Genomic DNA, 57,356 nt, shown 5'->3' with positions numbered 1-57,356 from the left:
TGAGGTCGGCCTCGCTCGGGGCGCACAGCAGCCAGACCGTCCGGGGCGGCGGCTCTTCGAGCGCCTTGAGCAGGAGGTTCGAGGTGCGCTCGGTCATGCGGTCGGCGTCCTCGATGACGACCACCCGGTAGCGACCCACCGACGGCGAGAACTGGCTCGCCGCGACCAGCGACCGGACCTCGTCGATCGTGATGATGATGCGTTCCGTGCTGAGGACCGCGAGGTCGGGGTGCGACCTGGCGGCGACCTGCCGCAGGGTGGCCTCTTCGTCGGCCGGCTCTCGTGAGAGCAACGCGGCCGCGAAGGCGTAGGCGAGGTTCGAGCGGCCCGAGCCGGGCGGCCCGGTGATGAGCCACGAGTGGGTCATCGAGGCGTTGCCGGGCTGCGTGGAGGCCGCCGCGGTCAACGCCTCGATGGCATCGGGCTGACCCGTGAGGTGTTCCCAGAGGGGCATGGTCAGCGTGCACCCTCGGCTCGGGGACCGACCGGGTCGGTCACTCGCCCGTGGCCTCCGGCGCCGCGGCCGTCGCCGACGCCGCCTTGGCCGCCGGAGCCTTCTTGACCGGCGCCTTCTTCGCAGCCGTCGTCGACGCCTTCGCGGTGGTCGCCTTGGCGGTGGTCGCCTTCTTGGCCGGTGCCTTGGCGGTGGTCGCCTTCTTCGCGGGTGCCTTCTTGGCGGGTGCCTTCTTGGCGGCCGTCTTGGGCTTGGCCGGCCCCTTGGCCCGCTTGTCGGCGAGCAGCTGGACGGCGCGGTCGAAGTCGACCTCTTCGACCGTCTCACCGCGCGGGATGGTGGCGTTCGTCTCGCCGTCGGTGACGTACGGGCCGAACCGGCCGTCCTTCACCTTGATGGGCTTGCCGCTCACCGGGTCGGCCTCGAACTCCTTCAGGGCGCTGCTGGCCTTGCGGGCGCCGTACTTCGGCTGGGCGTAGAGCTCGAGCGCCCCGGGCAGGTCGATCTCGAAGATCTGGTCCTCGCTCGTCAGCGACCGGGTGTCGGTCCCCTTCTTGAGATAGGGGCCGTAGCGCCCGTTCTGCGCCTGGATCTCGTCGCCGCTCTCGGGGTCGGTGCCGACGGTGCGGGGCAGGTCGAGCAGTCGCAGGGCCGTGTCGAGGTCGACCGTGTCGACGCCCATGCTCTTGAAGAGCGACGCGGTGCGTTCCTTCGGAGCGGCGGCCTTCTTGGCGGGGGCCTTCTTCGCCGGAGCCTTCTTCGCCCCCGTCGTGGTCGTGGCGGCAGCCGCCGACTCGGTCACCTCGCCCGTCGCCGGGTCGGCCACGATCTCGTCGGTCGCCGACTCGGGGGTCCGTTCGGTGACGTACGGGCCGAAGCGGCCGTCCTTGGCGATGACCTCCTTGCCCGTCTCGGGGTTGAGCCCCAGCACACGGTCGCCGACGACGGGGGCGTCGATCAGCTCGCGCGCCTTCTCGGCGGTCAACTCGTCGGGGGCGAGGTCTTCGGGCACGTTCACCCGACGGGGCGTCTCGGGGTCGTCGCCCGGCGCCTCGAGGTAGGGACCGTAGCGACCGATGCGCAGGGTCACGCCGTCGGCGAGGACGATGGAGTTGATGTCGCGCGCGTCGATCTCGCCCAGGTTGTCGATGACCTTGCGGAGACCACGGTGCGACTCGTTGCCGAAGTAGAAACCGTTCAACCAGTCCACGCGGTCGGCGTCGCCGCCGGCGATGAGGTCGAGGTCGTCCTCCATGCTGGCCGTGAAGTCGTACTCGACCAGGTCGGCGAAGTAGTCCTCGAGCAGACGGACCACCGAGAACGCGATCCAGTTCGGGACGAGGGCCGTTCCGCGCGGCGTGACGTAGCCACGGTCGACGATGGTCGACATGATGGCGGCGTAGGTCGAGGGGCGTCCGATGCCGAGCTCTTCGAGGGTCTTGACCAGGCTCGCCTCGGTGTAGCGCGGCGGTGCCGACGTGTCGTGCCCCTTCGCCTCGACCTCGTCGAGGCCGAGGGCCTGACCGGCGGTCAGCGGGGGCAGTTTGGCCTCGGCGGGTTCGGCCGCGCCGTGGCGGTCCTCGTCACGCCCCTCTTCGTAGGCGTTGAGGAACCCGCGGAACGTGATCACCGTGCCGGACGCGGCGAACTCGGCGAGCGTCCCGGTGGCGGCGCGGGGGGCGATGCCCTCGACCGTCCCCGAGGTCGTCGCCGACACGACGACCGAGGCGGTCGATCCCTTGGCGTCCGCCATCTGCGAGGCGACCGTGCGCTTCCAGATGAGGTCGTAGAGCTTCCAGTCGTTGCCCCGCAGGACGTTCTGCATCTCGGACGGCGTCTTGAAGGTGTCGCCCGACGGTCGGATGGCCTCGTGGGCCTCTTGGGCGTTCTTGCTCTTGCCCGTGTACAGCCGCGGCTTGTCGGGGACCGTGTCGGACCCGTAGAGCTTGGCCGCCTGGCTGCGCGCCGCACCGATCGCCTGCTGGGACAGCGCCGGCGAGTCGGTGCGCATGTAGGTGATGTGGCCGTTCTCGTAGAGCGACTGCGCGACGCTCATGGTCTGCCGCGCGGAGAACCGCAGCTTGCGCGCCGCCTCTTGCTGGAGGGTCGACGTCGTGAAGGGGGCAGCCGGACGACGGGTGTAGGGCTTCGAGTCGACCGAGCCGACGACGATCTCGACGTCGGAGGAGCTCAACGCCTCGGCGAGCGCCCGCGACGCCGCCTCGTCGAGCGCGACGGCCTCGCCCTTCAGGCGACCTCGGTCGTCGAAGTCGCGACCGGCGGCGACGCGTCCCCCGTTGACGCGGACGAGACGCGACCCGAAGGCGACCTTCGCCTCACCCTCGGCCGCGACGGGCTCGAAGGTCGCGGTGAGATCCCAGTACGACGCGGAGACGAACGCGAGGCGTTCGCGTTCGCGGTCCACGACGAGACGCGTCGCGGCCGACTGGACGCGGCCGGCGGACAGTCCCGGTCCGACCTTGCGCCACAGCACGGGCGAGACCTCGTAGCCGTAGAGGCGGTCGAGGATGCGGCGGGTCTCTTGCGCGTCGACCAGGGCGGTGTCGAGGTCACGCGTGTTCTCCTGCGCCTTCTGGATGGCGTCCTTGGTGATCTCGTGGAACACCATGCGCTTGACCGGCACCTTGGGTTTGAGCTCTTGCAGGAGGTGCCACGCGATGGCCTCGCCCTCGCGGTCCTCGTCTGTCGCGAGGTAGAGCTCGTCGGCGTTCTTCAGGGCGCGCTTGAGGTCGGAGACCGTCTTCTTCTTGGCGTCCGAGACGACGTAGTAGGGCTCGAATCCGTTCTCGACGTCGACGGAGAACTTGCCCATCGACCCCTTCTTCAGCTCGGCCGGGAGGTTCTTGGGCTCGACGAGGTCGCGGATGTGGCCGACGGAGGCCAGCACCTCGTATCCGTCGCCGAGGTACTGCCCGATCGTCTTGGCCTTGGCGGGCGACTCGACGATGACCAGTTTCTTCGTGCCTGGCACGGGACTCCTTGGGTGGTGGTGCGGCGACCCGGTCCGACGGACCGGGCGAGGGGCTGCAGGGCGAGGACGGGGTGCTCGATCGCTCCCACCGACCCCGAGGAACGTCGGGAGCCGTGCAGCCGACAGCCACACCATACACACCCGACGCTCGGGCCTTCTTCACGGACCGCCACCCCGGGGCGGGGCCGTCGGGGGCGGCGGACCGGCCGTCGCCCGGGCCCTGACGGCGAGGGGACCGAGGGCCGTCGAGACCTCCACCGTGACCTCCGCGCCCGCGACGACGCAGGCCGAGAGCGCGACGCCGTTCGCCTCCGCGGTCGCGGCGGCCCGGTCGCAGACGGCACCGACGACGGCCCCCGACAGGGCGTCGGCCGCGGCGAGCGCCGAGGCGTCAGCCGCCCCGGCCGTGCGCGACCGGACCGCGAGGGCCGAGTGCGATCCGACGAGCGCGACGGCGAGGACCGTGATCGTCACGAGCCCGGCGGCCGACAGGACGCTCGAGCTGCCGCGGTCGCTCGCCAGGACGTGGCGGACGGTCATCGCCCGGCCGTCGGCGCACAGCTGCGGGAGGTCAACGTGACCTCGCCGACGGGGCCGACCCGCACCTCCCGGCGGAGGTCGACGCAGACGAGGTCGGCGCCGACGGACTCGGACATCGCGGCGCCCGGCGCGAGCCGCGCCAGGGTCGCCCCGACCGAGCCGCGATCGCCCCGGGCGGTCTGCCGTGCCACCACGGCCGCGGCGTCCGCGAGGCGGACCGACTGGGAGGTGACGCCCAGGCTCGCGACGACGAACGCGACGACCAGGATCACGGCGGGCATCGTCATCGCGAACTCGACCGTCGCGCTTCCCCTCTCACCGTCGACACGACGGACGAGACGGACCAGACGGACGAAGCGCCCCCGGACCCTGGCCGTCACGGCGGTCATCCGACCGACAGGGCCGACCGGACCAGGTCGGACAGGATGCCCCGGACCTCGTCCGACCTCATGATCGTGACGAGCAGGCCGGCGAAGCCCACCGCGGCCATGATGACGATGGCGTACTCGGCCGTGGCCGCACCGTCGTCGGCCCGGACGAGGCGCCGGGCGACGGAGGCGAGGCGGCCGGCCGCCGAGGTACGGCAGGGGGAAGACGGAGGGCTCGTCGCGGGGACGGCGGGCGAGGGGGTCGCGGCAACGGTCATGATGTTCCTCTCGTGGGTGTCGCCACCTCTCCGGCGACGATCCGAGCCTGGCGGCATTCCGCGGCTGGCCCGCGGCCGTCGTCCCCTGCTGGGGACGGCCGGTCACCACGACCCCGCTGTGGACGACACGAGTGACACGACCAGCGGGACGACGCCGATGACCAGGAACGCCGGCAGGATGCACACGCCGAGCGGCAGCATCAGGGTGACCCCGAGCCGACCCGCCGCGGTCTGGGCGGCCGTGCGGGCCTCCAGCCGCAGCTCGCGGGCCTCGGAGCGCAGGAGCAACCCTGCCGGCGCCCCGGCACGACGGGACAGGTCGAGGACCGCCTCGCACCGACGCCGCTCGACCCGGTCGGCGGTCTCGTCGGCCGGGCCCGCGCCTCCTCGTGGCTCGGGCGCGACGGCCTCGACCCCGCACGAGGCGACCGCCTCGTCGACGGCGGCGAGTCCGGACGACCACGAGGCTCCCCCGGACAGCGCCACGGCGAGGAGTTCGGGGCGCAACCCCGGCACCCTCGACGACGGCAGGGCACGACGGACGAGTCGGGCGTTCCATCGACGCGCCACGACCACGAGACACCCCGCGACGCCGACGCACGCCCATCCGATCGGGGTGCCGACGAGCACCGCGCCGGTGTCGAAGCCCAGCCCCAAGGAGAAGAGGAGGCCCACGGGCGGGAGGGCGAGGACCACGTTCGCCGTCGCCCATGGTCCGCTCAGGGCCACCTGGACGTCACGGCGGGCCTCGTCGGCAGCCCGCAGGGCCGACACGAGGGAGTGGAGGCAGTCGGCCATCGGTGCACCGCTCGTCTCGGCCACGCGCCAGGCGCAGGCGACCTGCCTCCACGTGCGATCGTGCCCCTCGGAGTCCACGGCACCCTCGAAGGGTCGGGTGTCGAGCCACGACACGAGGCTGGTCGAGACCGCGACGCCGTCGCCGCCGTCGAGCGCGACCGCCTCGGCCAGCCGTCGGACGGCCCCCGGGGGTTCGACCGCGCCGACGTGGCCCCAGGCCCGGGCGGGCGCGACACCGGCTCCGACGAGGACGGCGAGGCGTTCGACCAGGACGGCGGCCGGCGTGGGTCGAGCCCGCCTCGTCCCCAGGCGCCCCGTCCCGAGGCGCCCGGTCCTCGGGCCTCCGGTCCTCGGGCCTCCGGTCCTCGGGCCTCCGGTCCCCGGGCGTCCGGGACCCGGGCCGCCGGTCACCCCCGTGATCCCGACCGTGCGACCAGTCGCCCGTCGGGCGTCACGGCGAGGTGGCCGATCTCGGCGAGCCTCCGACGGCCGCCTCGTCTCTCGAGGTGGAACACCGCGTCGATCGCGCTGACGGCCTGCCGGGCCAGTGCGTCCACCCCGAGTCCCGCGAGCGCCCCGAGCGCCTCGAGCCGTGCGGGGACGTCCTCGAGACCGTTGGCGTGGACGGTGCCCGCGCCTCCGTCGTGCCCGGTGTTCAGGGCCGAGAGCAGGTCGCGGATCTCGCGCCCGCGGACCTCGCCGACCACGAGACGGTCGGGTCGCATGCGCAACGCCTCACGGACGAGACGGGACAGGTCGACCCCACCCGCTCCCTCGAGGTTGGGCTGACGGGTCTCGAGGGCCACCACGTGAGGATGACGGGGTCGCAACTCGGCGACGTCCTCGATGGTCACGATGCGGTCGGAGCCGGGGGCCTCGGACAGCAGCGCGGCGAGGAACGTCGTCTTCCCGGCCCCGCCCGACCCGCTGACCAGGACGTTGGCCCGTCTCTCCACGCAGCCGATCACCGTCTCGAGTGCTTTCGGCGGGAAGAACCCCCGGCGATCGAGGTCGACGAGCGACATCGACTCGGCCCGGGGCACGCGGATCGAGAGAGCCGTCCCCGAGACCGCCAGCGGAGGCAGGACGACGTGCACCCGGAGACCGTCGCCCAGGCGCACGTCGACGCAGGGGCTCGACTCGTCGACGTGGCGTCCCCCGAGCGAGACCAGTCGCACGGCCACCTGCCGCGCCGAGGCCTCCGAGAGGTGGAGGCTCGTCTCGGGCTCGGCCCCGTCGCCCCGATCGACCCAGACGCCGACTCCGCCGGTGACGAACACGTCGGTGACGGCCGGATCGTCGAGGAGGCGCCCGAGGGGTCCGAACGCGGAACGCTCGTGCCGGGTGAGCCGCCCCTGTACCCCGAATCGAGGTTCTGTACCCCGGGCGGTACCGAGCGCTGCCACGGGAGGCAGGGCGAAGCGGGAGGGAGGGTGATCGAGGGTGAGGGACGGGTGACGGGCGGTGCCGACCTGAGGCGCATGGGACATGGTCCCGATCGTAGGCAGCCCTCGACGGGAACAGACAGATCGGTAGATCGCTGTGGGGATGGATCGCACGTCTCCCCCACTGGGGACGAGCCGACCGACCACCCGGGCGACCACCGGGTTAAAAGAGAGGGGCGGCACCGATTGGGGGGAACCGGTGCCGCCACGTGCGTCGGGCGATTGGGGGGAATCAGCGCGACGCACGTCGGAATTGAATCCGACTCGTCAAGTGTACCCCAGAACGACTCCGGAACACCACGTCGTCCTCCCGTGCTGGGCGCGTCGCCTGCCCCTGCCCGGCGGGACGTCCGGAGTAAGGTCGTCGGCGCGGCTCCGTGCCGCGGTTCACGCAACGACGCGAGAGGACTTCCGATGCTCGACGGCACCGACGACCAGCCCACCGAAGGACGCACCTTCGCCCCGCCTGCCGACTTCGTCCGGACGGCCGTCGCCGGCTCCGACCTCGCCGGACGAGCCGCTGCCGACCGCCTCGCCTTCTGGGGCGATCAGGCGCGCGAGCGGCTCACCTGGGCTCAGGTCCCGACCGAGACGCTGGACTGGTCGGACGCGCCCTTCGCCCGGTGGTTCGCCGACGGCACGCTCAACGTCGCCTACAACTGCCTCGACCGTCACGTCGAGGCCGGAAACGGCGACCGCGTGGCGCTCCACTGGGAGGGCGAGCCCGGTGACGCACGCTCTCTCACGTACGCCGAGCTGACGCGCGAGGTCAAGCGCGCGGCGAACCTGCTGCTGTCGCTCGGCGTGCAGGCCGGGGACCGCGTCGTCGTCTACCTCCCGCAGATCCCCGAGGCCGTGGTGACCATGTTGGCCGTGGCCCGGATCGGAGCCGTCCACTCGGTCGTCTTCGGCGGCTTCAGCGCCGAGAGCCTCCGGGCGCGCATCGACGACGCCGGAGCCCGCCTGGTCGTCACGGCGGACGGCGGCTGGCGCAAGGGGGCGGTGTCCCCTCTCAAGGCCGCCGTCGACGAGGCCCTGGCGGTGGACGGCGACTCCACGGTCCAACACGTCCTCGTCGTCCGGCGAGGCGGCAACGACGTCGACTGGACCGACGGCCGCGACGTCTGGTGGCACGACGCGATCGAGACCGTCGACGACGAGCACGTCGCCGAACCCTTCGAGGCCGAGCACCCGCTCTTCATCCTCTACACGAGCGGCACGACCGGGAAGCCCAAGGGCATCCTGCACACCTCGGGCGGCTACCTCACCCAGGTCGCCTACACGCACTCCGTCGTCTTCGACCTGCGCCCCGAGACCGACGTCTACTGGTGCACGGCGGACGTCGGGTGGATCACCGGGCACAGCTACGTCGTCTACGGCCCGCTCGCCAACGGTGCGACGCAGGTGCTCTACGAGGGCACGCCCGACTTCCCCGAGCCGGGCCGCTGGTGGGACCTCGTCGAGAAGTACGGCGTGACGATCTTCTACACGGCGCCGACGGCCATCCGGGGCTTCATGAAGTCCGGGAGGGAGATCCCGGGGGCCCGCGACCTGACGTCGTTGCGCCTCCTCGGGTCGGTCGGCGAGCCGATCAACCCGGAGGCCTGGCTGTGGTTCCGCGAGGTGATCGGCGCCGGCCGAACGCCCATCGTCGACACGTGGTGGCAGACCGAGACGGGAGCGCAGATGATCTCGCCGCTGCCGGGCGTCACGACCACCAAACCCGGGTCGGCCCAGACCCCCCTGCCGGGCATCTCGGTGGACGTGGTGGACGACCACGGCACTCCCGTGGCGAACGGCGAGAGCGGACTGCTGGTCGTCTCCGAGCCCTGGCCGTCGATGCTGCGGGGCATCTGGGGCGATCCCGACCGCTACGTCGAGACGTACTGGAGCCGGTTCGGCGATCGCTACTTCGCCGGAGACGGCGCCCGCCGCGACGAGGACGGCGACATCTGGCTGCTCGGCCGCGTCGACGACGTGATGAACGTCTCGGGTCACCGCCTGTCGACCGCCGAGATCGAGTCGGCCCTCGTGTCGCACCCGATCGTCGCCGAGTCCGCGGTCGTCGGTGCGGCCGACGAGACCACCGGTCAGGCGGTGGTGGCGTTCGTCATCCTGCGGAACAAGGCGAAGACGACGCAGACCCCCGAGGAGGCGGTGGCCGCGTTGCGCGCGCACGTCGCCCACCAGATCGGCGCCATCGCGCGTCCCCGCACCGTCGTGCTCGTCGACGAGCTGCCGAAGACGCGCTCGGGCAAGATCATGCGCCGCCTGCTGCGGGACGTGGCCGAGGGCCGCGAGGTCGGCGACACGACCACGCTGGCGGACACGTCGGTCATGTCGGTGATCACCGCCGAGATGCGCTGACCCCGGCACCACGACGGCCCCTCCTCGTCGTGAGGAGGGGCCGTCGTCGTGACCGGACGAGGAGGCGCGTCAGCGGACCTCGAGGACGAGCTCGACCTCGACGGGCGAGTCGAGCGGCAACACCGCGACCCCCACGGCGCTGCGGGCGTGACGCCCGGCCTCACCGAAGATCTGCCCGAGGAGGTCGGAGGCGCCGTTGATCACCCCGGGCTGGCCCGAGAAGTCGGGATCGGAGGCCACGAATCCGGTCAGTTTCACGACGCGGACGACGTCGTCGAGCGAGTCCAGGACCGTCGCCGCGGCGGCCAGGGCGTTCAGCACGCAGGTCGCCGCCATCGCCTGGGCGTCGGCGGGCTGGACGAGGCCGTGACCGTCACCCACCTTGCCCGTGGCCGGCAGCCGGCCGTCGACGAACGGCAGCTGACCCGCCGTGTAGACGAGCGACCCCGTGCGGAGGGCCGGGACGTACGAGCCCGCGGGCGCCGCGACGGGCGGGAGGACGAGGCCGAGCTCGGCCAAGCGTTCGTCGACGGTCGCCATCAGGCGTCCTGCCGGGGGCGCTTGAGCCACGCGACGGGACCACCCTCGGGGCCCTGGGTCACCTGGACGAGTTCCCACCCGTCGGAGCCCCAGTTGTTGAGGATCGCCGTGCTGTTGTGCACCAGCAGGGGCGTCGTCGTGTACTCCCAAAGGACCATTTCGGCTTCCGTTCAGCTTGAAAATCGGCGATGTCGCTTACCCTGATCCTATGTCTGCCCAAAAATCGAAGCCCACGTCCGCCATCGGGGCACTCTTCGGATTCGTCGGCTTCAGCGTCCTGGCCGGCCTCCTGGTGACCATCGGCGTGACGCCGGCCATCGCGGTCGCCGGCATGACGGCCTCGAGTTCGATCGGAGTCTTCGAGTCGATCCCCGAGTACATCGAGATCGGCAAGCTGCAGCAGCGCAACACGCTGTACGCGACCCAGGGCGGGCAGCAGGTGCCCTTCGCGACCCTCTACAGCGAGAACCGCGTCGAGCTCAAGTGGGACCAGGTCAGCGAGAACCTGAAGACCGCCGTCGTCGCCGGCGAGGACCGGCGCTTCTACGAGCACGGCGGCGTCGACGTCACCTCCCTGGTGCGCGCGGCCGTCGGCTCGGCAGGCGCCGGCGAGCTCGGTGCGAGCGGTGGTGGCTCGACCCTGACGATGCAGCTCGTGCGCAACATCCGCATCGCGCAGTCGCAGCAGCTGCCGACCGCGGACGAGCGGGACGCCGCCTACAAAGAGGCGACCACCACGACCCTCGACCGCAAGCTGGAAGAGATGAAGTTCGCGATCGGGCTCGAGAAGAAGTACAGCAAGGACGACATCCTGCTGGCCTACCTCAACATCGCCTACTTCGGCGACCAGACCTACGGCGTGCAGGCCGCCGCACAGCACTACTTCAACAAGAGCGCGGCCGACCTCACGGTCCCCGAGGCCGCCAGCCTCATCGCGATCGTGCAGTACCCCGACTCGCGCAACATGTCGACGCCCGAGAAGTACCCGGCCAACAAGGCCCGGCGCGACGTCATCATCAAGTCGATGCTCGCCGAGAAGGACATCGACCAGGCCACGGCCGACGCCTCCCTCGCGACCCCGGTCGAGAGCTACGTCGTGTTGACGGCGCCGACCCAGGGTTGCGGAGCCGTGACCGTCGCCTCGGCTGCGTACTTCTGCGACTACGTGAAGAAGAGCATCAAGGACCTCGCCGTCCTCGGCTCCACGCCCGAGGAACGCCAGGCCAACTGGAACACCGGTGGTTACAGCGTCTACACGACCCTGAACCTCGACCTGACCGAGAACGCCAAGGCCCAGATCGACAAGTTCGCCCCGGCGTCCGAGAACCGCCTGAAGCTCGGCAGCGTCGTGGACTCCGTCGAGGCGGGGACGGGCCGCGTCATCGTCATGGCGCAGAACACGGCCTTCTCCGAAGTCGTGAGCCCCGACCCGACGCTGACCTCGGTCAACTACAGCACGGACTACGACTACGGCGGATCGGGCGGATTCCAGCCCGGATCGACCTACAAGCCGTTCACGCTGATCGACTGGATCGAACAGGGCCACGGGATCTACGAGTCGGTGAACGCCAAGCCGCGGACCTTCAACATGACGATCAACGGCAGCCGCGGCAACAAGTACGCGCCCAAGAACGACGCCGGCGAACAGCCCGGGCAGATGAGCGTCGCCGACGCCACGGCGAAGTCGATGAACACGGCCTACGCCGCCATGGCGGAGAAGCTCGACATCGCCGACATCCAGGGCGTGGCGAAGAAGCTCGGCGTCCACCGCGCCGACGGCGCTCCGCTGCACGACTACGCGTCCGCCATCCTCGGCTCGGCCGACGAGATCGCACCCTTGACGATGGCTGCGGCCTACGCCGGCATCGCCTCGGGTGGCACCTACTGCACGCCGATCATCGTCGACAACATCAAGGACGCCAACGGCGCCGACATCGGCGGCCAGCCCCAGACCTGCAACCAGGCGGTCGACCCCCAGGTCGCCGCGGCCGCTGCCGTGGCCATGCAGGGACTGTGGCGGAGCGGAACGGCCGTCGGCGGCCTCCCCGCCGACGGGTACCCCGAGATCGGCAAGACCGGTACCACCGACGCCAAGGACCAGATCTGGATCGCCGGCGCCACGACGAAGCTCGCCACCGTGGTCTGGCAGGGCAACGCCGACGGTGGCAAGAAGAGCCTCCGCACGGTGACGTCACCGAACCAGAGCCGCTTCGGCAGCTACGCGAACGCCCGCCCGCAGTTCTTCAAGGCCGTCCAGTCCGTGAACAACACGGTCTACCCGGGCACCGCCTTCGGTGACGCGTCGGGCTCGGTCCTCCGTGGATCGGGCGTGGCCGTGCCCGACATGACCGGCATCACGCCTTCGGCCGCGCAGGCGCTCCTCAAGGGCGTCTCGCTCGTCTACGCGGACGGTGGCACCCAGCCCTCGGCGGCTCCCGCCGGCCAGGTCATCGGCGCCGATCCCGCGTTCGGCACCGTGGTCTCCAAGGGGACGACGGTGACCGTCTTCACGAGTGACGGCAGCGGTGCGGCAGCGGTCCCCGACGTGACGCGGCAGAAGGTGGGTGACGCCGTCAAGTCGATCGGTGGAGCCGGCTTCGACACGTCCAAGGTGTCCATCGCAGGATTCACCCCCGGAGACGGGAAGAACGCCTGCCAGGTCGCCTCCACGAATCCCGCCGCCAACACGTCCGTCGCGAAGGACTCGGCCATCGGGCTGACGGTCTACGGCGACAAGGACGGCAACGACCCGGGCAACTGCGCGTGAGCCCACGAAACATCGGCGGGCCCAGCGCCCTCCAGACGACGGCCGTGACCGCAGCAGCGGGCGCGGCCGTCGGCCTCGGCGCACTGGCCTGGGGAGTGTTCGTCGAACGCAACCGGTTCACGGTGCGGCACGAGGTGTTGCCCGTCCTCGAACCCGGCTCCCGGACGCTGACGATCCTGCACCTGTCCGACCTCCACCTCGCCCCCTGGCAGTCCGAGAAGCAGGAGTGGGTGCGCGGCCTCGCCGTGCTCGAACCCGACCTCATCGTCAACACCGGTGACAACATCGGACACGAGGACGCCCACACCGCACTCGAGTACGCGCTCGAGCCCTTCCGGGGAGTCCCCGGGGTCTTCGTCAACGGCTCCAACGACTACTACGGCCCCTCCCCCAAGAACCCTCTGGCCTACTTCGGCGGTCCGAGCAAGGCCCACCGCACGCCCGTCGACCTCGACATCGACCGGATGCAGTCCTTCTTCACCGATCAGCTCGGCTGGCTCGACCTGAACAACAGGGCGCGGGCGCTCGAGCTGCGGGGTTCGCGACTCGAACTGTTCGGCGTCAACGACGCGCACCGCGGCTGGGACCGTCTCGACCGCATCCCCGGCGCCCTCGACGACCTCCGCGAGAACGTCGGTTGGCAGGACGATCGAGGCGGGCCCGACCCCATCAGCATCGGCGTCACCCACGCTCCCTACCAACGCGTCCTGAACTCGTTCGTCAACAACGGTGCCGACGTCATCTTCGGCGGTCACACCCACGGCGGACAGGTCCAGGTGCCCGGCTACGGCGCCCTCGTCACCAACTGCGACCTGCCTCGCAGCAAGGTCAGCGGACTGACCACCTGGAGCCACGCCCGCAAGACCGCACACCTCGAGATCTCGGCCGGCCTGGGCACCTCGATCTACGCCCCCGTCCGGTTCTCGTGCCGGCCCGAAGCCGTGATCGTGACCCTCACGGCCTGACCTTCCGCCGGGTGACACGAGCAGGCCCGAACATGGGCTATTCTTGTCAGGTTGCTTCACGTGAGAACGCGAAGACATCGGGGTGTGGCGCAGCTTGGTAGCGCGCCTCGTTCGGGACGAGGAGGTCGTGGGTTCGAATCCCGCTACCCCGACAAGAAATTGGCTCCACCCTTGGGTGGGGCCAATTTCTTTGTGCTTTTTGGTTCGCCCTTCGGGCGACACGAAATTGGCTCCACCCTTGGGTGGGGCCAATTTCTTTGTGTTCATTGGTTCGCCCTTCGGGCGACACGGCAAATGGCTCCACCCTCGGGTGGAGCCATTCTCTTTTTCGTTCATCGGTTCACCTCTCGGGCGACACGGCAGATGGCTCCCCCTGCGGGGCCGACCGGGGTCAGGCGAGACGGCCGCCGGACTCGGCGAGGTAGCAGGCACCGCACAGCGACTCGTACGTCACCTGCTGGCCGTCGATCGCGACCTGGTCCCCGTCGAACACGAACCGGTCGCCGACCGTACGCGCCGTGAAGACCGCCTTTCGACCGCACCGGCAGATCGTCTTGAGCTCTTCGAGCGAGTGCGCCACCTCGAGGAGCCGACGACTGCCGGGAAAGGCCACCGTGCGGAAATCCGTCCGGATGCCGTAGGCCAGCACCGGGACGTCGTCGAGGATCGCGATGCGCAGCAGGTCGTCGATCTGGTGCGGCGCCAGGAACTGCGCCTCGTCCACGAGCAGGCAGGCGAGGCTCGAGCCCGTCTCGTCGCGCACGGCGTCACGTCGGGCCAGGAAGACCTGCCGGACCTCGTCGTCGGGGGCGAAGGTGACGTCCGCGGCCCGGGTGACTCCCAACCGCGAGACGATGGCGTCGTCGCCCTTCGTGTCGACCCCCGGCTTGGCGAGCAACACGCGCTGACCGCGTTCTTCGTAGTTGTAGGCCGCCTGCAGCAGAGCCGTGCTCTTGCCGCTGTTCATCGCGCCGTAGCGGAAGTAGAGCTTGGCCACTACTGGAGGTAACCGTCTTCGGCCGCCCGACGGATGAGCTCGGACTTCTTGCTGGCCGGTCGGTTGGCCTTGGCGTACTTCTCGCGCACCCGACGGAGGAAGGTCTTCGCCGTCTCGTACTGGACGTTCATCTGCGCGGCGACCTCGTTGGTGCTGAAACCCGAGACGTACAACCGGAACGCCTCGGCCTCGCCGGCGCTGAGCTTGGGCCTGGTCTGGTTCGCGGCACCGGCCGGCAGCGGACGCCAGTCGCGCTGAGGCGAGTTGTCACGGGCGACCCCCATGACCTGGCGGGCGGCGTCCATCACCTCGCGCATCGGCAGGGTCTTCGACAGGAAGGCCGACGCCCCCGCCTCGAGGGCTCGTTCGCGCGACTCGCGGGTGTCGAGGCTCGACAGCACGACGACCTTGGCCCCGGCCGCCCGGCAGGTGCGCACGCGGGCCTCGATGGAGACCGGCTCTTTCAACTGGAAGTCGAGGAAGACGAGGTCGGTCGGGAAGTTGTCGCTGTGCACCAGCTGCAGCCAGGTGTGTGCCGTGAGGACGAGGTCGAAGTCGTAGGCGTTGACGTTGATCCAGCTGCTCAGGCTGTCGAGCAGCACCTCGTGGTCGTCGAGGATCGCGAGCCGGACGCGACGGGCGGGCGGTGCGTCGGAACCCGGGCCGACGGTGGCCCACGAGGGTGCTGCGACGGGCCTCCCGAAGCCCGGACGATGGGACGAGCGACCGCTCGACTCAGTGCTGGTCATAAGAAAACCTTAGTGTCAGATGCGAGGGTGCCCGGTCGACCCGCAGGTCGCCCGAGACGAGGCGGAGCACGGTCAGACAGGGGGCGAGCGACCGTCGTGCGGCAGCGGCCGAGGACCCGAACGCGAGCTCGACGGCGATGTCGACCCGCGCCTCCCCGGCCTCGAGCACGACCCGGAGCGAGCGGGCGTCGACGACCTCGACGTCCTCCACCGCCGCGAAGAGCGCCCAGAGCGCGGTGCGGTGCTCCGGGCCCAGGCGATCGGCGAGCCGATCGGGGTCGACGACCTCGGCCGGCACCCGACGACCGGGCGCGGCGAGACGCCGGGCCAGCCACGTCGCGTCGGCGTCGGCCACCAGGGAGGCGCGCAACGAGTCGGCCACGCGCCGTGCCTCGTCGGCGTCCCCCTCGCCGATCCGACCGGACTCGACCAGTCGCGCGAAGAACGGCACGACCTCGCGGTTGAGCACGGTGACGCGGTCCTGCTGGACCGACCGGGCGAGGGTCACCCTGAGGTCGTCGGTGCTGGCTCGGCGGAACCCCGTGGCCCGGGAGACCCACCCCTCGACGTGGGCGACGAAGACGTGCGAGAAGGCCGCCGAGGCGGCCGTCAGGGCAAGCAACGGCGTGAGGGCGACCACGACGTACGACGCGGTGGGCACCGGTGTGACGAAGCCCGGCGCCTCGACCAGGACCACGACGGCGAGGACCGCGGCCACGGCGCCTCCGGCGGCGAGGATCTCGCGCGCCGAACGGTACGGGGCCACCCCGAGCAGGAGGACCCCCGAGGCGATCCCCGCCCAGTCGTCCCGCACGAACGGGTTACTGCCGGCCGTGGCCAGGGCGGACAGGACGCCCGCCGCCGTGCACGCCGCCGCGACGCACCAGAGCGCCCCGGGCCCGAACGGCGCCCGCAGGGGCGCGGCCGACGCGACGAGCACGACACCGCCCGCGGCCACGGCGACGAGTGCGCCCGCCGCGGCCCACGGCGAGGACACGTCGGAGGCCCGCAGCAGCGTGTCGACGACGGCGACGAGCCATGCGGCGAGGGCCGCCCCGAGGGTGATCGGCCGGGCGGCCAGGGCGCCGAGGGGGTCGACCTGCTGGGGTGACCGGCCGGAGGCGCGCCCCCCGGGTCGAGGAGGGGCGGCGAGGGTCATGCGGGCACCCCGTCGTCGGCGACGACCACCGGTGCCGTGACGGCGAACGGGACCCGCAGGACGATCGACGTGCCGCTGCCGGGGGACGACCAGATCTGCACGTGACCGTCGACGCGTGCGAGACGGGCCTCGACGGACGTCGTCAGGCCGAGACGGTCGGGGGCCACCGTCGCCGTGTCGAAGCCGACGCCGTCGTCGATCACCATCACGGTGAGGTCGGTGCCGTCGCCGAAGAGGACGAGCTCGGCCCGGTCGGCCCCGCTGTGGCGGCTCACGTTGACGAGGCACTGCGCGACGGCCAGTCCGAGCGCGTCGCCGGTGACGGGGTCGAGGCGACCGACCGCCGCGACGTCGCCCGTCACGGCCACCTCGAGGCCACCCGACCGCGACTGCTCGACGGCCGCGTGCAGTCGACTGCGCTCCCAGTCGTCGGCGGCCGTCACGGCGACCTCGGGCGGCACGGAGCCGGGCGAGAGCCAGTCCCGCCCCACGAGCACCTCCAGGTCGGCCGCGATCGACCGGGTGGTCTCGCGCGACAGGGGACCGGGGCGGGCGACCGCCAGGGCCGCGAGGTGCCCGAGGATCGTGTCGTGGACGAGGGCGGCGGCCTGCTGCTCGATGTCGACGCGGATGCCCTGGACCTGCTGCTCGAGCGCCGCCCGGTGCAGCCGGGACTGCGCCTTGCGAGCACGTCCTCGCGACGCCTCGGCGTGGCCCGACACCACGGCCACGAGGACGAACGCCAGCAGGGCGGTGACGTCGAGCCGCAGGGAGGCCCCGGTGTGCCAGGTCGCCAGCTGCGTGGCGAGCTCGCCCGCCGCGTAGCCCGCCGCCGACCAGAGGAGACCGCGGCGTGGGCCGACGGCGGTGCTGCCGACCATGATGAGGGCGATCTTGGGCAGCGAGAGCGAGAAGGCGTCCGACGCCTGCACGGCGGCCACCTGCGAGAAGAGCGTGACGGCGTACCAGTACAGGGCGGCGGTCCCGACGATCAGGTACGCGAGATGGGCCGTCGTCGAACGCGTGCGCTCGACCACGACGAGCAGGACCACCAACGGCGCGAGCGAGACCAGGGCGGGCCAGAGCAGCAGGTCGGGCGTGGCGACCTGTTTCGAGAGCAACAGGGCGGCCGCCGCCGCGAGGACCGTGGCCGCGATCGCGTGACACGCCCTGGACACCGAGTCGCCGACGGCCGCGGGCGCGAGGTGGGCCGGGAGGCCGAGCAGCATGGGGCCTCCTCGGCTCGTTCGGGTCAGGAGAGATCATGGCAGAAGGCGGACCAGGGCTGTACCCCGACATGTGGGGCCACCGACCACGCCGGGCGGGCAGGTGGCTCGTTTTGTGCCCCGTTCCACCCGACCGGGGAGGGACCCGCCGACCCCGTGACCCACCGACCCCGTGGCCCGACGGCCCCAGGCTCTCGCAGGCTCTCGCAGGCTCTCGCAGGCTCTTGCAGGCTCAGAACAGTCGCGGCTGCGACCGTGCCCCGCCCGGCAGCTCGTGGGCGATGAGGGCCCGCGGGACCGCGGAGCCACCGGCACCGAGCGACAGGTCGGGGATGCCCGGGAGGGCGGCGGAGCCGGCGGCTGCCGTGCCCGTGCCGGTGCCGGCGCCGTTCAGCCCCATCAGTCGCAGGGAACGCGCGCTGTCGTCGAGCGCCGCCGAGCGCATCGACCCCATGGCCGGGTCGGACTGCCCCTTCTCGAGGCCGTACTCGCGCAACAGGGGCCGTAGACGTGCGGCCAGCCAGGAGCGGTAGCCCGTCGGCGCGTAGGTGCCCTGGGAGTAGAGCGCACGGTACTTGGCCACGAGCTCGGGGTGCTCACGCTCGAGCCAGGCGAACCACCACTCTTTGACCCCGGGCTTGAGGTGCAAGGCGCTGTACATGACGCTCGAGGCACCCGAGTCGCGGACGGCGGCGAGCGCCGCGTGCAGGTGGTCGAGGCCGTCGGTGAGGTACGGCAGCACGGGCATCATGAAGACCGAGCAGGACAACCCCAGCTCGCGGGCCGCCGAGACGGTGGCCAGGCGGGCTGCCGTCGTCGGCGTGCCCGGCTCGACCGACTGCTGCAGGTCGTCGTCGTAGACGGCGATCGACATGGCGAGGTCGACGGGCACGTGCTGCGCCGCCTCGGCGAGCAGGGGCAGGTCGCGCCGCAACAGCGTGCCCTTCGTCAGGATGCTGAAGGGGGTGCCCGAGTCGGCGAGGGCGGCGATGATGCCGGGCATGAGCCGGTACCGGCCCTCGGCACGTTGGTAGGGGTCGGTGTTCGTGCCGAGAGCGACCGGGTGGTGCTGCCACGTCGGGCGGTGCAGTTCGCGGGCGAGCACCTCGGCGACGTTCACCTTGACGACGATCTGCCGGTCGAAGTCGTCGCCGCCGTCGAGGTCGAGGTACTCGTGGGTGGGACGGGCGAAGCAGTACACGCAGGCGTGGCTGCAGCCGCGGTAGGGATTGATCGTCCACCCGAAAGGCAGAGCCGAGTCGCCGCCCGGGACGCGGTTGAGGGCGCTCTTCGCGACCACCTCGTGGAACGTCACCCCCGCGAACTCGGGTGTCGTGACGGAGGTGATCAGGTTGTTCAGCCGCGCCAGACCGGGCAGCGCCGAGGCGTTCTCGGTGTCGACCGCTTGCTCGGACCATCGCATGCCCCCATTCGAACACACGTTCGAAGCAGGGTCAAACCCCACGTCGCACGACACGAGGACGCGACGCCCGGGACGAGGCCTCAGGCGTGGATGTTCAGCGCCTCGGCGGTCGCCCCGATGGTCGAGGCGGCCCGCTGCTCGTCGGACGAGAGATCGTCACCGTAGGTCGGGATCATCGCGTTGAGCCGCGGCTTCCACGCGGCGATGCGGTCGGGGAAGCACCGCTCGAGCACGCTGAGCATGATCGGCACGGCCGTGGACGCCCCCGGGGACGCACCGAGCAGGCCCGCGATGGTGCCGTCGCCCGCCGTGATCACCTCGGTGCCGAACTGGAGCACCCCGCCCTTCTTGCGGTCCTTCTTGATGACCTGCACCCGCTGGCCGGCGGTGATGCGGTACCAGTCCTTCGGATCGGCGTCGGGCATGAACTCGCGCAGCGCCTCGAACTTGGTCTGCTTGCTCGCCGCCAACTGCCCCACGAGGTACTTGACCAACGAGAGGTTGGCGAGGCCGGCACGGATCATCGGGTAGAGGTTGTGGGCACGGATCGACGCGAACAGGTCGAACATCGAACCGTGCTTGAGGAACTTCGGACTGAAGCCGGCGTAGGGCCCGAACATCAGGCTGGCCTGCCCGTCGACGACGCGGGTGTCGAGGTGCGGCACCGACATCGGGGGCGAGCCGACGGCGGCCTTGCCGTAGACCTTGGCCTGGTGCTTGCCGACGATCGCGGGGTCGTCGCAGCGCAGGAACTCGCCGCTGACCGGGAATCCGCCGAAGCCCTTGATCTCGTCGATGCCCGACTTCTGCAGCAGGTGCAGGGCTCCCCCGCCGGCGCCGACGAACACGAAGCGTGCGTCGACCGTCGTGGGCGTGCCGCCGACCTGCTTGCGGAGGGCCACCCGCCACGTGCCGTCGGCGAGCTTCGTGAGGTTCGTGACGCGGTGGTCGACTTCGAGGATCGCTCCCTCGCCCTGGAGGTACGTGAAGAGGAGGCGCGTGAGCGACCCGAAGTCGACGTCCGTCCCGGCGGCGATGCGCGTCGCCGCGATCGGCTGCCCCTTCGCCCGACCCGGGATGAGGACCGGCGCCCACGACCGGATGACGGACGCGTCGGTGCTGAACTCGAGGCCCTGGAACAGCGGGTGCTCGCGCAGTGCCTCGTGGCGCTTGCGGAGGTACTCGACGTTCTTCTCACCCCAGACGAAGCTCATGTGCGGGGTCGAGTTGATGAAGGCGTCGGGCTGGGGCAGGGCCCCCTCGGCCACGAGGAACGACCAGAACTGCCGCGAGACCTGGAACTGCTCGTTGACCTTGACGGCGCTCGAGGTGTCGATGGTGCCGTCCGACCGCTCGGGCGTGTAGTTGAGCTCGCAGAGGGCCGAGTGGCCCGTGCCCGCGTTGTTCCAGGGGTTGCTCGATTCGAGGGCGACGTCGCCCAGCGCCTCGTAGATCTGGATCGTCCAGCTCGGCTCGAGCTGCTTGATCATGGCACCGAGGGTGGCACTCATGATGCCGGCCCCGATGAGGGCTACGTCGACGGGCTTCTTCGCATCGGTCACGAGGTCAGTCTAGGCCCGGCCCCCTCGGCGACCCCGGGTGGTCACCGGACGACGACACCCCGGTTCCTCGATGTCGAGAGACCGGGGTGCAAAGCGTCACCGGCCCTTCGGGCGACCGGCGCCGAGGGATCAGGCGACGGCGCGCTCGGCGGCGACGAGCTCGGCGATCTGCACCGCGTTGAGCGCCGCACCCTTGCGGAGGTTGTCGTTGCTGATGAAGAGCGCGAGCCCACGGTGACCGGGGACGCCCTCGTCGTGACGGATGCGGCCGACGAAGCTCGGGTCGGCTCCCGCCGCCTCGAGCGGGGTCGGGACGTCCGTGAGGACCACCCCGGGGGCGTCGCGCAGCAGTTCTTCGGCACGCTCGACCGTGATGTCCGAGGCGAACTCGGCGTTGATCGAGAGCGAGTGCCCCGTGAAGACCGGCACGCGGACGCACGTCCCGCTGACCAGCAGGTCGGGGCGCTCGAGGATCTTGCGGCTCTCGTTGCGCAGCTTCTTCTCTTCGTCGGTCTCGTTCGTGCCGTCGTCGACGATGCTGCCCGCGAGCGGGATGACGTCGAAGGCGATGGGACGGACGTACTTCACCGGTTCGGGCAGGTCGACCGCGCGACCGTCGTGCACGAGGCCGATGGTGTCGCCCTCGATCGCGGCACGGGTCTGCTGCAGCAGCTCGTCGGCGCCGGCGAGACCGCTGCCCGACACGGCCTGGTAGGTGCTGACGATCAGGCGCTGCAAGGTGGCCTCGGTGTCGAGCACCTTCAGCACGGGCATGGCCGCCATGGTCGTGCAGTTGGGGTTGGCGACGATGCCCTTCACCGCCTCGCGGAGGGCATGGGGGTTCACCTCGCTGACCACCAGGGGCACCTCGGGGTCCATGCGCCAGGCGCTCGAGTTGTCGATGACGAGCGCGCCGGCTGCCGCGAACCGCGGCGCGTGGGCCCGCGAGCCCGTGGCCCCGGCCGAGAAGAGGGCGATGTCGAGACCGGCGGGATCGGCCGTCTCGATGTCCTCGACGACGATCTCGACCCCGCGGAACGGCAGGGTCGTGCCCGCCGACCGGGCGGTCGCGAAGAAGCGGATCTCGGCGACCGGGAAGTCGCGCTCGTCGAGCAGCGTGCGCATGACCTTGCCGACCTGTCCGGTCGCGCCGATCACGCCGACGTGCAGTCCTTCGGCCATGGGTGCCTCCTGGGGGTTCGGTGGTACGGGGTTCGATGGAGCAGGGTTCGGTGGTGCGGGTTCCGGGACGGCGGGAGCAGGGTCGGGAGGCGCGGTGCGGGTGCCGCGCGCGCCTCCTGGTCGAGGACCGGGTCGCGTCAGCGGCCGGTGCCGCCGTGGACCACCGCGTCGACCTCGGCGTCGAGGCCGAAGGCCGTGTGGACGACGCGGAGGGCGTCGTTCAGGGTGTCGGCCCGGGTGACCACCGAGATGCGGATCTCGCTGGTCGAGATCATCTCGATGTTGATGCCGGCCTCGAAGAGGGCCGTGAAAAGTCGTGCCGAGACGCCGGCGTTGGTGCGCATGCCCGCACCGACGAGCGCGAGCTTGCCGATCTGGTCGTCGTACTGCAGCGACTCGAAGCCGATCTCGGCACGGTCGGACTCGAGGGCCTGGAGCACGACGGCGCCCTCGGACTTCGGCAGGGTGAACGAGATGTCGGTGCGGCTGGTCGACGCCGCCGACACGTTCTGCACGATCATGTCGATGTTGGCGCCGGTCTTGGCGACCGTGCGGAAGATCTGGGCGGCCTTGCCCGGCACGTCGGGGACGCCGACGACGGTGATCTTGCCCTCGCTGAGGTCGCCCGCGACCCCGCTGATGATGGGTTCTTCCACGTTCTCTCCCTCTTTCGGGTTGACGACGAGCGTGCCCTCGTTGTTGTTGAACGACGAGCGGACGTGCAGGGTGACCCCGTGGCGTCGGGCGTACTCGACGGCTCGGATGTAGAGCACCTTCGACCCGGCGGCGGCGAGCTCGAGCATCTCTTCGCTCGTGACGCGGTCGAGCTTGCGGGCCTTGGGCACGACGCGCGGGTCGGCCGTGAAGACGCCGTCGACGTCGGTGTAGATCTCGCACACGTCGGCGTCGAGCGCCGCGGCGAGGGCGACGGCGGTCGTGTCGGAGCCGCCTCGGCCGAGGGTCGTGATGTCGCCCGTGGACCGGTTGAACCCCTGAAAGCCGGCGACGATCGCCACGTACCCGGCGTCGAGCGCGTCGCGCACCCGGCCGGGCGTCACGTCGACGATGCGGGCCTTGCCGTGCTGGGCGTCGGTGATCATGCCGGCCTGGCTGCCGGTGTACGAACGGGCCTCGACGCCCAGGCTGCGGATGGCCATGGCGAGCAGGGCCATGCTGATGCGCTCGCCCGCGGTGAGCAGCATGTCGAGCTCGCGGCCGCCGGGAAGCGGACTGACCTCGTTGGCCAGGTCGAGCAGCTCGTCGGTGGTGTCGCCCATCGCGCTGACGGCCACGACGACGTCGTTGCCGGCCTTGCGCGTCTCGACGATGCGCTTGGCGACGCGCTTGATGCTCTCGGCATCGGCGACGGACGACCCGCCGAATTTCTGCACGATCAAGCTCACGGTGACTCCTGAGAAGGGGACTGGGCGCGCCGGAGGACGGCTCACGCCTGCGTCCGGCGATTCTATTCGGTGTCGAGGGCGTGTGACGTACACGGCTCGGTGTCCCGCGCGCGGGCACGAGCGGTCGCCCGTCGGAGCGCCGAGGGCGGCGTCGACGGCTCTCCCCTACGGTGGACCGATGCCCGACACCAGCGACCAGGCCCGCGGCGCCGCCAGCCGCCTCCAGGACAGCCGAGCCCTCACGACCGCCGCCCGCATCGGCTTCGCCATGAACGGCCTGCTGCACGTCGTGATCGGCGTGATCGCGCTCGGCGTGGCGTTCGGCGGTGGCGGCGAGGCCGACCAGGGCGGCGCCCTCGGGCAGTTCGCGTCGCATCCGGCCGGGGTGTTCCTGCTGTGGCTGATCGTCGTGGGGCTGTGGGGGCTCGGCCTGTTCCAGCTGCTCGAGGCCGCTCTCGTCCGAGGGACGGACAAGGACGCCTGGGCCGATCGCGCCAAGGAGGGCGGCAAGGGCGTGGCCTACCTCGCGGTGGGCGTCACGGCCTTCACCTTCGCCCGGGGCTCGTCGTCGGACAGCTCGGGACAGACCCAGACCCTCAGCGCCCGGCTGCTCGCCGCGCCCGGGGGCGTCGTGTTGCTCGTCGTCGTCGCGCTCGCCATCGTGGCCGTCGGGGCGTACTTCGTCGTCAAGGGCGTGAAGCAGAAGTTCCGCGAGGACCTCACGCTGCCGGGCGGTGCCGCCGGGCGCGGCACGGTCGCCCTCGGGGTGACGGGCTACGTGGCCAAGGGGATCGCCCTCGCCGTGGTCGGCGTGCTGTTCGCGGTCGCGGCCGTCACCGCGGACCCGAGCGAGGCCACGGGGCTCGACGGTGCCCTGAAGGCCCTCGCGGCCCTGCCGTTCGGCGTGGTGGTGCTGACGGCCGTCGCCCTGGGGCTCATGGCCTACGGCGCGTACTGCGTCGTGCGGGCGCGTCGCGCCCGCCTCTGACCGGCAGGCGTGCGCGGGTCGGGTTCAGGAGGCGCCGGGCGGCTTCAGGAGGCGCGGGGCGGCTTCAGGAGGCGCGGGTCGTCATTCGGAGACGAGGCGACGGCCCTCGAAGGCGCGGCCGAGCGTGACCTCGTCGGCGTATTCGAGGTCGCCGCCCACGGGGAGGCCCGAGGCCAGCCGGGTGACCCGGAGCCCGAAGGGCGCGAGCATGCGCGAGAGGTACGTCGCCGTCGCCTCGCCCTCGAGGTTGGGGTCGGTCGCGATGATGACCTCTTGCACGGTGTCGTCGGCCAGGCGCTGGACGAGTTGGCGGATGCGCAGGTCGTCGGGACCGATGCCGTCGATGGGGCTGATCGCTCCGCCGAGCACGTGGTACAGCCCACGGAACTCCCGAGTGCGCTCGATGGCCTGGACGTCCTTCGCCTCTTCGACGACGCAGATCGTGGCGGGCGAGCGACGCGGGTCGCGGCAGATGTTGCAGGTCTCCTGCTCGCTGACGTTGCCGCAGATCTCGCAGAAACGCACCTTGGTCTTGACGTCGACGAGGAGTTCAGCGAGGCGGGACGTGTCGAACGACTCGTTCTGCACGATGTGGAACGCGATGCGCTGCGCCGACTTGGGCCCGATGCCCGGCAGGCGACCGAACTCGTCGATCAGCTCTTGGACGATGCCTTCGTACACGCGCTACTCGCTTCTCTGAGGCGTGACCCGGGGGGCGATCGTCTCTTCTTCGATGAACTGGGCGCCGAGGATCTCGCGCACGACGGCCTCGCCGTAGCGCGACCCGGTGGGGATGCCCCGACGCGGGTCGCCGGTGGCCGCGCGACGCTCGGCCACCGACGGGCCGGCCCCCGCGGTGGCGGCCGGAGACGCCGGCCCCGGGGTCGACGCCGTGGCTGCGGAAGACGGCGGACCGGAGACGGAGCGGCCGGCCGGGGGCACGTCGGCCTCGGGCGGCGGAGGCGCGGCGTCGACCGTCGGGACGCCCCCGGGCGGCTCTTCGGTGATGTGCTCGGGCTCGTCGGGCTCGGGGGGCGGGGTCTGCGGGATCGTGGCGACGTCCCACCCGGTGACGGGCGCCGGGGCGCTGGACCGCTCGGCCGTCGGTGACGCGGTCGCCGGGGCGCCGCGGCGCTCGGCGGTCGCGGGCGCCGCGGCCGGCGCCGAGGTCCGGGGAGAGTTCGCGGCCGGCACCGCGGAGGCCTCGGGCGCTGCCTTTTCCGCGGCGGCGGCCGTCGTGCGGCCCGTCTCGGCCGACGTCGACCCCTGAGGTGACGGAGCGGAAGCCTGCTGCCCGCCGTCGGTCGCCGGTGCGGCCGACCGGCCGGTGTCTCGTTGCGGGCCCGACGCCGCGGGAGGAACGGACGCGTCGACGGGTGGGGCGCCGGTGGGGGTGGGACCCGCGGGCCCGTCGCCCTCGACCCGGGCGATGTACTTGACCTTGACGCCGAGCACGTCGACGATCGCCCGTCGCAGGTACTCGCTGACGCCCTCGGCCGCCCCCTGGGGGCGCTTGAAGCTCTCGACGTCGTTGGCACTGGGGAAGGCCAGCGTGAGCACGTCGTCGGCGAAGTCGACGACGGTGGCCGTGACGACGACCATCCAGGCCGTGCGCCTCGCCTTCTGGACGACCTCGACGATCTCGGGCCAGCTGTCGCGCAACTGCTGCAGCGTGACGGGGGCCGCGCCGGACCCGGCACCTCGGGCGGGGTCGGGGGTCTGTGCCCAGGCGGCCGAGTGCGGCGCGGACGGAGGCGCGGGTTCGGTCGTCGCCGGAGCTGAGGACCCGACGGGGTCGGCCGGGGCCGACGGGGCGGCCGTCGCCCAGGACGCGGTCGCGCTCTCGACGGCCGACGGACCACCGGCCGCCTCGGTCGACGGAGTGGCCTCGACGGGTGCTGCGGAAGGAGACGTGGCGGCAGGAGCGGTCGAGGCCGGAGCCGACGACGCGACGGCGGGCGCCGATCGACCCGACGCGGGCCGGACCTCGGTCGGGCGGGAATCGGTCGACGGACCGGGCGCCGCCGACGACGCGGAACCGGGACCCTCGACGCCGACGCGTCGTTCGAGGCGCTCGACCCGGGCGAGGGCGCCCCGGCCCGTCTGGTCGCTCTCGGGGACGAGGACGCGCGCGATCATCAGTTCGAGGTGCAGCCGGGGCGACGTCGCCCCGGTCATGTCGGTGAGGGCGCGGTTGACGACGTCCGCCGAGCGGGAGAGCTCTGCCGCGCCGAAGGCGTGCGATTGGTGCACGAGACGGTCGAGCTCGTCGGCGGTGACGCCCCGCAGCACGGCCGACGCACCCTCGACGGTCGCCCCGACGACGATGAGGTCACGCAGGCGCTCGAGCAGGTCTTCGACGAACCGCCGAGGGTCTTGCCCGGTCTGGACGACACGGTCGACGGCCGCGAAGGCCGCGGCACCGTCGCGGGCGCCGAGCGCCTCGACGACGTCGTCGAGCAGTGAGGCGTGGGTGTACCCGAGCAGGGCGACGGCGCGCTCGTACTCGATCGCGCCGTTCTCGCTGCCGGCCATCAGCTGGTCGAGGAGGGAGAGGGTGTCGCGCACCGACCCGCCACCGGCCCGGACGACGAGCGGGAGCACGCCGGGGGCCGCCTCGACCGACTCGCTCTCGCAGAGTTCGTGGACGTACTCGAGCATCTGGGCCGGGGGCACGAGGCGGAACGGGTAGTGGTGCGTGCGCGACCGGATCGTGCCGATCACCTTGTCGGGCTCGGTGGTCGCGAAGATGAACTTGACGTGCTCGGGTGGTTCTTCGACGACCTTCAGCAGGGCGTTGAAGCCCTGCGGGGTGACCATGTGGGCCTCGTCGAGGATGAAGATCTTGAAGCGGTCGCGGGCCGGGGCGAACACGGCCCGGTCGCGGATGTCGCGGGCGTCGTCGACGCCGTTGTGGCTGGCCGCGTCGATCTCGATGACGTCGAGCGAGCCGCCGCCGTCGCGGGAGAGCTCGACGCACGACGCGCAGACGCCGCACGGGGTGTCGGTCGGGCCCTGGGCGCAGTTCAGGCAGCGGGCCAGGATGCGGGCCGACGTCGTCTTGCCGCAGCCGCGGGGCCCGCTGAACAGGTAGGCGTGGTTGACGCGGTTGGTGCGGAGCGCCGTGCGGAGCGGATCGGTCACCTGCGTCTGTCCGATGAGCTCGGCGAAGTTCTCTGGCCGGTAACGGCGATACAGGGCGGTGACCACAGAGCAAGAGTAGTCGGGGCGACCGACAACGGTCGACGGCGCGGGCCCTGCTCCGCCCGGTCCGGTGCGGTGCCCGCCGGACGCACCGGAGGGCCCGTCGAGACGACGGACCCTCCGGTGTGACGCGCCGTTCCGGCTACTCCGCCACGTTCCTCCCCCGGCGACGCAGACGCACCAGCGCCAGTCCGAGCAGGAGGGCGAAGGCCCCGAGCGAGAACCCGCCGAGGACGTCGGAGCCCGTGTACGCGAGCCCCGTGGCGCCCACGGTCGCGACCCCGCCGATTCCGTTTCCGGAGCCGCCGCCCGCACCCGGCAGACCCGGGAAGCCCGGGGTCCCCGGCGTGCCCGGCGTGCCCGGCGTGCCCGGCGTGCCCGGCGTACCCGGCGTACCCGGCGTGCTGGCCGCGGCCGTCACCGAGAAACCGGTCGTGACCGGGGCCGAGGTGGCTCCCGCCACGGTCTGCGTCGCGTCGACCACGTGCGGCCCGACGGCCACGTCCTCCCAGACGACCGTCCAGGCACCCGCCGCGTCCGCCGTGACGACCAGGACGCGATCCGCGGCGAGGACCGCCGCGGCCGCGGCGACACCCGCGTCGAGCCGGACCGTGACGGTCGCGCCAGGTTCGGCCGTACCCGTGGTCGTCACGGTCGTGGTGCCGTCCTGACCGGCCGGGAACACCGAGCCCGGCAGCGGGCTCGTGATCACGATCGGGTCGATCGCGGCGATGACGAGGTCCTGGGTGGCCGTCGTCGTGCCCGCGTCCGCGGTCTGCGTGGCGGTGAGCACGTAGGCGGCGACCGGGACGCCCACGAACGTCACCGTCCAGGTGCCGTCGTCGGCGACGACCGTGATCTGCGTCGTCCCCTCTCCGAGGTCGACCGTGACGAGCGCACCGGGTGTGCCGGTGCCCGTCACCGTGACGTCCTCGACGCCGTCGCCGTCGGCGTCGGCGATCAACGCGTCCGGAGCGGGCGAGGTGATGACGACGGCGCCGGTGTTCGCGGCCGGGGTGACCGTGAACACGACGGTCTCGGGTGCCGACACCGCGCCTCCCACGGTCTGGGTCACGGACAGGGTGTGCTGCCCGGGCGCGACGCCCACCAGCGTGGTCGACCAGGCGCCGTCGGCGTCCACGTCGACCGTGACCGGCAGGCCGCCGTCCAGGCTGACGGCCACGGAGGCGTTCGGCTGGGCCGAACCGCCGACCAGGACGTCGGCCGTGCCCTCCGTGCCCGCGGGCAGGATCGACCCCTGCTCGGGCGAGGTCACCACGAGCGGGGCGACCTCGGCGGCGGGGGCGAGGACGACGTCCACCGACGCACTGCCGGTGACCACGCCTGCGACCGTCTGCTCGACGATCACGGTGCGCGTGCCGACCGGGACCGCCGGCAGGGTCACCGACCAGGTGCCGCCGTCCGTGACGGTCGCCGTCTGCGTGATGCCGCCGACGGAGACGGTGACGGTGGCTCCGGGCTCGCCCGTGCCGGTGACCGGCAGGTCGACGAAGCCGTCGCCGTCGGCGTCCGTCACGAGCTGCCCGTCGGCCGGCGAGGTGATGGTCGGGGCGACGGCGGGGTCGGCCGGGGCGGGCACGATCACGACCTGCACCTCGACCGGGACGCTGGTCGCGTCGCCGACGGTCTGCACGACCGAGACGGTGTGCGTACCCGTGCCGAGAACGACCGGCACCTGCCACGAGCCCGCGTCGTCGACCGTCGTGGTGACGGGGTCTCCCCCGTCGACCGTGACGGTGACGGGCGCGCCCGGCTGTCCCTGGCCACGGACGACGACCGGCGCGGTGCCGGAGTCGCCCGCCTGGTACTGCTGCCCGTCGGTCGGCGCCGTGACGGTCAGCGTGGCGGCGGCCTCGACGACGACCGTGGTCGTCACCGGAGCCGACTCGGCCCCGGCGACCGTCTGCGTCGCGGACACCACGTGCTCGCCCACGCCGACCCCCGCGAAGGTGGTCGTCCAGGTGCCGTCGTCGTCGACGTCGACCGTGACGGCCGTGCCGTCGTCGAGCGTCACCGCGACGGTCGCGCCGACCTGTGCCGAACCGGTCACCGGCAGGTCCACCGTCGAGTCGGCGGACAGCACGAGGAGGCGCGTGCCCGTCTCCGGGTCGGTGATCCGGATCGGGTCTGCCGCGACCACCGCGAACGGCTGGGTCACGGGGACCGTCGTGACGGTGCCGTACTGCTGCACCACCGAGATCGGTCCGGCGCCCACCGGCACGGCGTCGAAGGTCGCGGTCCACGCCCCCGTCGTCGGGTCGGCCGGGACGGCCTGGGTCAGGCCGTCGCCGAGCGAGACCGTGACGGTCGCGCCGGGCTGAGCGGTGCCCGACACCGTGACCGGCGTGGTCTGACCGTCGAGGACGACGACGGTGGCACCCGGGGCGGGCTCGGTGATCGTGACCGGCGTGCCGACCACGACGTCGAGCTGCTGGGTGGCGGGAGTCGTCGAACCGGCCGGGACCGTCTGCGTGACGACGACCGGGTACGAGCCGACGGGCACGTCGCCCACCGTGACGGTCCAGGTGCCCTCGGGGGTCACCGTGGTCGTCTCGGAGAGGTCGTCGCCCACCGCGACCACGACCGTCGCACCGGGCTGACCCGTGCCGGTGACCGTGACGTCCGTGGTGTCGTCGGCGTCCTCCACGACGATCGACGACCCGGCGGGCGGCGAGGTGATCGTCACGGGAGCGGCCACGACGACCGACACGTCCCGCGTGATCGGGGTCGACACGGCACCGTCGACGGTCTGGGTGACCGAGGCGGTTCGATCGCCGACCGGGACGCCGTCGACCGTGACGCTCCAGGCGCCGGTCGTCGGGTCGGCCACGACCGTCGCGACCAGGCCGTCACCGAGGTCGACCGTGACGGTCGCTCCGGGCTGGGCCGTGCCGGACGCGACCACCGGGGCGGTGTCGCCCGCGGCGAGCACGACGACCGTCGTGCCGTCGGTGGGCCGGTCGACGACGAGACCAGCCGCCGCCGCGACCGTGAACGGTTGCGTCGCCGCGGCCGAGGTCGCGCCCCGGATCGTCTGCGTGGCCGTCAGGGTGTAGTCGCCGACGGGGACTCCGTCGACGGTCGCCTGCCAGTCGCCCTCGGGCCCGACGGTGGCGCCGGCCGTGAGGCCCGTGCCGAGCGAGACGGCGATGGTGGCGCCGGGCTCACCGGTGCCCGAGACGACGACCGACGTGGTGCCGGCCGGGTCGAGCAGGGAGACCGTCGCACCCGGGGTCGGGGTGACGATCGCGGGCGCGGCGGGGGCCACGACGATCGACACGTCCCGCGTGACCGGGGTCGAGGTCGAGCCGTCGACGGTCTGGGTGACCGCGATGGTGCGGTCGCCGACGGGGACTCCCGGCACGGTGACGCTCCACGCGCCGGTCGTGCCGTCGGCCGTGGTCGTGGCGGTCAGGCCGTCGCCGAGGTCGACGCCGATCGAGGCGCCCGGCTCGGCCGTGCCCGAGACGACCAGGTCGGTCGTCGCGTCCGGCGTGGCCACCGCCACGACGGTCCCGACGGCGGGGGCCTCGATGACGACCGCGGCGGCGGGGACCACCGAGAGGGGCTGGGTGACGGCGGGCGACACCGAGGTGCCGAGCGCCTGGGTGGCGGTGAGCGTGCGCTCTCCGACCGTGACGCCTGCCACGACGACGCTCCAGGCGCCGGTGGTCGGGTCGGCGATCGTCGAGGCCACGAGGTCGTCGCCGAGGTCGACGCGGACGGTCGCCCCCGGCTCGGCCGTGCCGCTGACCGTGACGGCGGTCGAGGCGTTCGCGTCGGCGACCGTCACGACGGCACCGGGCGTGGGCTGCAGCACGGTCAGCTCGTCGCCGACGACGATCTCGACGGCCGCCAGGACCGGGGTCGAGGTCGTGCCGGCCACGGCCTGCGACGCCGTCACCTGGTAGGTGGCGACGGGCAGGTCGGCGAAGACGACGGACCAGTCACCCGAGGCGGGGTCCGCGGTCGTGGTGACGGCCGCTCCCCCGTTCAGCCGGACGGAGACCTCGGCACCCGGTGACGCCGTACCCGAGACGGGGACGTCGAGGGTGCCGGCCGGGTCGAGCACGGTGAAGACGGAGTCGTCCGGGTCGACGATGACGACCGGGGCGGCCGCGCGGACCTCGAACGAGCTCTCCTGAGCCGGCGAGGTGGTCCCGCCGATGCTCTGCGTCGCCGACAGGTCGACCGCACCGACGGGCACGCCGGCCACGTCGACCGACCAGGCGCCGGTGGTGGGGTCCGCCACGACGGTCGCGACGAGGTCGGCACCGGTCGCGGGGTCCAGGACCACGTCGACGGTGGCGCCCGCGGCCGCGGTGCCCGAGACCGTCACCGTCGAGACGACGTCCGGTCCGGCCACGTCGACGACGGAACCGTCGGCGGGAGCGACGACGACGAGGGGGTCACCGGCGAGGATCTGCACCACCCGCGTCTCGGGGGCCGAGACCGAGGTGCCGACCGTCTGGGTCGCCACGATCGTCCGCGTGCCGACGGGGACGTCGTCGAACGAGATCGACCAGGCGCCGGTCGTGGTGCCGGCCGTGACCGTGTCGGTGAAACCGTCACCGAGGTCGACGCGGACGACCGCGCCCGGCTCGGCCTGGCCCGACACGACGAGCGTCGTGGTCGAGGCCGGGTCGGCGAGGACGATCGGGACGCCGTCGGCCGGGGCCACGATGGTGAGCGGGGCGGCCGGGTCGATGGTCACGACGCGCGTGTCGGCCTGCTGGACGGTGTCCCGCACCGTCTGAGAGGCCCCGAGGACCCGCTCGCCGACGCCGACGCCGACGAGGGTGATCCCCCAGGCGCCCGTCGTGGGGTCGGCGAGGGTGCTGCCGACCTCGACGCCGTCGAGGGTCACGGTGATCCGCGCGCCCGCCTGGGCCGTCCCGGCGACCGGGACGTCCTGGGTCGCCGCGGGAGAGGCGACGACGTAGCTGATGTCGCCGGCGGGAGTCGTGATGACCACGTCCGCCCCGGAGACGACCTCGAAGGCCCGGGTCACGGGCTCGGTGGTCGTCGTGCCGCCGATCGTCTGGGTCGCGGAGGCGACCTGGTCACCGACGGGGACGCCAGGGACCGTGACGGTCCAGAGCCCGTCGGGCCCGGCGGTCGTCGGGGTGCTCACGCCGGCCAGCGTGACCTCGACGGATGCACCGGGGTAGGCCGTGCCGGTCACGACGACGGCGGTGGTGCTGCCGGCGCCGGCGACCGTGATGACGTCGCCGTCACCGGGTGCGGTGATGGTGAGGTCGGCCTCGGCCGAGACCACGGAGAAGTCCGTCGGCTCGGCCTCGAGGAGGTCGGGGCCCTGCTGCTGGCTCGCGCCCACGACGTGGTCGCCGACGGCGACCCCGGTCAGGACGAGGGACCAGGCGCCCTGCGGGTCGGTGGCGACCGGGGCCTGGTCGACGCCGTCCACCGTGACGGTGACGGGCAGACCGGCCACGCCGGTGCCCGCGATGATGACCGGAGTGGTCCCCTGGTCGTCGGCGACGACCAGCTGGGTGCCGGGGACGGGCGCCGTGATGACGACGTCGCCACCGACGCTGACCTGGATGTCCCGCGTGAGGGCGTCCGAGGTGGAGCCGTTGACGCTCTGGGTCACCGAGACCGTGTGCGGACCGACCGGGACGCCGGCGACGGTGACGGACCACTGGCCGGAGGCCGGGACGACCACCTGGCCGACGAGCCCGTCGCCGAGGTCGACCGCGACGGTCGCCCCGACCTGGCCCGTGCCCGAGACGACGACGGGCGTCGTGTCCTGCGGTCCCGGGACGAAGTACTCGGCGCCGTCGAGCGGTGCCGTGACGGCCAGGGGCGTGCCCTGCGCGATCGTCAGCGGCTGGGTCACCGGGGCGGAGGTGGTTCCGCCGAGGGTCTGCGTCGCACCGAGCGTGCGGACACCGGCGGGGACGTCGGGGATGACGGCGGTCCAGGCGCCCGTGGCGGGGTCGACCGTGGCCGGCACCTCGAATCCGGCGCCGAGGCCGACCGTGACGGTCGCCCCCGGGTCGGCCGTGCCGGTGACGGTCACGTCGGCCGTGGTGCCGCCGACGATCGGGATCGTGGCCCCGGGGGCCGGCGTCGAGATGGCGACCGGGGTCCCGGCGACGATCGTCACGACGCGCGTCTGTGCAGGCGACACGGTGCCACCGACGGTCTGCGTCGCCGAGATCGTGCGCTGACCGACGGGCACGCCGGCGACGTCCACCGACCAGGCGCCGGTCGTGGCGTCCGCCGTGACCCGGCCGGTGAGGCCGTCACCGAGGTCGACGCGGACGTCGGCGCCGGCCTGCGCGGTGCCCGAGACGGTCAGGGTCGACAAGGAGGCGCTGTCGGCCACGCGCACCGTGGTGCCCTCGGCCGGGGCGTCGATGACGAGCGGCGCACCGGCCGCGACCGTCAGCGGCTGCGTGACCGGCACCGAGACGACGCCGGCGACCGTCTGCGTGACGCTGATCGTCCGGGTCCCGACGGGCACGGACGAGACGGTCGCCGACCAGGCGCCCGTTCCGTCGGCCGTCGTCGTGGCCACGTAGCCGTCACCCAGGTCGACCCGGACGGGGGCGTTCGGCTCGGCGGCTCCCGTCACCGTGACCGGGGTGGTCGAGGTGGCGTCGGCGACCGCGAGGGTCGCACCGGGCGCAGGCGTCGAGATCGTCACGCCGGTCGCGGCCACGAGGGTGAAGTCGGTGGTCTGCGGGGCGGACACCGCGCCTCCTACCGTCTGCGTCGCGGTCGCCGTGTAGGCGGCGACCGGCAGGGCCGGGAAGGTCACGGACCAGGTGCCGTTGGCGGCGACCGTCGCGGTGAGGTCGCGGCCGCCGCCGAGCGAGACGGCGACGGGGGCATCGGCCTGACCGGTGCCCGAGACGGTGACGTCACGGGTCGAGTCGGCGCCGGGCAGACGGTACTGCGTGCCGGAGGTCGGGCTCGTGATCGTGAGGCCCGCGCCGGCGACGACGCTGAAGGCCCGCGTCACGGCGGCGGAGACGTCGCCACCGATGGCCTGCGTCACGGACGCGGTGTAACCACCGACGGGCACGTCCGGGACGGTCGTCGTCCAGGTGCCGTCCGAGGCGACGAGCGCGGTGGCCGTGCGGCCGCCGCCCAGGTCGACGGCGACGGTGGCCGTGGGGGTGGCGGTGCCCGAGACGATCACGGGGGTCGTGGAGTCGGCGTCGAGGACGGTGAAGACGCGTCCGGCGGTGGGCGCGGTGACGACGAGGGGCTGCTGGGTGACGACGGTGAAGTCGCGCGTGACCGGGCCGGTGGTCGCGGTGCCGAGGGCCTGGGTCACGGAGGCGCTGTACGCCCCCGCGGGCACGTTCGCGACGGTCACGCTCCAGCTGCCGTCCGCGGCCACCGTGCCGGTGCCCGTGAGACCGGCGCCGAGGTCGACGCTGACGGTGGCGCCGGGTTCGCCGGCACCGGTCAGCGCGATGCTGCGGGTGGCTCCGGGAGCGTCGGGCACGACGAACACCTGACCGGCGGTGGGCGTGGCGATGCTCAGGGGGGCGAGGGCCGCGGCCCGGACGGTGGAGGTGGCGAGGTCGACCCGGGACGCGTTCACGAGCGGCAGGACCGAGAGGCTGACCGCGTGGACGGAGCTCGAGCCCGCGTCGGTGCCCCGGCCGTCGCGGAAGCCGACGCCGTCCTGGGCGTTGATCGTGACGCGGACGAGCTGGTTCAGCAGCGTGGTGAGCGGGGCGAGGGTCGTGACGACGGCGGCGGTCGTGGTGCGCAGGGTCGTCCTCGTCGCGGCGAGCGCCGTGCCGTCCACGAGGGGCGAGTAGAGGCCGCCCACGGAGCCGAGCAGGGTGCCGACGACGGGGAGGAGCGCGTTGCGGAGGACGGTGGCGCCGAGCGCACCGACGAGACCCGATCCGGTGACGGTCGTGGCGGTCGCCGGGGTGGTGCCGTCGAGCAGCTGGCCGATCGTCGTCACCGTGCGGGTCGTGAGCGTCTCGTTCACCGTGGTGAGACCGAGGTCGATGCCGAGACCGACACGGAGGTCGACGGTCGCCGCGGTGGACCGGACGGCGGCGTTCGCCGCAGCCACCAGGTTCGTCGGCAGCTGGTTCTGCAGGATGTCGGTGACGCCGTTCGTGATGGCCGTGATCGTCGCGGGACTCAGGAGGTCGCTGTTCGCGGGCAGGCCGTTGAGGGCGCCGAAGTCGATGACGATCTGACCCGTGCTCGGCGTGATGGTCACCGGGCCCGAGGTCAGGGGCCTCGCGAGTTCGGTCGTGATCGTCGAGTCGAGGTCGACGGTCGCCGTCACCCCGACGACCGGCTGACCGAGGGTCACCGCTCCCCCGAGGGGCAGCCCGTTCACGGCGGTGGTGAGCGGTGCGGTGATCGAGGTGGCGAGTCCGGTCACGGCACCGCTGCCGGCGACTGCGTTGACCGTCGATCCGAGCCCGGTCACCGTGCCGCGGAGCGACGTGGTCACGCCCTGGACGGCCGGGCTCGTCATCGTGTAGCGCGCACCGGCGACCTGATAGGCCGTCGTCGGCGTCCCCGCGGTGGCTCCGCGCTGCTGGCTGATCTGGGACGAGAGGGAGCCGAGGCCGAGCCGGACGTCGGAGAGGACGCCGTTGGTCGCGGGCACCGACGCCAGCAGGGGCTGCAGGTTCAGCGTGGCGCCGGCACCGGGGGTCCCGCTGCCCGCGGCGATCGAACCGTCGGCACCGATCAGGCCGGCCGAGGCGGTGGCGCCCGTCGCGGTGGCGCTCGCGTACTGACCGTCGACGCCGAGCTGCAGCAGTCCGTTCGCGCCCAGCAGGCGGAAGCCGTTGCCGAGGCCGACCGAGAGGGCGTTCACCACGGTGAGGTTCAGGGGGTTGACCGACGTCGGCGGGTTCTGCGTCGTGCCGAAGGCCGAGTAGGCCCCGCCGAGGGCGGCGACCTGGTCGAGCGAGACGATGCCCGAGCCGCCGACCAGCGAGGCCTCGGCCTCGCTACGGTCGGTCGTGGCCGCCTGGGCGGGGACGACGACGACGAGCGCGCCGACCACCGCCGCGACGACGGCCGCGGCCGTCGCCTTCAGTGCGCGGGACGCGTGGGAGCGCCGGGGACGCTCGATCGCCTGGCTTCGCATGGGTGTGCCTCTTCCTGACGGGACGAGCCCGCCGCCTGATCCGAAGAACTCCCGCTGGTGAGGCAGGAGGTGCTGCTGTTCTGTTGTGAGCCGCGGTGCCGACGCCCGGGGACGACGACGAGGCGAACGGGACTACCGCGCGGTGCGCGGGCTCGTTCGCCTGGTGCGGGTGCTGCTGACGTGCCGTGGTGAAGGGCTCATCGGTCCTGATCCTGATCGTGTGGTGCGGGTGCGACGGCGCCGTCGCGCGTGGTCGCACCGTGGTGAGGGGTGCGGCCGGAGCGGTGGTTGATCGCTCCCGACGAGCTGGTTCGGTCTCGTCGTGCTGCCGAGCATAGACGGGGATCACCCGGATCGCGCACCCCCACGAAGGGGGGACACGGCGACGAAGACGGGAGGAGGGGCGGCGCACCACCCAGAGAACGCGAGCGGCCACACCCGACGCACGACGCCGCGCCGAAGCGCCGCAGGGGCGGCGGCGCGCCACCCACAGAACGCAAGCGGCCACACCCGACGCACCACGCACGACGCCGCGCCGAAGCGCCGCAGGGGCGGCGGCGCGTTAAAAGAAGATGACCCCTCACGCACCCGCCAGAGCCCGGTTACCCTTGCTGCATTTCTGCCCTGGGGGAGTTGGCCTGGATGACGCCACGTGAGGAGCCTCGACGAGTTTAGCGGCAACTGAGTGGTCGCCGCGACCCGGGGTGTTGCCTGGGGGCATGAGAATCGTCATCGCCGGAGGACACGGCAAGATCGCCCAGCTCCTCGAACGCCGACTCGCCGACGCCGGGCACGACCCCGTCGGCATCGTCCGCAACCCCGACCACACCGCCGACCTCGAGACCGCGGGGGCCCGTGCCCTCGTCCTCGACCTCGAGAAGACCGACGTCGACACGCTCGCCGGCCACCTCGACGGAGCCGACGCCGTCGTCTTCGCCGCGGGTGGTGGCGGCAGCAGCGGCGCCGAGCGCAAGCTGACCATCGACCGCGACGGGGCCGTTCTGCTGGCCGACGCCGCCGAGAAGGCGGGCGTCACGCGCTACGTGATGGTCTCGGCCATCGGCACGGACGACTTCGACCCGGCCCGCGCCGAGCTCCCCGCCGCGAACGACGACGACGTGTACCAGGTGTACATGCGCGCGAAGAGCGAGGCCGACGCCGACCTGCGCCGTCGTGAAGGCCTGGACTGGACGATCGTCCGTCCCGGTGGCCTGACCGACGACGCCGGCACCGGCCAGGTCACGGTCGGCACGACGGTCGAGCGTGGCAGCATCCCGCGCGCCGACGTGGCCGAGATCATCGCTGCCGCGCTGATCGAGGGCACCGCCGTCAAGACGCAGTTCGAGGCCGTCTCGGGTGACGTCCCCGTCTCGGACGCGCTGGCGACCATCAAGTACTGACCCGCGCCTCCTGGTCGTCCTCCGACGGCCCCGAGGCCGCAGACCGACACACGAGAGCCCCGGAGGCGCGACCTGCGCACCGGGGCTTTCTCGCGTCGTCGGGGCGGCCGGGTCGTCCACCCGGCCCGACGTCTCAGCTGACGGCGGCGGCTTGCCGGGCGATCTCGAGTTCTTCGTTCGTCGGGACGACGAGGACGGAGACCTTCGAGCCCTCGGGCGAGATGTAGCGCGCGTCGCGGGAGGCGAGCTCGTTGCGGTCGTCGTCGACGTGGATGCCGAAGAACTCGAGGCCAATCAACGTGCGCCGACGCAGCAGGGCGTTGTTCTCCCCCACACCCGCCGTGAAGACCACGGCGTCGAGACCGCCGAGCTGGGCGACGTAGGCACCGATGTAATGCCGCAGGCGGTGCCGGTAGACGGCGAGCGCCGCCTCGGAGACCGCGTCGCCGCGGGAGGCGCTGTCTTGCACGTCGCGCATGTCGCCGCTGCCGGTCAGGCCGAGCAGCCCGCTCCCCTTGTTGAGCAGCGTCTCGAGCTCGGCGAAGTCGAGACCGGCCTCGCGGTGCAGGTGGAAGACGGCGGCGGGGTCGATGTCGCCCGAGCGCGTGCCCATGACGAGCCCCTCGAGGGGCGTCATGCCCATGCTCGTGTCGATCGACCGGCCGCCGTCGATCGCGGCGGCCGAGGCACCGTTGCCGAGGTGCAGCACGATGGTCTTCAGTTCGGCGAGGGGGCGGCCGAGGAACTCGGCGGTCTTCTCGCTGACGTACTTGTGCGACGTGCCGTGGAACCCGAAACGGCGGACGTGGTGCTTCGTCGCCAGCTCGGCGTCGATCGCGTACGTGTAGGCCGCGGGGGCGAGCGTCTGGTGGAACGCCGTGTCGAAGACCGCGACGTGGGGCACGTCGGGGAAGGCTTCCTTCGCCGCGCGGATGCCCTGCAGGTTGGCCGGGTTGTGCAGCGGGGCGAGGGCCGACAGACGCTCGATGGCCTTCTCGACGTCGGCCGTGACCACAGTGGCGCGGTCGAACTCTTCTCCGCCGTGGACGACGCGGTGGCCGACCGCGACGGGCGGGTACTCGGCGAACGACGGACCGTGCGCGTCGAAGGCGGTCAGCATCGCGGCGAAGCCTGCGGCGTGGTCGGCGATCGGTTGCGTGTCGTTGCGGGTCTCGTCGCCGGTGACCTCGTTGCGGTGGCGGGTCGATCCGACCGCCTCGCCGATGCGCTCGACGAGGCCGCTGGCGAGCGTGCGCTCCCCCTCGAGCTCGATCAGCTGGTACTTGAACGACGACGAGCCGGAGTTGACGACGAGGACGGTGCTCACGAGGAGGCTCCTTCGGTGCTGGTGGCGGTGCTGGTGGAGGTGGCGGTGGCCTCGGCCGCGGCGGCCTGCGTGCCGGCCTGGATGGCGGTGATGGCGACGGTGTTGACGATGTCGCCGACGAGCGCCCCGCGCGACAGGTCGTTGATCGGTTTGCGGAGGCCCTGCAGGATCGGACCGATCGCGACGGCGCCCGCACTGCGCTGCACGGCCTTGTAGGTGTTGTTGCCCGTGTTGAGGTCGGGGAAGATGAACACCGTCGCCCGACCGGCGACCTCGGACTCGGGCATCTTGGCGGCGGCCACGGTCGGGTCGGCCGCGGCGTCGTACTGGATCGGCCCCTCGACGAGCAGGTCGGGTCGGCGTTCGCGGACGAGGGCCGTGGCGGCGCGGACCTTCTCGACGTCGGCACCGGAGCCGCTGTCGCCCGTGCTGTAGCTCAGCATCGCGACGCGCGGCTCGATGCCGAACTGCTGCGCGGTCTGCGCCGACGAGATCGCGATGTCGGCGAGCTGCTCGGCCGTCGGGTCGGGGATGACGGCGCAGTCGCCGTAGACCAGCACCCGGTCGGCGAGCGCCATGAGGAACACGCTCGACACGACGCCGACGTCGGGCAGCGTCTTGATGACCTCGAACGCCGGCCGGATCGTGTGCGCCGTGGTGTGCTTGGCGCCCGACACCATGCCGTCGGCGAGGCCGAGCTTCACCATCATGGTGCCGAAGTACGAGACGTCGGTGACCGTGTCCATCGCCTGCGAGACCGCGATGCCCTTGTGTGCCCGCAACTTGGCGTACTCGGTGGCGAAGAGCACCTGCAGGCTGGGGTCGAACGGGTCGAGCACGCGGGCGGTGGCGAGGTCGAGACCGAGCTCGGCCCCCCGGGCGCGGATGGCCGTCTCGTCGCCGAGCAGCGTGATGGCGGCGACGCCGCGCTGCAGCAGGGTCGACGCGGCCCGGAGCACGCGGTCGTCGTCGCCCTCGGGCATGACGATGTGCTTCTGCGCCCCTCGGGCCCGCTCGAGCAGCTGGTACTCGAACATGAGCGGGGTGACCACGCCGGACGGGCTGACCTGCAGCAGGCGAAGCAGTTCGGCCCCGTCGACGTGCGTCTCGAAGAGGGCGAGGGCGAGGTCGTACTTGCGGGGCGAGTCGGCGGCTAGTCGACCTCGGGTCTGGGTGATGGCGAGGGCGGTGTCGTAGGTGCCGGTGCTCGTGGTGGCGATCGGCAGGGGGCTGTCGAGCCCCTCGAGCAGGCGCTCGACCTGGGGGGCGAGGGCGAACCCGCCGTTGAGCACGATGCCGGCGAGCGACGGGAAGGTCTCGGAGGCGTGCGCGAGCACGGTGGCGACGAGCACGTCCGATCGGTCGCCCGGCACGACGACGACGGCCCCCTCGGTCAGGCGCGGCAGCACGTTCTCCATGGACATGGCGGCCACGACGACCCCGAGCGCCTCGCGGTCGAGCAGGGCGTCGTCGCCGCGCAGCAGGGTCGCTCCGGTGGCCTGCAGCACGGCGCGCATCGTCGGGGCGACGAGCACCCGGTCCTCGGGCAGCGTCCAGATGGGGACGCGACCGGTGGGCGACGCCTCGAGGGCGTGCCCGATGCCGTCGACGACCTCGTCGAGGTGGTCGGGGTCGACCCGGTTCGCGACGACGGCCAGCAGGCTCGCGTGCTCGGAGCGCAGTTCGGCGGTGGTCAGCTCGGCGACCTGGCGCATGTCGGCACCCGACCGCCGGGTCTGGCCGTCGGCGCTGCGGCCGCCGAGCACCAGCAGCACGGGCGCGCCGAGGTTGGCGGCGATGCGGGCGTTGTACGAGAGCTCGGTGGGGCTGCCGACGTCGGTGTAGTCGGAGCCGATCACGACCACCGCGTCGCACTGCCGCTCGACGGCGGCGAAGCGGCTGACGATCGTGGCGAGCGCGGCGTCGGGGTCGGCGTGGACGGCGTCGTAGCTGACGCCGACGCACTCGTCGTAGGCGAGGTCGACGCTGTCGTGCGAGAGCAGCAGCTCGAGCACGTAGTCGCGCTCGTCGGTCGACCGGGCGACGGGTCGGAACACCCCCACGCGGCCCACCTCGTGACTGAGCGTGTCGAGCACGCCCAGCGCGATCGTGGACTTGCCCGTGTGGCCTTCGGCAGAGGTGATGTAGATGCGTGTCGACACGCCCGCCAGCCTAGGGCGGCAGCCTTCGAGGCACCGGGGAGGCGTGCTGGCGGCGTCCGCGACACCCCTCCTAGGCTGTCGGCATGGAAATCCGCACCGCGACCGAAGCCGACCTGCCCGGTGTCCTCGAGATCCACGCCGACGCCGTCGCGCACTCGAAGGCCATCTGGACCGACGTCACCCCGACCCTCGAGGGTCGACGCGAGTGGCTCACCGGCCATCAGGAGGCGCGGCGCAGCGCGATCGTCGCGGTGGACGGTGACGAGGTGGTCGGCTACGGCAGCTACGGGCCGTTCCACGCCAAGGACGGCTACCAGCACACCTGCGAGAACTCGGTCTACGTCCGACCGGGGCAGCAGGGCAAGGGCCTCGGCCGCGCGCTGATGACCGAGCTGATCGAGCGCGCGACGCGGGACGACCTGCACGTCATGGTGGCGCTGATCGAGGCGGGCAACGAGGCGTCGGTGCGGTTGCACGCGTCGCTCGGCTTCGAGGACGCCGGCGTGCTGCGCGAGGTCGGCTCGAAGTTCGGCGAGTGGCTCGACCTCCGGTACATGACCCGCCGCCTCGCCTGAGGGCCGTCCGACCGCGTGGGGAAGGAACGATCCCGCCGCGCGCTGCTGGCGGCGCCGCGAGGGAAGAAGGAGGCGCGGGTCGGGTGATCAGGGCGTCGTCACGGCCGACGAAGCTCGCGAGCGAGACGGCGAACCGATCGTGGCCCTCCCGCCGAGCTGTACCCGAAGTGGACGGAGAGCGCCCCGTCGGCCTGAGTCCACTCGCCCAGTTCTCCCAGCGGCTGTGAGAGCTGCCGCGCACTCGGCGTCACGATCCGCCGACCCCATGGTCTCTGGACACAGACCGCCGTCATGACCCCGGAACGTTCCGAGCCCTCGGGAGCCAGCAACCAGAACGTCCAGGCGCTGCCGACCATCCGCGGAAGGTAGCGGCCCTCGACGGCCCGAACGAGGACGTCGACGAGCAACGCGTCGGCGGGGAGGCGCCATTCGAGCGTGTGGTCTTCGACGTCCTCGCTCAGTGACACCGCTTGACGACTCAGCCGGATGATCTGCACGCCCACAGCGTCCCATTCCAGGCCCCTGATCGCACCGATCCCCGACGTCGCGCATCTGCCCGACACGATGACGCCTGGTGCCGACGAGACGGAGGAGGCGCTGGTCGGGTGACCAGCGCCTCCTTCGTCTCGTCCCGGTCTCGTCAGGACATCGCGTCGCGGACGAGGGCGGTGTCGACGAACTGTTCGAACCGGACGATGAGGCCGCCACGGACGACGAAGGCGTGGGCGACGCGGGCGTCGAGCGTCTTCCCCGTCGTGCCGTGGGTGGCGGTGTAGCGCGCCAGGACGACGACGTTCTCTCCGTCGACGACGTAGGTGTCGTCGTGAGCGGTCCAGTCGACCCAGTCGGCGCCGAGCTTCTCCATCACGGCTGCGGTGACGCCCTCGGGGGTGCGGTACGTGCCGGCCAACGGGAACCCGGCCATCTCGGTCCACTCGACGTCGGGCGCGAGCGTAGCCCGCAAGGCGTCGAGGTCCCCCGCGGCCGAGGCGAGGTACTGGCGTCGGACGACGGCGCGAGGCGAGTCGTCGAGTTCGTTCAGCCCCATGTCATCTCTCCCTTCGCGACGCGCGTGCCGAGGTGCGCTGCGACACCCAGACCGGCGCCCGGGTACTGCGCCTGCAACGCCTTCTCGGCCGCCTCGGCGGTGTCGTGGTCGGCGACGGCCGCGTCGAAGGCGGCGAGGTAGTCGCGGGTGTGGCGGATCGCGGTGACGTCGGCGGGGAACGCCGGGTCGCGGTGGCCTGCCACGACGAGGGTCGGGTCGAGGGCCTCGAACTCGTCCAACGCGGCCGTCCACAGAGCGCGCTGCTCGACGGTCGCGGTGTCGGCGGTCCAGACGTGCAGGCCACCGAAGACGAGGATGCCGCCGAGCAGGGTGCGGCTGTCGGCGTCGAAGAGGTACCAGCCGCGGTCGGCGGGGTCGACGTCGGCATGGCGGACCTCGAGGGTGGCGTCGTCGACGGCGATGTGGTCGCCCTCGAACGCGGTGAGCTCGACCTTGCGGGTCGGCAGGTTCTCGCCGAGGCTCGCCCAGGCCTCGAGCTTGCCCTCGTAGCTGTGCTCGATGTGCTCGATGACTGCGGCGGGTGCGACGAACCGCGCGTTCGGGAACGCGTCCTGCACGACCTCGGCGCCGAAGTAGAAGTCGGGGTCGCCGGCACCGATGAACACGGTGGTCAGGGTCTTGCCCGAGTCGAGGATCGCGGCCACGGCACGGTGGCCGGCGGAGCGGGTGAACCCGGCGTCGACGAGCACGGCTTCGGTGTCGCCCGTGACGAGCGTGAGGGTCTTCTCGAGGGCTGTGGAGCCCGAGTCGAGGACGGTGTAGTCGAGGGTGGTCATGTGGTTCCTCTCGGTTGTGCTGATGGGTCAAGTCTTGGTCGGGCGAGGCCGACTGTCACGGTGCCTGTCGGTGTCACACTGGTGAATATGAGACAAGACGAACCGCGCGGAGTGCGTTTCTCACTGCCGGCCCCCGGGCCGTCGATCGAGCTGACGGGACTGCGCGACATCATCCGGCGAGGCGGTCGGCGTGAGTTCCTGTCGACGCAGCGCCTCGAGTTCGAGCTGCTCTACCTGGTCGAGGCGGGCAGCACCGTCCACGAGGTCGACTTCGTCTCGCACCGGCTCGGCCCCGGTGATGCGCTCTGGGTGCGACCCGGCCAGGTGCACCGCTGGGGCGACATCTCGACCCTGTCCGGCCGGGTCGCGCTGTTCCCCTCGCACGCCATCCCACCCGAGGTGCAGGAGGCGCTGGTCGAGTCGGGCTACGCCGGCTCGACCTCCCGGATCACCGCGTGGACGGCACCGACGCTCGAGCGCGCCGGGGTCAGGGCGGCTTGGCGAGCCCTCCACGCCGGTGACGCCCCCGGCGACCATCGGGCCGTGCGGTCGCTGCTGCGCGAGGTCGCGTTGTCGGCGGTGCTTCTGCGACTGGCGACCGCGGTGTCCGACGGCGCGAGGACGCCCCCGGGTGCGATCGACGATCGCGAGGGTGTCCACGCCGCCTTCGTCGCCGAGGTCGAGGCGCACCACCGCGACCTGCACCTGGTGTCCGACTACGCCAGCCGCCTGGGCTGGTCGGCCAAGACCCTCGGACGCGCCACCGCCCCGCACGGCGTGACGCCCAAGCAGGTCATCGACGCCCGTCTCGTGCTCGAGGCCAAGCGGCTGCTCGTCCACACGACCCAGTCGGTCGGCGAGGTCGGCGCGCATCTGGGCTTCGCGGACGCCTCGAACTTCTCGAGCTTCTTCCGGCTTCGCACCGGGTCGACACCCGGAGCCGTCCGAGGACGGCAGAGGGTGCCGAACGACGTGGAATCGACCGAGGGGACGTCATGAGATGAGGTCGCGCGTGCACCAAGCTAGGAGCACGACGGGTGCCGCCGACGCCACCTCCACACCCTCGAGAAAGACACCGGCATGATCTCGCTGACCGCCGCCTCCGCCATGGCCCTCGTCGCCCTGGGCATGGTGCTCACCCCGGGCCCGAACATGATGTACCTCGTCTCGCGGAGCATCGGTCAGGGCCGCCGCGCGGGCCTGGTCTCGCTCGCCGGCACCGCGGTCGGCTTCGTCGTCTACATGACGATGGCCAACGTCGGCCTCGCCGCGGTGTTCCTCGTGGTGCCCTGGCTCTACACGGCACTGAAGGTCGCCGGCGCCGCCTACCTGCTCTGGCTGGCCTACAAGACGCTGCGACCCGGAGGCGCCTCCGTCTTCGACACTCGCGACCTGCCCCGCGACTCCACGGCCGAGCTCTTCCGCATGGGGCTCGTGACGAACCTGCTGAACCCGAAGGCGGCGATCATGTACCTCGCCCTCATCCCCCAGTTCGTCGACCAGAGCGCCGGTGGTGTCGTCGCCCAGGGCTTCCAGCTCGGCGCAGTCCAAATCGCCGTGAGTCTCGCCGTCAACGCCGGCATCATCGTCGCCGCCGGGTCCATCGCGGTCTTCCTCCGCCGCAGACCGAGCTGGATGCGCTGGCAGCGGTGGGCCACCGGCACCCTTCTCGGCGCCGTGGGCGTCAGACTCGCCCTCGACGCACCCGCCCCGGCCACGGCCGGATAGCGATCGTCCGTCGGGCAGTCATCAGGAACCGTCGTCGAGTTCAGGTGCAGCTTCCGCACCCTCGATGACGGCAAGCATCAGTGCCGCGAGCTGTGCGCTCCGCGACGCGTCCAGCCCGAGCGAGCTGAGGTCGTTCGTCGCCAGGGCCACCTTCTGCACCGCGTCGAGCACGGCCTGGCCGGCTGGCGTGATCGCGGCTGGGTTCCTCCGGCCGCGGGCGCGAACGCCCACCCGGCGGACTAGACCGCGACGCTCCATCCCGTCGAGCACGTCCGACATGCTCTGCGGGCGAACGAAGACGGCCCGAGCGATCTCCGCCGACGTGAGCTCAGCACCGTCCGCCAGGCACGACAGCACGCAGGCAGGCGTGTCGGAGCTCGATACTGATTTCATGGCATCACCGCTCATCTCTGACATCGCTCACTCCGGTCTCACCGTGGCCGACCTCGACGACGCGTTGGTGCTGTGGTGCTCCGGTCTCGGGTTCGTGCTCGAGCGCACCTTCACGCTGGACGTGGAAGTCACGGCGGCGACCACCGGCGTCCGTGGAGCCGTCATCCGCGCAGCGACGGTGACACTCGGCCCCCACCGGGTAGAGCTGCTGCAGTACGACCCGCCCCGACTGCTCGAGTCTGCCGGCTCGCCCGCACAGGTCGGCATGATGCACATCGCGCTCACGGTCTCAGACCTCGATCGTGTGCTCGAGCTCTGCGCCAGACACGGCTGGAGACCAGTCGGGACACCTCACCGGATGACCGGTGGCGTTCGAGCCGGCACACGCATCATCTACCTCGAGGGCGCCCTCGGTGGATTCCTCGAACTGATCGCGCCCCCACAGCTCCCGTAGTCCGCGTCGGCTGTCGGATTTCGTCTGGTTCTCGATGTCTCGACTACCGATCGGTCACCGACCACCGGCGGAGGCTAGCCGCTCACCCGCAGGTACGGCACACCGGCTGTCTCGATAGGTCAATCCGAAACTGATCTGAATGAACGATCCCCTATCGGACGGGTAGACCCTGCGGCGCCTCCGGAGTTGTACCTAAGCGGGCCGGCGCGCCTTGAGTTCTCGACGCAGGTTGAATGCGGAGAAAAAATAGGCGACAGCAACCAAGACGTAGAACGGGCCTACGACTGCTGCGGACAGACCCAGCGGCCCCGAGGGCTCCGAGAACATCAGTGCCAACGCATAGAACACCGCGATGACACCCATCACGAGGCTGGACACGATGCCACCAGACAACTTCCACGCCGGCCGCCGTTGCTGCACCGGCTCGCCCTCACCTCTGAACGTCCGGCCGCAGAAGACAACGAGCGCAACCGTGACGACGAGCGCAGCAGTCACAGCCCCGACCTCGCCGGCTATGAAGACAGCCCCGAAGCCGAAAAAGACGCTGAGAACCATTCCGGACACGACGACACCAGCTTTCGTCGATGCCGACGTGATGCGGATTGCCACAATCTCGTTCCTGCCCACGGTTGACTAACTATCCGGTAAGTGGACCGACCGCTGCGCGATCGACTATCGGGTGGAATCGCGAGGCGCATCAAACGCCTCATTCACTTGCCGCTGGCGTGAACGCGCTACGAGCGAGTCGGCCGCGACAGCAGCAACACCGAAAAGTGCTCCGAGGGCTCCCACGACCCATCCGTTCCATCCCAGCCCGACGCCAGCGATGCCGACGAAGAGCACCACCGGGACGATGGCTATGCGCGAGACCATGAGCAGATCCTGGCAGAAGAATGTCCTGGCAGATGAGCGATGATCGATCGGCTAGGGCACATTTTCGCGTTCCCTGATGTGTCCACGTCGGGTAAGAAGAGCCATGCGTCTTCAGCCTGTCCAGCGCAACCTGGACCTCACGACTAGCCTCCCGCCTCACGAAGTGGCCGGCCGTGTCGCTGACTTCCTTCACGAGCTGACTCACCGGCCCACGACGACCGCTCGCACGGGCATCGTGAAGGCGGGCTCTCGACTCGCCTACCGAATATTTGGCGGCGTAATGAATGCCGGCAAGAAGCGACTTCCCATGATCGTCAGCTGGTCGATCACGGAGAACGGGAGTGGCAGTGGTATCCACCTCGAGATGAAGAGCGACGAAGGCACTTACGGATTTGCCACCAGGTGGCACTATCAGGCCTACGAACAGCGTTTCACTCAGCTCGAGAGGGACCTTCAAAGCCGCTTCGCCTGACCTCACCGGCCCTGTCCGGAACCCGATCGCCTATCGAGACAACGACACTCTGCGGAAGCCGAGGCGCTCCTCCTCCATCTACGAAGATGTGCAAACGCCTCCCTGCAGCATTAGGCAGCGTTGCCTCAACACCTGTAGACCAAGGAGATGCGTATAGATGACGGGCGGCCTGTCCGGGTCGATCTTGGCCCTCGCCCCCGCTTCATCTGGTGGGGACAGGACGTCGACGACGAGACACGAGATGCCATCGCAACCCAAGCCGCCCTCGTCGAGACCTTCCCCACTGAAGACGCGGCACGTCGCCATGCGGAGCAGCAGTCCTGGCCGAGCGGCCCGCCGGAGGCCCTCAGCATCGTCGACGTGCGTGGGGTCAAGGACTACCTCGATCGCAAGGTGAACAAGCTCAACGAGGCGGCGGCCCTCACCTGCATCAACTTGGCCGACGATGTCCGCTACTCACTGCACCTCCCCCGGTCGCGATCCAGGGCCGCGCAAGCCGTCTACGACAAACTGGTCGAACGACAGTTCCCGTACCTCACCGATGACAGCCGCTCGAAAGCGCTGAACAGATGGAGCTCGCAGGAACTAGGCCAGCTCCAGAAGATGCTGAGTTCTTCGCTGCGCTGCTTGGAAACAGGCCTCGCTGAGCCCTGGAAAGCCATCCCCTACCGGGCACCCTCCTGTTGATGCGCCACGGAAGTGGTGACGGCTTCCCAGAGGATCTCGCCGTCGATGAGCGTCGACGTGGGCACGAGCCCGAGCCGATCGGCTGTTCGCGCGGACGCCGTGTGGTCGGGGTGGACGTAGGCCTGCAGACGCCCGACCCCCATCGAAGTCAGCCACGACACGACGGCGGAGGCTGCCTCCCCTGCGAGACCTCGGCCCTGTTCCGACGGCGTGACCAGCCACGCCATGTCAGCGACGAGGTCAGCGCCCTCGCATGTGAGCGTCGCCTGGACGAAACCGACGGCCGGCCCGCCCCCAGCAGATCGGATGATCCAGTTCAACCACGCCGCACGTCCATCCTCGGACTGACCTCGCAACTGGCGGCGGTAGCGCTTGTCGAGCTCCTCGAGCGTCGGAGGCTCCCCGCCCGTGAACTGGTACAGGTTCTGAGGTGCCAGCGCGACCACCATCTCGCCCGCATGCTCCACGGCGAGCGGCTCCAGAGAGAGACGATCCGTTCGGAGGGCATCAGCTCTGGGCCACGACGTGCTCCGAGCTTTGCAGGTCGACCGGACACCCATCGCCTAGCGAGACACGGGGCAGGGCTCATAATCAGTGCATGAGTAGACGCTGGTCCTTCATCGTGGTGGTGAGCGCCCTAGTCACCCTCTTCGCAGGCTTGGGGGTCGTGGCCACTGGCCAGGCCTACGGTTGGCTTCTTGTTGCTACAGGTCTGGTCAATACGGTGTTGGGCGTCGTTAGCTACAAGAAAGCTGTCCGGCAAGAACCTGAACTGCAGTAGCCGATCAACCATCGGACGCTGCCGCACGTCGACCGTTTTCTCGAGCTGCGCTGACCTGACCGTCTTGATGGGTCAGTCCGAAACGCATCTCGGTGAAGCATCGTCTATCGGGCGGTTTCATCCATGCCGCCAGAGGGCGATCTGCGTTTTCTACTCAGGATGAACGTCGCGAGCCCGAGTAGACCTGACGCGGCGGCGAGCACGCCGGTGAAAATAACGGCCCCGTCGCCGTCCGCTAACGCAAAGCACAACATTGCCAAAACCAGGCTTAGAACCGACACAACGACCCCGAGCCATTTCAACCTGCCGACACTTCTCATGCGCTCAGGCTAGTTAAGGGACCTTGCCCCGGCAGACGATCCCCTATCGGGCGCTCTCGAGAACATCGGTCGTCTGCCAAGATCACGACGTGGATGCACTCGACCCAGCTGAACGCGCCGCAGTGAAGCGTGTTCGAGGCCAGCTACGGCAGCGGCTGCACCGTGACCCCGGCAACCTCCCTGCCCGCGCGGAACTCGCGAGCCTACACAGGGCTATGGGACAGCTGGACCAGGCAGGACGGTGGGGGCTTCTCGTGCCCGGCCTTGCCACCTCAGCAGAGAAACAAGCCTTCGCCGTCTGGATGGCCCGGACCCAAAAGCCGGGCGAACCAGAGCATGACCGGTTGCTCAGGCTCCTGTTCGTTCCAAAGACCTTTTCAGCCTCCCTGATCGACCCCGCCGACGCGATCCTGCAGTTTGAGGCACAGCTCCAACGCGAGATACGACGACACGGGCGAGCATCGACCACGAACCTCGCCACCTGGTTCGGCAACACCCTCGTGGGTATCATCGGCGCGATACTTATCGGCACGCTCCTAGGCAGCGCCTTGGCTGCGACTCATGCACTCGGGATCGCAACCGAATCACCCCTACTCCGCATGAGCTTCTGGCCCATGACTTGGACAGAACTGTGGGTCAAGACGACCTTCCTCACCCTCGGTCTGATCGCGATGGTGATCGTCGGTTCAATGATCACGCTGACAGTCCGGCTCCCCAGCGTGATCCGGTATCGCGCACGGCAAGCGCAGCGCCTGAAGAAAAGGAACGAGCGCCTCGACCGCGTGGCCTGATGACGATCGTCTACCGGGACACGCTCATGACTCGAGTCGTTGATGATGCAAGGCAAATTCGAGGGTGCTAGCGCGGCCGGCGGCCACGCCGGCGCTAGGGTCAGGGCATGAACGAGGTCGACCGCGAACTGCTCCGCCGGGCTGAGGCGGAGGTGGCAGCGCTGCCCCACCGTGACTCCCTCGCGAACCCGTCTGCCTGGTCGAGTCAAGGCCCCGCCGCCGATACCGAGCCGACCGGTCGGGCTCGATTGCTCGCCCCGATGACCCTCTTCGTCTGCTTCGTCACCGCCTGCGCCGAGGGTTCGTGGCTCTGGTTCTCCGCCGCAGAATGGACCTCTATCTTGTGGTTTGCCGTGCCATTCCTCCTGATCGCCTCCGTAGTGCTCGCACTCATCGCCGGAGCGCTAGGCGGCCACGCCGGCCGGTGGGCCGCCGTCTGTGGCGGCATCGCGATCGTGCCGCCCTTCTGTTTCGTGGTGTCGCTGCCCCTCGCGCTTTTCACGTAGGCCGCTGCGACTTGCGCCGCGGCAGCCCGGCGGCCTCCCGGTAGCCGATCCCCTACTGGGGTTAGGCCGTCCAGCTAGGTACGGCATAGGCGTTGATGAGGCGGACTTGAAGGCCGCGGAGGGTGCGGAGGGTTTCGCCATCGTCCAAGCCGGTGACCGTCTCCCACTCGTAGCCGGCGCCCACGACATCAGACATGAACACGATCTCTGTGGCGAGGAGAACCCGTTTCCAGTCAATCCGGCGCAATGGAGCCTGCTGCTCCAGACGAGCCTCTAGCTCCTTGGCTACAGCGAAGAAGTCGGCCTTGCTCGCGAAACCCATCGCGATGGCCATCGCGTCTTTCAGACTCGCAGGACCACCCCATTGGAAGAGCCCTTGCTTCAGCACTTGCCGCTCGTAGTCCGTCAGCTCGACATGCACTAAGTCGGAATCAGCCCGGCCTCGATACTCATTCATGATTGCTCCCCTCGTTGGATCGCACGGTAGACCGTCGACCGGGCGACGCCGAACAGCTCGGCGATCTCGCTCGTGGTGTGGGCACCGGTGCGGTGCAGTTGCACGAGGTGCTTCTCCTGCGAGGGGGTGAGCTTGGGCTTTCTACCTCGGAGCTTGCCGGCGGCCTTGGCGATCGTCATGCCCTCCCGGGTGCGGGCACGGATGAGGTCGGCCTCGAACTCGGCGACCATGCCGAGGACGTTGAACAGCAGCCGGCCGACCGGGTCGGTGGGGTCGTAGACCGCTCCCCCAAGATTGAGCGCGACACCCTTCTTGGTCAGCTCGTCCGCGATGTCGGTCGCGTCCCGCAGCGATCGAGCAAGGCGGTCGAGCTTCGTGACGACGAGTACGTCGCCCGTGCGGCACGCCGCTAGGGCCTCGCGAAGGCCGGGCCGGGCTCGAGTCGTGCCCGATAGGCCGTGGTCAACATGCACGTGTTGATCGTCAACACCGAGTGCTGCGAGACCGTCACGTTGTGCTGCGAGATCTTGTCCAGAGGTCGAGACGCGGGCGTATCCGATGAGCATCTGATGACTGTAGCGTTCAGGCCCCCTTTACCGGGCATTTTTGCGGGACAGGCATACGCGAATCCGCAGGCCAGGCGCCAGTTGACTTTAACCAGCCAAGGGCAGCTTGAGCAGGTGTCCCGATGAACGACCGGCTGTCGCGCCACCTTCTGGTCTCGAGAACGGGAGAGGCATTCCCCTGACGAAGGGGCTCGTGGATATGTCTCCTGGTGGTGCCTCCGTCAGCACGGGAAGGCGCCATGGGCTGGCTCGAACAACGTCGAGCGCCTCGCCGTCTGATCGGTCGCGGTCGCGGTCGGGGTGGCCGCGCGTCGGTCGTGTTCGACGCCGGACAGCTCACCAGCGGCACTCTGCGCCGGCGAGCGCCGCCCTCATCGGCGAGCGACGCCCTCATCGGCGAGCGACGTCATGTCGGGCCTCTGCCGAGGCTGCGGCCGTATCGACGTCGACGATCCACCGCGCCCGAAGTCACTCCTGCCGCCCGCGGCGACGCCGCACGCACCCGGAAGGCGCCAGAAGAACACAGAGCGAGAAATGGCCCTTCCCGAAGGGAAGAGCCATTTCGATGCGGAGGATAGGGGATTCGAACCCCTGAGGGCTTGCACCCAACACGCTTTCCAAGCGTGCGCCATAGGCCACTAGGCGAATCCTCCAGGGCGGGCACACGGCGAACCGGCGCACGACCGAGACCAGCGTACCGGACTCCACGGGGCCCGGCGGACGCCCCCGTGTCGCTGCTGAGCTTGAGGCTCCCTCATGGCTACCGTCAGGGCATGACCGACGCGCACCGCCCCTCCTCGGAGCACCTCGACGCCGCCGCCCTGCCGCCGCGCGCCCGCACCGTCGTCGCCGCCCTCCGCGCCGCCGGCGCCGAAGGCGAGGTCCGCGAGTTCGACGAGTCCACCCACACCGCCGCCCAGGCCGCCGCCGCCCTCGGCTGCGACGTGGGCGCCATCGCCAGCAGCCTGGTGTTCCGCACCGGGGACGAGGCCCTGCTCGTGCTCACCAGCGGCGCGCACCGCGTCGACACCGAGCTCGTGGCATCGGCGCTCGGCCGCGGCCCGATCATGCGGGCGAACGCCGACCAGGTGAAGCGCGCCACCGGCCAGGTGATCGGCGGCGTCGCCCCGGTCGGCCACCCCAGCCCGGTGCGGACCCTCGTCGACACCGCACTGCAGTCACACGACGTGCTCTGGGCGAGCGCCGGCACCGCCAACACGGTCTTCGCCACCACGTTCGACGAGCTCGTGCGCGTGACCGGTGGCACCCCGGTGCGCGTCGCCGCCGACGACCTCTGAGACCGGCACCCGCGGTCGTCGACGTCGGCGGCCACCCGTAGCATCGACGCATGCCGCCCCTCACGTCCGCCCGCGTCGACGCCTGGCTCTGGGCCGTCCGGCTCTACAAGACCCGCTCGGCCGCCAACGCCGCCTGCCGCGCCGGTCACGTGCGGGTCAACGGCGAGCGCGTCAAGGCCGCCCAGGCCGTCCGCCCCGGCGACGAGGTCCGAGCACGCATCGCGGGCTTCGAGCGCATCGTCCTCGTCAAGACCTGCCTCGTGAAACGCGTCGGCGCACCGGCCGCGGCCGAGGCCCTGACCGACCTCACTCCCCCGCCACCCCCGCGCGAAGAGGTCGCCGCCGTACCGGTCCGCGACCGCGGCGCCGGGCGCCCGACCAAGCGCGATCGCCGCGAGATCGAGCGCCTCCGGGACCGCGCCGAGAGCTGACACCCGCTCGACTCCCCCGATCGCGGGCTCCCCGCACTGGGGTGGACCGGTCCGGTATCTGTGCGAACGCATCGTCTACGCTGAGGGCACGGCGCTGCCCCGACAGCAGCAGCCTCGGGTCGGGGGACTCGGGGTCACGCCGAACCCTGGGGGACGACATGAGCACGACCGACGCGGCGATGCCGACCGAGCGCGGCACCGTCACCGTGCGGCCGCGGCGAGAACTCGCCCGGGGCGCCACGCTCACCGGCGTCTTGAGCCTCTCCCCCGTGCTGGTCGCGGTGCTCTGGCTCACCCTGCCGACCGGCCACCAGTCCGGCGTGCTGGCCGTCACCGGCGGCGTCGTCGTCATGGGACTGCTCATGTACTGGCGCTACCGCCTGTCGTACGCGGCCGTCACCCGCACCGAGTTCGTCAAGCGCGGCTGGCTGCCCGGCTTCGTGCGACTGCGCCGCGACGAGATCGACTCGCTCGTGCTCGTCCGCACCTACCGCGACCACTCGACCGAGACCGCCGCGCAGCTGCTCGCCCTCGACGACGAGGGACGCCGCCTGTTCCGCATGCGGGGCACCTACTGGTCCGAGGCATCGGTGGACGCCGTCGTCGACGCGCTCGGAATCCCGACGACCGTCCTGCCCCGCCCGCTGACCCGCCGCGAGTTCTTCGCGGCCTACCCCGACAGCCCCTACTGGTACGAGAGCCGCCCGTGGATCGGCGCCACCGTCGCGGGCAGCCTGTTCGCCCTGGCGACCGGCACCCTCGTGCTGCTCTTCCAGGCGTTCGGCAGCGGCGCCTGACCCCATACGCCGGACGCGGGCGCGGCCGGCTCGGGGATCAGCGCCGGCGCAGTGTGCCGAAGATACCCTTGACGACCTCGCGAACGACCGCCTTGCCGGCGCTCGACCCGAGGACCTCGCCGAGCAACCCCCCGGTCGACCCGGCCCGCGACGAGCGGGACCCCGAGGAGGCGCGGGTCGTCGCCCCACGCCCGGCACGGGCCTTCGCGGCCGCCCGCTCGGCCCGCTCGAACTCCTTCTGCTGACGTTCGTACTCGGCCTGGGCGGCCTTCCGCTCGCGTTCGGCGGCGGTGACGGCCTTCGCGTCCGCCCTCTCGCGGGCCGCGGCCTCCTTCAGCTGGGCGTCGATCGTGGCCTGACGAGCCGCGGCGTCGGTCCGCTCGCGCTGGTCGAGCGCGGCCGCCTCGAGCTTGCGGGCCAGGATCTCGCGGGCCGAGTCACGGTCGATCGACGCCCCGTAGGCGGCGGTCAGCGGAGAGGCGGCGACGGCGGCCGTCATGACGTCGGCGGGGGTCGGCGACATCGAGCCGCGCGGGGCGCGGAGGCGCGTCCACGCGACCGGGCTGGGAGCCCCCTTCTCGTTCATGACCGTCACCACCGCCTCCCCGGTGGCCAGGGTGGTGAGCACCTCGGCGAGGTCGTAGTCGCTCGTCGGGTACGTCGACACCGTCGCCCGCAGGGCCTTCGCGTCGTCGGGCGTGAAGGCGCGCAGCTGGTGCTGGACGCGTGAGCCGAGCTGGGCGAGCACCTCGCCGGGGACGTCCTTGGGGGTCTGCGTCACGAAGACGATGCCGACGCCCTTGGACCGGATCAGCCGCACGGTCTGCGTGATCTGGGCCAGGAACTCCTTCGACGCGTCCTCGAACAGAAGGTGCGCCTCGTCGAAGAAGAAGACGAGCTTCGGCTTGTCGAGGTCGCCCACCTCGGGCAGGTCGTTGTAGAGGTCGGCGAGCAGCCACATCAGGAAGGTCGAGAACAGCGCCGGCTGGTCGTGCACCCCGGGCACCTCGAGCAGGCTCACGACGCCGCGACCGTCGTCGGCCGTGCGGAGGAACTCGGCGGTGTCGATCTCGGGCTCGCCGAAGAACGCGTCGGCCCCGCGGTCGGCGAAGGTGATCAGCTCGCGCAGGATGACCCCGACGGTCTGCTTGCTCAACCCGCCGAGTCCCTCGAGCTCGCCCTTGCCCTCGTCGCTCGTCAGCCAGGTCAGCACGGCCCGCAGGTCGGCCAGGTCGAGCAGCGGCAGACCGGCCTGCTCGGCGTAGTGGAACACCAGGCCGAGGCTGCTCTCCTGCGTGTCGTTGAGGCCGAGCACCTTGCTGAGCAGCAGCGACCCGAAACCGCTGACCGTGGCGCGGACCGGCACGCCGGTGCCCTTGCCACCCAGGGCGAAGTACTCGGTCGGCGCGGCCTGCGGCGACCAGTCCTGGCCGATGCCCCGCGTGCGGGCGAGCAGCTTCTCGTTCGCCTCGCCCGGCGTCGCGATGCCCGAGAGGTCGCCCTTGACGTCGGCCGCGAACACCGGCACCCCGGCCGCCGAGAGCTGCTCGGCGAGCACCTGCAGGGTCTTGGTCTTGCCCGTACCGGTCGCCCCGGCCACGAGGCCGTGCCGGTTCAGCATCGCCAGCGGGATGCGCACGGGCACGTCGACCCGCGCCTCGCCGTTCACGAGGGCGCCGAGCTCGAGGGCGGGACCGTCGAAGCCGTAGCCCGCGCGCACCACGTCGACCGCGGCCTCGTCGAGCGGCCCACCGGGCGGGGTGGGGAGGCCCTCGACCGGGGTGCCCGCGACCGGCTCGGGTTCGGTGAGCCCGGCATCGGCCGCGGCGTCGGCGACGTCCGCCTCTGCGGCGGCCTGCTCGGCCCCGGCCTGCTCGGCCCCGGCCTGCTCGGCCCCGGCCTGCTCGGCCCCGGCCTGCTCGGCCCCGGCCTGCTCGGCCCCGGCCTTCCCGGCCTCCGCCTGCTCGGCCCCGGACGCAGCCGCCTCGGTCGCGAGCCGCTCTGCCCGCGCGAGTGCCGCCTCCGCGTCCTGCTTCGCCTTCTCGGCGGCGGCGACCGCAGCCGCGGCCTCCGCCCTGGCCTGCTCGAGCGCGTCCGTCATGCGGCCAGCCTAGGCATCCTGAGCGCCGCGGTCCGGGCGAGTTCGGCGACACCGGGCCACGCCGCACGCCCGCCTCGCACGGACTCGCCCGCGGTCGACCGTGCGTGCGACGCCGTCAGGCCGGACGCCCCTGCCAGATCCAGCCGCGACCGCGCACACGCTCCTGCTCGTCGAGCAACCGGTGCGCGACCGGGGCCCAGAGCACCACCGCGACCCCGGCGCCGATCAGGAGCCCGCCGATCGTGTCGGTCAGCCAGTGCGCGCCGAGGTACGTGCGGCTGAGCAGCATCAGCACCGTGTAGACCACACCCGCGACCCACACCCAGACGCGTCGCAGGATCACCCCGAGCACGACGGCCAGCGTCGCGGCGTTGGACGTGTGCCCCGAGGGGAACGAACCGTAGTCGCTGACCACGAGGATGTCCTCGGGCCGGGCACGACCGAACGTGTGCTTGACGACCTGGACGACCCCGGCACTGACCGCGCAGGCGGCGATCCAGTAGAGCGCGGCCCACGGGCGACGGCGCAAGAGGAACACCGCGGTGACGCCCAGCGGGACGACGAAGACGCCGACCACCCCGGCGCCGATCGAGTTGAAGATCAACGAGGGGACGTCCCAGAACGGGCTCCGGTGCTCGACCAGTTCGCCCATGAACCGCTCGTCGACGCCGATCACGCCCGCCCGGGCCGTGATCACGATGCCGAGCAGCAGCACGACGCCGATGGCGCCGAGCGCACTGAACACCCACCACCGTCGCTGCACACGGCGGGCCACCCGTTCTTCGGACGGGGAGGCGGGCTTCGGGGCGAGCGGGTCGGTGCGCATCCCCAGACGGTACCGGGAGGCGCGGG

The 57,356-nt window shown here is 71.4% G+C and carries 48 protein-coding genes, 2 tRNA genes and 1 other RNA gene (1 of these 51 cut by a window edge); 17 read left to right on the top strand and 34 right to left on the bottom strand.

What is annotated here, in order from left to right; genetic code table 11:
* The 7 genes from ASG28_RS02140 to ASG28_RS02110 form a co-directional block, all read right to left on the bottom strand.
* Window positions 1-454, bottom strand: the 5' portion of a protein-coding gene (locus ASG28_RS02140; RefSeq protein ID WP_055971506.1) for a DNA polymerase III subunit delta'. It extends 695 nt beyond the left edge of the window; the window shows 454 of its 1,149 coding nt (coding positions 1-454); it begins with the start codon at window positions 452-454; its stop codon lies off the left edge, out of view.
* Window positions 455-494: 40 nt separating this feature from the next.
* Entirely contained in the window at window positions 495-3,446 is a 2,952-nt protein-coding gene (gene topA / locus ASG28_RS02135) for a type I DNA topoisomerase (RefSeq protein ID WP_055971503.1), read from the bottom strand.
* Between the two features lie 159 nt (window positions 3,447-3,605).
* On the bottom strand, window positions 3,606-3,986 hold the full coding sequence (locus ASG28_RS02130) for an Rv3654c family TadE-like protein (protein ID WP_055971500.1): 381 nt from the start codon (window positions 3,984-3,986) through the stop codon (window positions 3,606-3,608).
* Window positions 3,983-4,366 (bottom strand): TadE family protein, encoded by a 384-nt coding sequence (locus ASG28_RS02125; protein ID WP_157485614.1) that lies wholly within the window; start codon window positions 4,364-4,366, stop codon window positions 3,983-3,985. Before ASG28_RS02125 ends, ASG28_RS02130 begins: the two co-directional genes overlap by 4 nt.
* A gap of 5 nt (window positions 4,367-4,371) precedes the next feature.
* Complete coding sequence (locus tag ASG28_RS02120) at window positions 4,372-4,632, bottom strand: DUF4244 domain-containing protein (protein WP_055971494.1); 261 nt, start codon at window positions 4,630-4,632, stop codon at window positions 4,372-4,374.
* Between the two features lie 102 nt (window positions 4,633-4,734).
* A complete protein-coding gene (locus ASG28_RS02115) occupies window positions 4,735-5,841 on the bottom strand; it encodes a type II secretion system F family protein (RefSeq protein WP_055971491.1) in 1,107 nt (368 codons plus the stop codon).
* A complete protein-coding gene (locus ASG28_RS02110) occupies window positions 5,838-6,920 on the bottom strand; it encodes a TadA family conjugal transfer-associated ATPase (protein ID WP_082454250.1) in 1,083 nt (360 codons plus the stop codon). The genes ASG28_RS02115 and ASG28_RS02110 overlap by 4 nt, the downstream gene beginning before the upstream one ends.
* A 369-nt stretch (window positions 6,921-7,289) precedes the next feature.
* Here ASG28_RS02110 and acs point away from each other — a divergent pair, with 369 nt between their 5' ends.
* Entirely contained in the window at window positions 7,290-9,242 is a 1,953-nt protein-coding gene (gene acs / locus ASG28_RS02105) for an acetate--CoA ligase (RefSeq protein ID WP_055971485.1), read from the top strand.
* A gap of 69 nt (window positions 9,243-9,311) precedes the next feature.
* Here the strand turns inward: acs and ASG28_RS02100 are convergent, their stop codons facing one another.
* Window positions 9,312-9,782, bottom strand: a complete 471-nt coding sequence (locus ASG28_RS02100; protein ID WP_055971482.1) for a RidA family protein — start codon at window positions 9,780-9,782, stop codon at window positions 9,312-9,314.
* A complete protein-coding gene (locus tag ASG28_RS16705; RefSeq protein ID WP_167599048.1) occupies window positions 9,782-9,940 on the bottom strand; it encodes a hypothetical protein in 159 nt (52 codons plus the stop codon). Before ASG28_RS16705 ends, ASG28_RS02100 begins: the two co-directional genes overlap by 1 nt.
* A 50-nt stretch (window positions 9,941-9,990) precedes the next feature.
* Here ASG28_RS16705 and ASG28_RS02095 point away from each other — a divergent pair, with 50 nt between their 5' ends.
* The 3 genes from ASG28_RS02095 to ASG28_RS02085 all read left to right on the top strand — a co-directional run bounded on the left by ASG28_RS02095 (window position 9,991) and on the right by ASG28_RS02085 (window position 13,666).
* Window positions 9,991-12,549, top strand: a complete 2,559-nt coding sequence (locus tag ASG28_RS02095) for a transglycosylase domain-containing protein (protein WP_055971480.1) — start codon at window positions 9,991-9,993, stop codon at window positions 12,547-12,549.
* Window positions 12,550-12,593: 44 nt separating this feature from the next.
* Entirely contained in the window at window positions 12,594-13,514 is a 921-nt protein-coding gene (locus tag ASG28_RS02090; RefSeq protein ID WP_235477473.1) for a metallophosphoesterase, read from the top strand.
* A gap of 78 nt (window positions 13,515-13,592) precedes the next feature.
* Window positions 13,593-13,666 (top strand) — tRNA-Pro (locus tag ASG28_RS02085).
* Window positions 13,667-13,905: 239 nt separating this feature from the next.
* Here the strand turns inward: ASG28_RS02085 and ASG28_RS02080 are convergent.
* The 8 genes from ASG28_RS02080 to ASG28_RS02045 all read right to left on the bottom strand — a co-directional run bounded on the left by ASG28_RS02080 (window position 13,906) and on the right by ASG28_RS02045 (window position 23,215).
* Window positions 13,906-14,511: a thymidine kinase gene (locus tag ASG28_RS02080; RefSeq protein ID WP_043594787.1), complete on the bottom strand. Its 606-nt coding sequence runs from the start codon at window positions 14,509-14,511 to the stop codon at window positions 13,906-13,908.
* Window positions 14,511-15,260 (bottom strand): response regulator transcription factor, encoded by a 750-nt coding sequence (locus ASG28_RS02075; RefSeq protein ID WP_082454248.1) that lies wholly within the window; start codon window positions 15,258-15,260, stop codon window positions 14,511-14,513. Before ASG28_RS02075 ends, ASG28_RS02080 begins: the two co-directional genes overlap by 1 nt.
* The gene (locus tag ASG28_RS02070) at window positions 15,247-16,419 is read right to left on the bottom strand and encodes a hypothetical protein (protein WP_055971474.1); all 1,173 of its coding nucleotides are present in this window, start codon (window positions 16,417-16,419) and stop codon (window positions 15,247-15,249) included. The genes ASG28_RS02075 and ASG28_RS02070 overlap by 14 nt, the downstream gene beginning before the upstream one ends.
* Complete coding sequence (locus tag ASG28_RS02065; RefSeq protein WP_055971471.1) at window positions 16,416-17,648, bottom strand: sensor histidine kinase; 1,233 nt, start codon at window positions 17,646-17,648, stop codon at window positions 16,416-16,418. The genes ASG28_RS02070 and ASG28_RS02065 overlap by 4 nt, the downstream gene beginning before the upstream one ends.
* A 229-nt stretch (window positions 17,649-17,877) precedes the next feature.
* The gene (locus ASG28_RS02060; RefSeq protein ID WP_082454247.1) at window positions 17,878-19,068 is read right to left on the bottom strand and encodes an Rv2578c family radical SAM protein; all 1,191 of its coding nucleotides are present in this window, start codon (window positions 19,066-19,068) and stop codon (window positions 17,878-17,880) included.
* Between the two features lie 80 nt (window positions 19,069-19,148).
* A complete protein-coding gene (locus ASG28_RS02055) occupies window positions 19,149-20,630 on the bottom strand; it encodes a malate:quinone oxidoreductase (protein WP_082454245.1) in 1,482 nt (493 codons plus the stop codon).
* A gap of 129 nt (window positions 20,631-20,759) precedes the next feature.
* On the bottom strand, window positions 20,760-21,812 hold the full coding sequence (locus ASG28_RS02050) for an aspartate-semialdehyde dehydrogenase (RefSeq protein WP_055971469.1): 1,053 nt from the start codon (window positions 21,810-21,812) through the stop codon (window positions 20,760-20,762).
* 137 nt (window positions 21,813-21,949) lie between these two features.
* The gene (locus ASG28_RS02045) at window positions 21,950-23,215 is read right to left on the bottom strand and encodes an aspartate kinase (RefSeq protein ID WP_055971466.1); all 1,266 of its coding nucleotides are present in this window, start codon (window positions 23,213-23,215) and stop codon (window positions 21,950-21,952) included.
* Window positions 23,216-23,393: 178 nt separating this feature from the next.
* Between ASG28_RS02045 and ASG28_RS02040 the strand changes: the two genes are divergently transcribed.
* A complete protein-coding gene (locus ASG28_RS02040; RefSeq protein WP_055971463.1) occupies window positions 23,394-24,203 on the top strand; it encodes a DUF1206 domain-containing protein in 810 nt (269 codons plus the stop codon).
* Between the two features lie 81 nt (window positions 24,204-24,284).
* Here ASG28_RS02040 and recR read toward each other — a convergent pair whose 3' ends face one another.
* The 4 genes from recR to ffs form a co-directional block, all read right to left on the bottom strand.
* Window positions 24,285-24,884: a recombination mediator RecR gene (gene recR / locus ASG28_RS02035; RefSeq protein WP_043595550.1), complete on the bottom strand. Its 600-nt coding sequence runs from the start codon at window positions 24,882-24,884 to the stop codon at window positions 24,285-24,287.
* 3 nt (window positions 24,885-24,887) lie between these two features.
* Complete coding sequence (locus tag ASG28_RS02030) at window positions 24,888-27,413, bottom strand: DNA polymerase III subunit gamma and tau (protein ID WP_055971460.1); 2,526 nt, start codon at window positions 27,411-27,413, stop codon at window positions 24,888-24,890.
* Window positions 27,414-27,549: 136 nt separating this feature from the next.
* Window positions 27,550-36,540: a hypothetical protein gene (locus ASG28_RS02025; protein WP_055971457.1), complete on the bottom strand. Its 8,991-nt coding sequence runs from the start codon at window positions 36,538-36,540 to the stop codon at window positions 27,550-27,552.
* 568 nt (window positions 36,541-37,108) lie between these two features.
* An RNA gene (gene ffs / locus ASG28_RS15940) (signal recognition particle sRNA small type) lies at window positions 37,109-37,205 on the bottom strand.
* Window positions 37,206-37,259: 54 nt separating this feature from the next.
* On the opposite strand from ffs, the gene ASG28_RS02020 reads away from it, so the two are divergent.
* The gene (locus ASG28_RS02020) at window positions 37,260-37,940 is read left to right on the top strand and encodes an SDR family oxidoreductase (RefSeq protein ID WP_055971454.1); all 681 of its coding nucleotides are present in this window, start codon (window positions 37,260-37,262) and stop codon (window positions 37,938-37,940) included.
* Between the two features lie 133 nt (window positions 37,941-38,073).
* Here ASG28_RS02020 and ASG28_RS02015 read toward each other — a convergent pair whose 3' ends face one another.
* Window positions 38,074-39,267 (bottom strand): acetate/propionate family kinase, encoded by a 1,194-nt coding sequence (locus ASG28_RS02015; RefSeq protein ID WP_055971452.1) that lies wholly within the window; start codon window positions 39,265-39,267, stop codon window positions 38,074-38,076.
* Window positions 39,264-41,429, bottom strand: coding sequence for a phosphate acetyltransferase (gene pta, locus ASG28_RS02010; RefSeq protein WP_055971449.1), 2,166 nt, complete (start codon window positions 41,427-41,429; stop codon window positions 39,264-39,266). The genes ASG28_RS02015 and pta overlap by 4 nt, the downstream gene beginning before the upstream one ends.
* Before the next feature lie 83 nt (window positions 41,430-41,512).
* On the opposite strand from pta, the gene ASG28_RS02005 reads away from it, so the two are divergent.
* Window positions 41,513-42,004, top strand: coding sequence for a GNAT family N-acetyltransferase (locus ASG28_RS02005; protein WP_055971446.1), 492 nt, complete (start codon window positions 41,513-41,515; stop codon window positions 42,002-42,004).
* A gap of 98 nt (window positions 42,005-42,102) precedes the next feature.
* Here the strand turns inward: ASG28_RS02005 and ASG28_RS02000 are convergent, their stop codons facing one another.
* From ASG28_RS02000 to ASG28_RS01990, 3 genes are all read right to left on the bottom strand, one after another.
* Complete coding sequence (locus tag ASG28_RS02000) at window positions 42,103-42,501, bottom strand: hypothetical protein (protein ID WP_157485613.1); 399 nt, start codon at window positions 42,499-42,501, stop codon at window positions 42,103-42,105.
* A gap of 143 nt (window positions 42,502-42,644) precedes the next feature.
* Window positions 42,645-43,052 (bottom strand): nuclear transport factor 2 family protein, encoded by a 408-nt coding sequence (locus ASG28_RS01995; protein ID WP_055971439.1) that lies wholly within the window; start codon window positions 43,050-43,052, stop codon window positions 42,645-42,647.
* Window positions 43,043-43,849, bottom strand: coding sequence for an MBL fold metallo-hydrolase (locus tag ASG28_RS01990; RefSeq protein WP_055971436.1), 807 nt, complete (start codon window positions 43,847-43,849; stop codon window positions 43,043-43,045). The genes ASG28_RS01995 and ASG28_RS01990 overlap by 10 nt, the downstream gene beginning before the upstream one ends.
* Before the next feature lie 87 nt (window positions 43,850-43,936).
* On the opposite strand from ASG28_RS01990, the gene ASG28_RS01985 reads away from it, so the two are divergent.
* Window positions 43,937-44,848: a helix-turn-helix domain-containing protein gene (locus ASG28_RS01985; protein WP_082454243.1), complete on the top strand. Its 912-nt coding sequence runs from the start codon at window positions 43,937-43,939 to the stop codon at window positions 44,846-44,848.
* A gap of 81 nt (window positions 44,849-44,929) precedes the next feature.
* Window positions 44,930-45,577: a LysE family translocator gene (locus tag ASG28_RS01980; RefSeq protein ID WP_055971430.1), complete on the top strand. Its 648-nt coding sequence runs from the start codon at window positions 44,930-44,932 to the stop codon at window positions 45,575-45,577.
* A 21-nt stretch (window positions 45,578-45,598) separates the two neighbouring features.
* Here ASG28_RS01980 and ASG28_RS16325 read toward each other — a convergent pair whose 3' ends face one another.
* Entirely contained in the window at window positions 45,599-45,970 is a 372-nt protein-coding gene (locus tag ASG28_RS16325) for a MarR family transcriptional regulator (RefSeq protein WP_162235695.1), read from the bottom strand.
* Between ASG28_RS16325 and ASG28_RS15935 the strand changes: the two genes are divergently transcribed.
* Window positions 45,969-46,424: a VOC family protein gene (locus ASG28_RS15935; protein WP_162235694.1), complete on the top strand. Its 456-nt coding sequence runs from the start codon at window positions 45,969-45,971 to the stop codon at window positions 46,422-46,424. The two genes, ASG28_RS16325 and ASG28_RS15935, sit on opposite strands and share 2 nt — an antisense overlap.
* A gap of 192 nt (window positions 46,425-46,616) precedes the next feature.
* Here the strand turns inward: ASG28_RS15935 and ASG28_RS01965 are convergent, their stop codons facing one another.
* A complete protein-coding gene (locus ASG28_RS01965; RefSeq protein WP_157485610.1) occupies window positions 46,617-47,033 on the bottom strand; it encodes a hypothetical protein in 417 nt (138 codons plus the stop codon).
* Window positions 47,034-47,460: 427 nt separating this feature from the next.
* Between ASG28_RS01965 and ASG28_RS01960 the strand changes: the two genes are divergently transcribed.
* Window positions 47,461-47,769: a hypothetical protein gene (locus ASG28_RS01960; RefSeq protein ID WP_235497080.1), complete on the top strand. Its 309-nt coding sequence runs from the start codon at window positions 47,461-47,463 to the stop codon at window positions 47,767-47,769.
* A gap of 147 nt (window positions 47,770-47,916) precedes the next feature.
* Window positions 47,917-48,456, top strand: a complete 540-nt coding sequence (locus tag ASG28_RS01955; protein ID WP_055971415.1) for a hypothetical protein — start codon at window positions 47,917-47,919, stop codon at window positions 48,454-48,456.
* Here the strand turns inward: ASG28_RS01955 and ASG28_RS01950 are convergent.
* Window positions 48,435-49,016, bottom strand: coding sequence for a GNAT family N-acetyltransferase (locus tag ASG28_RS01950; RefSeq protein WP_055971412.1), 582 nt, complete (start codon window positions 49,014-49,016; stop codon window positions 48,435-48,437). The genes ASG28_RS01955 and ASG28_RS01950 overlap by 22 nt on opposite strands.
* 756 nt (window positions 49,017-49,772) lie before the next feature.
* Between ASG28_RS01950 and ASG28_RS01945 the strand changes: the two genes are divergently transcribed.
* Together ASG28_RS01945 and ASG28_RS16320 are read left to right on the top strand one after the other, a co-directional pair.
* Window positions 49,773-50,348 (top strand): hypothetical protein, encoded by a 576-nt coding sequence (locus ASG28_RS01945; RefSeq protein WP_157485609.1) that lies wholly within the window; start codon window positions 49,773-49,775, stop codon window positions 50,346-50,348.
* A 107-nt stretch (window positions 50,349-50,455) separates the two neighbouring features.
* Window positions 50,456-50,854, top strand: a complete 399-nt coding sequence (locus ASG28_RS16320; RefSeq protein WP_157485608.1) for a hypothetical protein — start codon at window positions 50,456-50,458, stop codon at window positions 50,852-50,854.
* 61 nt (window positions 50,855-50,915) lie between these two features.
* Here ASG28_RS16320 and ASG28_RS01935 read toward each other — a convergent pair whose 3' ends face one another.
* The 3 genes from ASG28_RS01935 to ASG28_RS01925 all read right to left on the bottom strand — a co-directional run bounded on the left by ASG28_RS01935 (window position 50,916) and on the right by ASG28_RS01925 (window position 52,530).
* Window positions 50,916-51,311, bottom strand: a complete 396-nt coding sequence (locus tag ASG28_RS01935) for a hypothetical protein (RefSeq protein ID WP_056051096.1) — start codon at window positions 51,309-51,311, stop codon at window positions 50,916-50,918.
* On the bottom strand, window positions 51,308-51,877 hold the full coding sequence (locus ASG28_RS01930) for a recombinase family protein (RefSeq protein ID WP_055971402.1): 570 nt from the start codon (window positions 51,875-51,877) through the stop codon (window positions 51,308-51,310). The genes ASG28_RS01935 and ASG28_RS01930 overlap by 4 nt, the downstream gene beginning before the upstream one ends.
* A 568-nt stretch (window positions 51,878-52,445) precedes the next feature.
* Window positions 52,446-52,530, bottom strand: a tRNA-Ser gene (locus ASG28_RS01925).
* A 120-nt stretch (window positions 52,531-52,650) separates the two neighbouring features.
* Between ASG28_RS01925 and ASG28_RS01920 the strand changes: the two genes are divergently transcribed.
* The 3 genes from ASG28_RS01920 to ASG28_RS01910 all read left to right on the top strand — a co-directional run bounded on the left by ASG28_RS01920 (window position 52,651) and on the right by ASG28_RS01910 (window position 54,403).
* Complete coding sequence (locus tag ASG28_RS01920) at window positions 52,651-53,175, top strand: YbaK/EbsC family protein (protein WP_082454239.1); 525 nt, start codon at window positions 52,651-52,653, stop codon at window positions 53,173-53,175.
* Between the two features lie 50 nt (window positions 53,176-53,225).
* Window positions 53,226-53,606: an RNA-binding S4 domain-containing protein gene (locus tag ASG28_RS01915; protein ID WP_055971399.1), complete on the top strand. Its 381-nt coding sequence runs from the start codon at window positions 53,226-53,228 to the stop codon at window positions 53,604-53,606.
* Between the two features lie 158 nt (window positions 53,607-53,764).
* Complete coding sequence (locus tag ASG28_RS01910; protein ID WP_055971397.1) at window positions 53,765-54,403, top strand: hypothetical protein; 639 nt, start codon at window positions 53,765-53,767, stop codon at window positions 54,401-54,403.
* 37 nt (window positions 54,404-54,440) lie between these two features.
* Here ASG28_RS01910 and ASG28_RS01905 read toward each other — a convergent pair whose 3' ends face one another.
* Window positions 54,441-56,504: a helicase HerA-like domain-containing protein gene (locus ASG28_RS01905; RefSeq protein ID WP_055971394.1), complete on the bottom strand. Its 2,064-nt coding sequence runs from the start codon at window positions 56,502-56,504 to the stop codon at window positions 54,441-54,443.
* A gap of 115 nt (window positions 56,505-56,619) precedes the next feature.
* Window positions 56,620-57,330, bottom strand: a complete 711-nt coding sequence (locus ASG28_RS01900; protein WP_082454237.1) for a phosphatase PAP2 family protein — start codon at window positions 57,328-57,330, stop codon at window positions 56,620-56,622.
* Window positions 57,331-57,356 lie beyond the last annotated feature (26 nt).

Origin of the sequence: Frigoribacterium sp. Leaf415, assembly GCF_001424645.1 — a bacterium.
GTDB lineage: Bacteria > Actinomycetota > Actinomycetes > Actinomycetales > Microbacteriaceae > Frigoribacterium.
Note: the sequence above shows the minus strand (reverse complement) of the source record. Positions and strands in the feature narration are given on the sequence as shown.

What these genes read in the sequence shown, in the direction of transcription:
- ASG28_RS02130 (WP_055971500.1), bottom strand. Translation starts at nt 3,986, where the DNA reads ATGACCGTCCGCCACGTCCTGGCGAGCGACCGCGGCAGCTCGAGCGTC.
- ASG28_RS02120 (WP_055971494.1), bottom strand. Translation starts at nt 4,632, where the DNA reads ATGACCGTTGCCGCGACCCCCTCGCCCGCCGTCCCCGCGACGAGCCCT.
- ASG28_RS02110 (WP_082454250.1), bottom strand. Translation starts at nt 6,920, where the DNA reads ATGTCCCATGCGCCTCAGGTCGGCACCGCCCGTCACCCGTCCCTCACC.
- acs (WP_055971485.1), top strand. Translation starts at nt 7,290, where the DNA reads ATGCTCGACGGCACCGACGACCAGCCCACCGAAGGACGCACCTTCGCC.
- ASG28_RS02100 (WP_055971482.1), bottom strand. Translation starts at nt 9,782, where the DNA reads ATGGCGACCGTCGACGAACGCTTGGCCGAGCTCGGCCTCGTCCTCCCG.
- ASG28_RS16705 (WP_167599048.1), bottom strand. Translation starts at nt 9,940, where the DNA reads ATGGTCCTTTGGGAGTACACGACGACGCCCCTGCTGGTGCACAACAGC.
- ASG28_RS02095 (WP_055971480.1), top strand. Translation starts at nt 9,991, where the DNA reads ATGTCTGCCCAAAAATCGAAGCCCACGTCCGCCATCGGGGCACTCTTC.
- ASG28_RS02075 (WP_082454248.1), bottom strand. Translation starts at nt 15,260, where the DNA reads ATGACCAGCACTGAGTCGAGCGGTCGCTCGTCCCATCGTCCGGGCTTC.
- ASG28_RS02070 (WP_055971474.1), bottom strand. Translation starts at nt 16,419, where the DNA reads ATGACCCTCGCCGCCCCTCCTCGACCCGGGGGGCGCGCCTCCGGCCGG.
- ASG28_RS02065 (WP_055971471.1), bottom strand. Translation starts at nt 17,648, where the DNA reads ATGCTGCTCGGCCTCCCGGCCCACCTCGCGCCCGCGGCCGTCGGCGAC.
- ASG28_RS02060 (WP_082454247.1), bottom strand. Translation starts at nt 19,068, where the DNA reads ATGCGATGGTCCGAGCAAGCGGTCGACACCGAGAACGCCTCGGCGCTG.
- ASG28_RS02050 (WP_055971469.1), bottom strand. Translation starts at nt 21,812, where the DNA reads ATGGCCGAAGGACTGCACGTCGGCGTGATCGGCGCGACCGGACAGGTC.
- ASG28_RS02040 (WP_055971463.1), top strand. Translation starts at nt 23,394, where the DNA reads ATGCCCGACACCAGCGACCAGGCCCGCGGCGCCGCCAGCCGCCTCCAG.
- ASG28_RS02025 (WP_055971457.1), bottom strand. Translation starts at nt 36,540, where the DNA reads ATGCGAAGCCAGGCGATCGAGCGTCCCCGGCGCTCCCACGCGTCCCGC.
- ASG28_RS02020 (WP_055971454.1), top strand. Translation starts at nt 37,260, where the DNA reads ATGAGAATCGTCATCGCCGGAGGACACGGCAAGATCGCCCAGCTCCTC.
- ASG28_RS02005 (WP_055971446.1), top strand. Translation starts at nt 41,513, where the DNA reads ATGGAAATCCGCACCGCGACCGAAGCCGACCTGCCCGGTGTCCTCGAG.
- ASG28_RS01995 (WP_055971439.1), bottom strand. Translation starts at nt 43,052, where the DNA reads ATGGGGCTGAACGAACTCGACGACTCGCCTCGCGCCGTCGTCCGACGC.
- ASG28_RS01990 (WP_055971436.1), bottom strand. Translation starts at nt 43,849, where the DNA reads ATGACCACCCTCGACTACACCGTCCTCGACTCGGGCTCCACAGCCCTC.
- ASG28_RS01985 (WP_082454243.1), top strand. Translation starts at nt 43,937, where the DNA reads ATGAGACAAGACGAACCGCGCGGAGTGCGTTTCTCACTGCCGGCCCCC.
- ASG28_RS01980 (WP_055971430.1), top strand. Translation starts at nt 44,930, where the DNA reads ATGATCTCGCTGACCGCCGCCTCCGCCATGGCCCTCGTCGCCCTGGGC.
- ASG28_RS15935 (WP_162235694.1), top strand. Translation starts at nt 45,969, where the DNA reads ATGGCATCACCGCTCATCTCTGACATCGCTCACTCCGGTCTCACCGTG.
- ASG28_RS16325 (WP_162235695.1), bottom strand. Translation starts at nt 45,970, where the DNA reads ATGAAATCAGTATCGAGCTCCGACACGCCTGCCTGCGTGCTGTCGTGC.
- ASG28_RS01955 (WP_055971415.1), top strand. Translation starts at nt 47,917, where the DNA reads ATGCGTATAGATGACGGGCGGCCTGTCCGGGTCGATCTTGGCCCTCGC.
- ASG28_RS01950 (WP_055971412.1), bottom strand. Translation starts at nt 49,016, where the DNA reads ATGGGTGTCCGGTCGACCTGCAAAGCTCGGAGCACGTCGTGGCCCAGA.
- ASG28_RS01945 (WP_157485609.1), top strand. Translation starts at nt 49,773, where the DNA reads ATGGGACAGCTGGACCAGGCAGGACGGTGGGGGCTTCTCGTGCCCGGC.
- ASG28_RS16320 (WP_157485608.1), top strand. Translation starts at nt 50,456, where the DNA reads ATGAACGAGGTCGACCGCGAACTGCTCCGCCGGGCTGAGGCGGAGGTG.
- ASG28_RS01935 (WP_056051096.1), bottom strand. Translation starts at nt 51,311, where the DNA reads ATGAATGAGTATCGAGGCCGGGCTGATTCCGACTTAGTGCATGTCGAG.
- ASG28_RS01930 (WP_055971402.1), bottom strand. Translation starts at nt 51,877, where the DNA reads ATGCTCATCGGATACGCCCGCGTCTCGACCTCTGGACAAGATCTCGCA.
- ASG28_RS01920 (WP_082454239.1), top strand. Translation starts at nt 52,651, where the DNA reads ATGACCGACGCGCACCGCCCCTCCTCGGAGCACCTCGACGCCGCCGCC.
- ASG28_RS01915 (WP_055971399.1), top strand. Translation starts at nt 53,226, where the DNA reads ATGCCGCCCCTCACGTCCGCCCGCGTCGACGCCTGGCTCTGGGCCGTC.
- ASG28_RS01910 (WP_055971397.1), top strand. Translation starts at nt 53,765, where the DNA reads ATGAGCACGACCGACGCGGCGATGCCGACCGAGCGCGGCACCGTCACC.
- ASG28_RS01905 (WP_055971394.1), bottom strand. Translation starts at nt 56,504, where the DNA reads ATGACGGACGCGCTCGAGCAGGCCAGGGCGGAGGCCGCGGCTGCGGTC.
- ASG28_RS01900 (WP_082454237.1), bottom strand. Translation starts at nt 57,330, where the DNA reads ATGCGCACCGACCCGCTCGCCCCGAAGCCCGCCTCCCCGTCCGAAGAA.